Origin of the sequence: Citrobacter sp. CK189, assembly GCF_030333505.1 — a bacterium.
Lineage (GTDB): Bacteria > Pseudomonadota > Gammaproteobacteria > Enterobacterales > Enterobacteriaceae > Citrobacter_B > Citrobacter_B koseri.
Map to the genome: position 1 here is coordinate 519,045 of NZ_JAOWFV010000039.1, position 49,420 is coordinate 568,464.

Consider the following 49,420-nt stretch of genomic DNA (forward strand, 5'->3'; position numbering starts at 1 on the left):
GATCACTGACAAACTGATCATCGACGCCACAACGCCGGTTGCGCCGGATAATCGCGGCCACTACAGCCAGCCGGTATGTGATTTACCGGAAACCAAAGCCTGGGCTGAAAAGCTGACTGCCATGCTGGCCAACCGTAAATAAGGAGTAGCAGATGATTTGTCCACGTTGCGCTGATGAACATATTGAATTGATGGCGACCTCTCCGGTCAAAGGGATCTGGACGGTGTATCAGTGCCAGCATTGTCTGTACACCTGGCGTGATACCGAGCCGCTACGCCGTACCAGCCGTGAACATTACCCGCAAGCGTTTCGCATGACGCAGAAAGATATTGATCAAGCGCCGATGGTGCCGGGCATTCCACCGCTGCTGGCGGAAGATAAGCGTTAATAAAAAAGCCGGATGGCGGCTGACGCCTTATCCGGCCTACGTATTATGGTGTGTCTTGCTGGCCTGTGCATCGGGCGTTGTGCCGGATGGCGGCTGGCACCTTATCCGGCCTACGTATTGTGGTTGTGTTTTGCTGGTTCGTGCATCGGGCGTTGTGCCGGATGGCGGCTGACGCCTTATCCGGCCTACGGATTGTGGTGTGTCTTGCTGGCCTGTGCACCGGGCGTTGTGCCGGATGGCGGCTGACGCCTTATCCGGCCTACGGATTGTGGTGTGTCTTGCTGGCCTGTGCACCGGGCGTTGTGCCGGATGGCGGCTACGCCTTATCCGGCCTACGGATTGGGGGGTGTTTTGCTGGCCTGTGCATCGGGCGTTGTGCCGGATGGCGGCTGACGCCTTATCCGGCCTACGTATTGTGATGCTTCTTGTAGGCCCGGTAAGCGTAGCGCCACCGGGCGTTTCTGATTTACACCAGACTCTTCAACCGGTAGATCCACTCCAGCGCCTGGCGTGGCGTCAGAGAGTCAGGGTCGAGGTTTTCCAGCGCTTCAACGGCAGGAGAGGTCTCTTCCGCAACCGACAGCAGCGACATCTGCGTACCGTCCACCTGGGTCGCGGCGGCATTCGGCGAGAGGCTTTCCAGCTCGCGCAGCTTTTGCCGCGCGCGTTTGATCACCTCTTTCGGCACGCCCGCCAGCGCAGCTACCGCCAGACCGTAACTCTTGCTTGCCGCCCCGTCCTGCACGCTGTGCATAAAGGCGATGGTATCGCCGTGCTCCAGCGCGTCCAGATGCACGTTCGCGACGCCTTCCATTTTCTCCGGCAACTGCGTCAGTTCGAAATAGTGGGTGGCGAACAGCGTCAGCGCTTTGATCTTATTCGCCAGATTTTCCGCACACGCCCACGCCAGCGACAGGCCGTCATAGGTCGATGTGCCGCGCCCGATTTCGTCCATCAAAACCAGACTGTTTTCGGTCGCGTTGTGCAAAATATTGGCGGTTTCGGTCATCTCGACCATGAAGGTTGAACGACCGGAAGCCAGATCGTCCGCCGCGCCTACGCGGGTAAAGATGCGGTCGATCGGGCCAATCTCAACGCTTTGCGCAGGCACGTAGCTGCCAATATACGCCAGCAGCGCAATCAGCGCGGTCTGACGCATATAGGTGCTTTTACCCCCCATGTTCGGCCCGGTGATAATCAGCATCCGGCGCTGCGGGGAAAGGTTCAGCGGGTTGGCGATAAACGGCTCGTTCAGCACCTGCTCGACAACCGGATGGCGACCTTCGGTAATCCGAATGCCGGGCTTATCGCTAAAGGTCGGACAGGTATAATTCAGCGTATACGCGCGTTCAGCCAGGTTGACCAGCACGTCCAGCTCAGCCAGCGCATTGGCGCTCTGTTGCAGCTCTGCCAGGTGAGGGAGCAGCAGATCAAACAGTTCGTCATAAAGCTGTTTTTCCAGCGCCAGCGCTTTGCCTTTAGAGGTCAGAACTTTGTCTTCGTACTCTTTCAGCTCGGGAATAATGTAGCGCTCGGCGTTTTTCAGCGTCTGACGGCGGACGTAGTTAATGGGCGCCAGGTGGCTTTGCCCACGGCTGATCTGGATGTAATAACCGTGTACGGCGTTAAAGCCGACTTTCAGCGTATCCAGCCCGGTACGTTCACGCTCGCGGATTTCCAGACGATCGAGATAGTCGGTCGCCCCGTCAGCCAGCGCGCGCCATTCGTCCAGTTCTTCGTTGTAGCCCGGCGCAATAACGCCGCCGTCGCGCACCAGAACCGGCGGCGCATCGATAATGGCGCGTTCCAGCAGATCGCGCAGTTCGGTAAACTCGCCCATTTTCTCGCGCAGGTTCTGCACGGGGGCGCTGGTTACGGTTTCAAGCTGTGCGCGCAGTTCCGGTAACTGTTGGAAGGCGTGACGCATACGGGCGAGATCGCGTGGTCGGGCGGTACGCAAGGCCAGACGGGCGAGGATACGCTCCAGGTCGCCCACCTGACGCAGCACCGGTTGCAATTCACTGGTCACATCCTGCAACGCGCCAATGGTCTGCTGACGTTCGATCAGGGTTTTCGTGTCGCGCACCGGCATATGCAGCCAGCGTTTGAGCATACGGCTGCCCATTGGCGTGACGGTGCAGTCGAGCACCGAAGCCAGCGTATTGTCCACGCCGCCCGCCAGGTTCTGGGTGATCTCCAGGTTGCGGCGCGTGGCGGCATCCATAATGATGCTGTCCTGCTGGCGTTCCATCGTAATGGAGCGAATGTGTGGCAGTGAAGTGCGCTGGGTGTCTTTGACGTACTGCAACAGACAGCCTGCGGCGCACAGTCCGCGTGGTGCGTTCTCTACGCCAAAGCCGATCAGGTCCCGTGTACCAAATTGCAGGTTTAGCTGCTGGCGAGCGGTATCGATTTCAAATTCCCACAGCGGGCGACGGCGTAAACCACGGCGGCCGTCGATCAGCGCCATTTCGGCAAAATCTTCGGCGTACAGCAGTTCTGCCGGGTTAGTGCGCTGTAATTCTGCGGCCATCGTTTCACGGTCAACCGGTTCGCTTAAGCGAAAACGCCCGGAGCTGATGTCCAGCGTGGCGTAACCGTAGCCTTTGCTGTCCTGCCAGATGGCGGCCAGCAGGTTGTCCTGGCGCTCCTGCAACAGCGCTTCATCGCTGATAGTGCCAGGCGTAACGATGCGCACGACCTTACGTTCAACCGGGCCTTTGCTGGTGGCCGGATCGCCAATCTGTTCACAGATTGCGACGGACTCCCCTTGATTGACCAGCTTCGCAAGGTAGTTTTCGACGGCGTGATGCGGGATGCCCGCCATCGGAATCGGTTCGCCCGCCGATGCGCCGCGTTTGGTCAGCGAAATATCGAGTAATTGCGAGGCGCGGCGTGCATCGTCGTAAAACAGTTCGTAAAAATCGCCCATGCGGTAAAACAGCAGGATCTCCGGGTGCTGGGCTTTCAGCTTGAGATACTGCTGCATCATGGGGGTATGGGCGTCGAGATTATCGATTGTACTCATGGAGTCGTGTCCAGTTCCCTGATTTTAAATGGATTGCGATGCTTTTTCTTTTCGTTGTTATCACATAAGGGGCACATGATAACGGAGATACGCATTTCAGGGAAAGCAGCGATGGACGACTTATCGATCCTTATTCCGTTTCTGATTTTTATAACTGCTGTTTGAGCTGCATTTCGGAACGCCGCTCCCGCAACGTAGCGTAAATAAATGCCACGATGAAGATCGCAGTGAACAATACTACGATGGTTGGCGCAGGGGCGCTGTCGAGGAAAAACGACAGATAAACGCCGAGAAAAGAGGTGACGACCGACAGCGTGACCGCCAGCATCAGCGCGCGGGCAAAACGCCGCGTCAGCAAAATCGCAATCGCGCCAGGGGCGATTAACAGCGAGATGGAAAGAATAATCCCCACCGATTTCAGCGTTGCGACGATGGTCAACGCGATCATGCACAACAGACCATAATGCAGCAGGGCGGTATTGAGGCCGCTGGCTTTTGCCTGGTGCGGATCGAAGGCATGCAGTAAAAAATCTTTCCATTTCAGCCCGATAATCAGCGCAATACCCAGCGCAATCAGCGCCGTTTGCAGAATATCGCTGATGGACACGCCCAGCATATCGCCGAACAGAATATGATCCAGATGGACTTCAGACTGGATAGAAACGTACAGCACCAGCCCTGCGCCAAACATTCCTGAGAAGACGATTCCCATGATGGTATCGCGCTTAATGCGGCTGTTATCGTCGAGATAGCCGGTGGCAACCGCGCAGAATAGCCCGGCAATAAACGCGCCGATGGCCAGCGGAATACCGGCGATATAGGCCAGCACAATGCCGGGGAACACGGCGTGACTCATGGCGTCGCCCATTAACGCCCAGCCTTTCAGCACCAGAAACACCGACAATAACGCACAGGGGATCGCCACAATTGCCGAGACCATGAGCGCGTTGATCATAAAATCAAACTGGAAGGGTTCCAGTAAGGCGGTTAAGCGCATGGGGTCTCCTTATTCAGGCGCGCACGACGGCGGTTGGCAAGCAGGCCGTGTTTCGGGGCGAAGATAAACGCCAGCAGAAACAATAGCGTTTGCAGGACGACGATGATCCCGCCGGTCGCACCATCCAGCCAGTAGCTGAGCCAGGCGCCGAAAAAGCTGGTCAGGCTGCCGATGGCGACGGCGATGGTTAACAGGCGCGGAAAACGATCGGTCAGCAGCCAGGCGGTGGCGCCAGGCGTGACCACCAGACAGATCACCAGAAAAGCGCCGACGGTTTGCAGAGCGGCGACGGTGGAGACCGACAGCAACGTGAAAAACAGCAGCTTCAGCCGGGCGGGGTTAAGCCCAATCGATCGCGCATGGTTTTCGTCGAAAAAAGTCACCATCAGATCTTTCCACTTCAGCAGCAAAATCACCAGAGAGACCGTACCGATGATCGCCAGTTGCAGAATATCTTCCGGCGCAATAGCCAGCACGTTGCCGAGGATAATGGTCTGGATGTTGACCGACATCGGATTGAGCGAAACCATAAACAGCCCGATGCCAAAGAAAGAGGAGAAGATAAGACCGATAATCGCGTCTTCTTTCAGGCGTGAACGCTGGTTGAGAAAAAGCATGCTGCCCGCCGCCAGGCCGCCGGAGAGAAACGCGCCGAGAGAGAAGGGCAGCCCCAGCATATACGCGCCCGCCACGCCGGGGACGATGGAGTGGGAAAGCGCGTCGCCAATCAGCGACCAGCCTTTAAGCATCAGATAGCAGGAGAGAAAGGCGCACAGGCCGCCGACCATTGCCGAGACCCACATGGCGTTGAGCATGTACTGGTAGCCGAACGGTTCCACAAGCCAGTTCATGATGATTCACCTCCGCCTGCCGCGCGCCGTGAGATAAAGGGGCGCTCGTCGTCGGTGATGATATGCTCCTCGCCGCCGCTCAGCGCCACATGACGCAATACGCCGCTGAACGCCAGTTCGAGGTTTTCAGCGGTGAAGGTGGTTTCCGTCGGGCCGCTCGCCAGCACGGTGCCTTTGATCATCACCGTGTAATCGCAAAACTCCGTTACCGAGCCGAGGTTATGCGTTGAAACCAACATGGTGCGGCCTTCATCGCGCAGCTCGCGCAACAGGGCAATAATGCGGGCTTCGGTTTTCACGTCAACGCCGGTAAAAGGCTCATCCAGAAGAATAACCTGCCCGTCCTGGGCGATGGCTCTGGCCAGAAAGACGCGTTTTTTCTGCCCGCCGGAAAGCTCGCCAATCTGCCGATAGCGATATTCCAGCATGTCCACCCGCGTCAGCGCAGCGTCCACGCTTTCACGATCGCGCGCGCTGGGGCGGCGCAGCCACCCCATATGGCCGTAGCGCCCCATCATCACCACATCTTCCACCAGTACCGGAAACGACCAGTCCACCTCTTCAGATTGCGGGACATAGGCGATCAGATTCTGTTTCAACGCTTTGTTGACGGGCTGTTGCAGGATGGCGATTTCTCCCTTCGCCAGTCGGACAAACCCCATCAATGCTTTAAACAGCGTCGATTTCCCTGAACCGTTGACGCCAACCAGCGCGGCAATTGAGCCGCCAGGCACCTGAAACGTCGTGTCCCGCAGGGCAGTGTGACCATTGCGATACGTCACCGTGACGCGATCAACGGTAATCGCAGATTGACTCATTTCTGGCTCCTCAGCCCGTCAGTGATGCCGCTGACGATGGTTTCAGTTGTGACGCGCAGCAGATCCAGATACGTCGGCACCGGACCGTCGGCAGCGCTCAGAGAATCAACATATAGCACACCGCCGTAGTGTGCGCCGGATTCACGCGCGACCTGGCGGGCCGGTTTATCGGAAACGGTACTTTCGCTGAACACCGCCGGGATGTGATGTTCCCTGATCGCGTCGATCACTTTGCGTACCTGTTTAGGCGTGCCTTGCTGATCGGCGTTGATCGGCCAGAGGTACAGCTCTTTCAGGTCGTTATCGCGCGCCAGATAGGAAAATGCCCCTTCACTGGTCACCAGCCAGCGCTTGTCGGCAGGAATCTTCGCCAGCGCGTCGCGTAGTGGATCGAGCGTCTGGCGGATTTGGGCTTTATAGTTTTCGGCGTTTTTCTGGTACGTCGCGGCGTTATCTGGATCGTATTTCACCAGCGCATCGCGAATGTTATCCACGTAAATCAGCGCATTTTCCGCCGACATCCAGGCGTGCGGGTTGGGTTTGCCGTTATACGGCCCTTCGGTAATGCCCATCGGCTTCACGCCGTTGGATACCGTAACTTCCGGCACGCCAGATAAGTGCTGGTAGAACCGGGCGAACCACAGCTCCAGGTTCAGGCCGTTAGAGAGGATCAGCTGCGCGCCCTGCGCCCGCTTAATGTCGCCGGGTGTCGGCTGATACTCGTGGATCTCCGCGCCAGGCTTCGTGATTGAACTGACGTCCGCCGCATCGCCCGCTACGTTTTTCGCCATGTCGGCGATGACGGTAAACGTTGTGATGACCTTAAATTTATCTTTTGCATAAGCAGGCGACAGCGCAAGCATCGCCAGCGCGCTGGCAAGGAGAATGGATTTCAGACGGAGCAAGTGCGGCATAGTATCCCTCATCATAATGCGGTTAATTATTCATCGAATATAGCCTTTGCTATGTTATATAGCACAAGGCATAGATAAATGAAAATAATTCTTATTTACGTAGGGCGCTAAGGATGTGTCACCTTAGGGTGATAGTCCTGAGAGAAGATAAGGTGTATTATTTATGCAACTTATTTGTGGAGGCATCATGTCCGGTAAGCGTATTGCTCGTGAAAAACTGACGATTAAAAAAATGATCGCGCTGTACGAGAGCCAGTGCCCGCAGGCCTCAAACGAGCAAGGTCATTACGATGCGCTGTTTGCCTATGCGCAAAAGCGGCTGGATAAGTGCGTGTTTGGCGAGGAAAAACCGGCCTGTAAGCAGTGTCCGGTGCACTGTTATCAGCCCGCGAAGCGTGAGGAGATGAAGCAGATCATGCGTTGGGCAGGCCCAAGAATGCTCTGGCGCCATCCGATTTTGACCATCCGTCACCTTATTGATGACAAACGCCCCGTCCCGGAATTGCCGGAAAAGTATCAGCGCAAGAAATAAATGTGTCTTGCCGGATGGCGGGAGTTAATCGCAGTTGCGTAGGCCCGATAAGCGTTAGCGCCATCGGGCAACACCATTACGCTTTGGTCGCAATCAGAATCGCTGACGCCTTAATCAGCGCAATAACGCGACTGCCCTGCGCCAGTTTCATCTCTTCCTGACTTTCATTGGTGACAACGGCCACAATCTCAAAACCGGCGTCGGTTTTGATGTGTACAGTCGCGTTGACCGCGCCTTCCGTCACCTGAGATACGCTACCGGCAAACTGGTTGCGGGCGGAGAACTTCAGGCCGCAATCTTCGCTTGCCAGAGTAACCCAGGGGGCTTTAATCAAAGCAATGGCGTCTTTGCCGTTTGTCAGACCCAGCGCCTGCTGGCTGCTGTGAGTGACAATCGCCACCAGTTTTGCGCCGCCCGCCAGCGTCAGTTCAACTTCATCATTCACCGCACCCGTTGCGACTGCGCTAACCGTACCGGTCAGTTGATTACGTGCTGATACCGCCATACTGCCTCCTTTCGTTGAGATATCTGCCAGTATAGCCAGAGATGCTATACCAATGCATCTTTATCAATGCCTAATCGTTTCATGCGAGAGAGCAGGGTGGTGCGCTTCAGCCCCAGACGCTGCGCGGCGCCTTTTGGCCCCGCCACCACGCCATTTGTCTCTTTCAACACGCGCATAATGAGCTGAAATTCATCCTCGCCCTCCTGGGCGACTTCGGTGGCGACCGGCGGCGCGCCCGGCGTGAGCATTCCCATGTCCGGCAGCGAGAGTTGCAGCACGTTACCCCGCGTCAGCAGAACGGCGCGCTCGACGACGTTTTCCAGCTCGCGGACGTTCCCCGGCCACTCCATATTGCTCAGCGTGCGTAGCGTTTCGGCAGGAATACTGTTGATGTTGCGCCCCATCCGGCGGGCGATTTTAAAGGTGAAGGCTTTGACCAGCAGCGGAATGTCCTCCGGGCGCTCGCGCAGCGGCGGGAGCTGGATCGGAAAGACGTTCAGACGGTAATAGAGATCGTTGCGGAACTCTCGATCGGCCACCATTTTTTTCAGATCGCGGTTGGTGGCGGCGATCAGCCTGACGTCCGTCTGGATCAGTTTATTGCTGCCCAGACGTTCAAATTCCTGCTCCTGAAGCACGCGCAGCAGTTTCGGCTGTAGCTCCAGCGGCATGTCGCCCACTTCATCAAGAAACAGCGAGCTTTTATCCGCCAGCTCAAAACGACCAATACGCTGCGCGCTGGCGCCGGTAAAGGCGCCGCGCTCGTGACCAAACAGATCGCTTTCCAGCAGCCCGGCGGGCATCGCCGCGCAATTCATCTTCACCATTCGCCGTGCGTTACGCCCGCTCAGATTATGAATCGCCCTGGCAATTAGCTCTTTACCGGTTCCTGTTTCACCGAGGATCAGGACGGTGCTGTCGCTTTGCGCCACCATCTCCACCTGCTTGAGCACGTTGTACATGGCTTCGCTGCGACCGATTATCTCGCCAAATTCGCTATCCACGTTATTGAGCTGCTCGGTAAGCGCCAGGTTCTCGTCGACCAGACGCTCTTTCAGCCGGTGAATCTCCTGATAGGCGAGGGCGTTGTCCACGGCAATCGCCACGCGTTCGGCAATCTGGCGCAGCAGTTTGAGGTTGGCGGTGGTAAACACTTTCTCTTCGCATTGCGCCAGCTTCAGCACGCCGAGCATTGTATTGCCGGACATCAGCGGCAGCAGACACAGGGTCTGTATCTGGTTGCCCCAGGTGTCGAACAGCATGCGTTCGTACGGCGCAAGCGTATCCCGCTCGTTCAGGTTAATCAGCAGCATCTCTTTGCTTTTGAAAACCCGTTCAGAGAGCGTTCCCGCTTCGTCCACTTCGCTTTGTTCATGCGCGGGATTATGTTCATCCAGATAATGTGTGGAATAGATACTCAGCTTGTTTTTGCGGGAGCTGTGCAGGACGATGCTAATGGCATCGATATTAAAGTAGTGGTGGATCTCTTTCGCGACTTCGCTCACCAGTTCGTCGATGTCCAGCCGTGAAAGCACGGCATTGGTGATCGCCACCAGAATGCGGAAGTTGTCGCGCTCACGGCACAGGAGATCGTAGTCAACGTTATTGCTGACCCGACACTGAATTTGCTCAGCGACCACTGCGACAATCTGGGTGAAGGTTTGCAGACGTTCGTACTCTTTCTCGCTCCACGGCTGGTCGTTTTGGCGGATGAATTCGCAGCCGCCAAAAATGCGCCCTTCAGCGGCCAGCGGCAGCAAACAGTAGTGGCCAAATTCACCGTACAGCCCGTTTGTCGCCAGTTGCGGCCAGGTTTCGCTGAATTCGTGATGATTGCAGTGCAGCGCATCGGGGCGCGAGAGAATGCGCCGAACCGGGCCGTGTGCCAGCACGGTTTCGTCTTCATACGCGACAGGTTTACCATTTTCGCGAGTTGCATAATAACGCGCGCGTTGTGTCTGTGGCTGCCATAACACAATAGCCGCGCTGTCGGCCAGCGCTGAGCGCTTGACCAGTTGCGAAAGCGCTTCACTGAGCGACGCCAGGTCGGGCTGCTGCAATAATGTACGAGTGATGTCGAACAAACCTTGTTGTCCGAGATCGCTCATCGGTGTATACGACATGTTGCTTTTCCAGAAAAGCACCGCGATGCAGTGCGAAAACGGTAAATAAATTATAGATATAGGTAATATATTTTGGGTATCACCGCAGGCCTGTCCATCCGTAGGCCTGATAAGCGCAGCGCCATCAGGCACCTTTGCCGGATGGCGGCGTAAACGCCTTATCCGGCCTACAAACTGCGTCGAACCGTAGGCCTGATAAGCGCAGCGCCATCAGGCGCCTTTGCCGGATGGCGGCGTAAACGCCTTATCCGGCCTACAAACTGCATTGAACCGCAGGCCTGATAAGCGCAGCGCCATCAGGCGCCTTTGCCGGATGGCGGCGTAAACGCCTTATCCGGCCAACAAACTGCGTCGAACCGTAGGCCTGATAAGCACAGCGCCATCAGGCGCTAGCATATACGCGGCAACGGTTCGGCGTGGGGTAAATCAAGGGTACGTTTCACGCCATACAGACCGGCCAGGCGAACGCCTCTGCGTTCAACTACCTCGCCGATCGGCGCCGCATCGCGGCCCAGCGGGTGCGCGCGCAGCGCGTCAAGCACCGCGTCTGCGGCCTGGCGTTCAACGGCGATCACCAGTTTGCCTTCATTGGCAAAGTTAAGCGCATCCAGCCCCAGCAGTTCGCAGACGCCGCGCACTGCCGGTTTGACCGGCAGCGCGGATTCGGACAACTCAATACCGAAGCCGCAGGCGGCGGCAAACTCATGGGCGACAGCATTCACGCCGCCGCGCGTCGCATCGCGTAAGGCTTTCACGCCTGGAATATCGCGCAGCGTCTGAATCAGCGGGGTTAATACCGCGCAGTCGCTGACCAGCTCGCCATCCAGCCCCAGTTGTTCACGCAAATTGAGGATCGTTGCGCCATGATCGCCGAGCGTGCCGCTGACCAGCAGCACATCTCCTACGCTTAATGTCTGCGCCCCCCAGTGAATATTGGCGGGAATCGCCCCCATCCCGGCGGTGTTGATGAACAGCTTATCCGCCGCGCCGCGCTGAACGACTTTGGTATCACCGGTCACAATGGCGATACCGGCTTCGCGCGCGGTTGCCGCCATGCTGTTCACCACGCTTTTCAGCGTCTCCATCGGCAGACCTTCTTCGAGGATAAAGCCGCAGGAGAGATAACGCGGGATTGCGCCGCTGACCGCCACGTCGTTGGCCGTGCCGCAAATCGCCAGTTTGCCGATATTGCCGCCGGGGAAAAACAGCGGGTCAATAACGTAGCTGTCGGTGGAGAAGGCCAGGCGGTCGCCTTCCGCCGCCAGTTGCGCCAGTTCAAGACGCGCCTGATCTTCCTGCTCAGCCAGCCACGGGTTGACAAAGGCCTCCATAAACAGGCTGTTAATCAGCTGCTGCATGGCCAGACCGCCGCTGCCGTGGGCAAGTTGTACGCTGTTCATGCTTCACACTCCTGCTGACGATATTGATACCAGGCGGCGCATGCCCCCTCGGAGGAGACCATTAACGCGCCGAACGCCGTCTGCGGGTTACAGGTCGTGCCAAACAACGGGCACTGGTGCGGTTTGCACTTGCCGGTGAGCACTTCTCCGCAGCGCGCACGCGGATCGTCGCACACCTGTTGCGGCGCCGGGCGGAAGTGCGCTTCGGCGTCAAACCGCTGGTAGTCTGGCGTCAGGTGGACACCGGATGATTCAATCACGCCCAGCCCGCGCCATTCGCTGTCGCCGTTGACGCAAAACACCTCGGCGATAGCCTGTTGCGCCAGTAGATTACCGGCATCCGGCACCACGCGACGGTACTGGTTCTCAACCTGGCTATGGGAGGCTATTTTCTGCTCAACCAGCATGACGACGCCTTGCAGTAGATCAAGCGGTTCGAATCCCGCCACCACCAGAGGACGATGGAAATCCGTCGCGATGAAGCTATAGGCGTCGGTGCCGATCACCATGCTGACGTGACCCGGCGCGAGAAACGCGTCAATTCCGTTATCCGGCTGCTCCAGCAGGCTGCGCAGCGTTGGAATAAGCGTGATGTGCTGACAGAAAAAGTAAAAGTTCTGCACGTTGCGAAGCTTCGCCTGTTGCAGCGTGATGGCGGTGGTCGGCATGGTGGTTTCAAATCCCAGACCGAAGAAAACGACTTTGCGCGTTGGGTTTTCCTGCGCCAGTTTCAGGGCATCCATTGGCGAATAAACAATGCGGATATCTGCGCCACGGGATTTGGCCTGCAATAGCGAACCCTGTTTCCCCGGTACGCGTATGGCATCGCCAAAGGTGCAGAAAATCACCTCAGGATGGCTGGCGATCTCCACGCAGCTGTCAATTCTGCCCATCGGCAGCACGCACACCGGGCAGCCGGGGCCGTGGATAAACTCCACGTTGTCGGGCAGCAGCTGGTCGAGGCCGAACTTGAAGATGGCGTGCGTATGACCGCCGCACACTTCCATAATGCGCAGCGGACGTTCGGCGGTATAAGGGAGATGCGCGGCACGTTCACGCAGGTGATCAATTAACTGCATCACCTGTTCCGGTGCGCGATATTCGTCAACAAAACGCATTATTTTTCCTCGCCATACAACAAAGCGCCGACGTCCGGTTCGACATCAAACATGTTTTGCAGCGCGTCGAGGGTGTCGCGCGCTTCCGCTTCGTTAATCACACTCATGGCAAAACCAACGTGAACCAGCACCCACTGGCCCAGACGCGGCTCACCGCTCTCATCGCAACTGCCAACCAGCGTCAGGTCGACATCGCGCTGGATGCCGCAGACATCGACTTTCGCCTGATTGCCGTCAATGGAGCGAATTTGCCCCGGAACGCCTATGCACATCGCTGTGCCTCCAGCCAGTTCAGCCACCGATCCATCCCGTCGCCGCTGGTGGCGGAGATGAGGATGATCTCAATGTCAGGATTGACTTCCCGGGCGCTGGCGATGCACTTCTCAACGTCAAAATTGAGGTACGGCAGCAGATCGACTTTGTTCAGGAGCATGAGCGAAGCGGCGGCGAACATATGCGGGTATTTCAGCGGCTTGTCTTCGCCTTCCGTAACGGAAAGCACCGCCACTTTATGGCGCTCGCCGAGGTCAAAGCTGGCCGGGCAGACAAGGTTGCCGACGTTTTCGATAAACAGAATACCGTTGTCGGCCAGCGGCAGACGCGGAGCGGCATCGGCAATCATTTGCGCATCAAGATGGCAGCCTTTGCCGGTGTTGACCTGAATAGCAGGCGTACCGGTCGCGCGGATGCGGGCGGCGTCGTTGACCGTCTGCTGGTCGCCTTCAATCACCGCGCACGGCACACTGTCTTTTAACTTCATCAGCGTTTCGGTCAGCAGGGTGGTTTTACCGGAACCGGGGCTGGAGACAAGGTTGAGCACCAGATGCTGGCGGGCGGCGAAGCGGGCGCGGTTGCGCTCGGCCAGACGGTTGTTTTTGTCCAGCACGTCAATTTCGACTTCCAGCATCCGGCGCTGGCTCATACCCGGCGCATGGGTTCCCGCTTCACCGTGACCGTAGTGCAGATCGCCTTCTGCGGTCTGGCTCGGGGTAAAGGCGGATGTCTTCACGCCGGTGATGTTCAGTGCCGGGCGAGCCGCCGGGGCAAAAGGCGCGCTACGAAACGCCGAATGAGGATTATGCTCATCTCCCTCTATATAAAGGTTGCCTTCACCGCAACCGCATGTCGTACACATCGCTCACTCCTGATCTCTATCTTGCGGTAAATCTATTGCCGGATGGCGGCTTTGCCTTATCCAGCCTACAACTCAGGCCATTCCTGTCGGCCGGATAAGACGCTCAGGCGTCGCTATCCGGCGTTGGATTACTGTCTATTTCAATTCGGCGAATCTGCAACCCGTCATCGGCCACAATGCGTAACGTGTCGCTCTGGCATTGCGGACAACGGCGCACGCGCTGCGTCAGTAACGTGACGTACTGCTGACAAGACTCGCACCAGCATTCGGCTTCTTGTTCTTCGAGGTGGAGTTTACAACCTTCCGCCAGGGTGCCACGGCATACCAGATCAAAACAAAAGGCGAGAGCGCTGGTTTCTACGCAAGAAAATGCGCCAATTTTGAGCCAGACCCCAGTTACCCGTTTTGCACCGTGCGCTGCGGCCTGTTGTTCAATTAATTCCAGTGCCCGTTGGCAGAGAGTTATTTCGTGCATATCGCCTCCCGAATTCATTGCCCTGAATAAGCAATAAATATGCCAGTTATTTTTCCCTTGCTTGTGACAATGACGACGATGACGAAATGACATGTCGTCACGGCGTCGAACGTGATGGCTGTTTTTGTATCATCATGAAAAATAAAGGTTTAAAAACTGGCATGGAAAATGCTTAAGGCTGGCTATCTCTGCTAACCGGGTAACCTGACATGACTATTTGGGAAATAAGCGAAAAGGCTGATTACATCGCGCAGCGGCATCATCGCCTGCTGGACCAGTGGCGAATCTACTGCAACTCACTGGTTCAGGGGATCACCTTATCAAAAGCGCGTCTGCATCACGCCATGAGCTGTGCGCCGGACAAAGATCTGTGCTTTGTGCTTTTCGAGCACTTCACGATTTACGTCACCCTGGCGGACGGCTTTAACAGCCACACCATCGAGTATTACGTCGAAACCAAAGACGGTGAAGATAAGCAGTTGATTGCACAAGCGCAATTGACCATTGACGGCCTCGTTGATGAGAAGGTCAGTAACCGCGATCGCGAGCAGGTGCTGGAGCACTATCTCGAAAAAATCGCCAGCGTTTACGACAGCCTGTACACCGCCGTGGAAAACAATCGCCCGGTGAATTTACGTCAACTGGTAAAGGGAAATAGCCCGGCGGCATAAGCACGAGGCGCTGCCCGTTGTTACTCGCGGCGTGCGCTTCACGCTGCATATGAATGTTTGAGGGGATGGGAATGTCGATAAGTGTCGAAAATGACATTTTTCAGACATGTTTTCGTCAAAAATGACTATCACCTGAGGAATGCCTGGTGAATCGTTTTGTAATTGCTGACTCCACGCTCTGTATTGGCTGCCACACCTGTGAAGCAGCCTGTTCAGAGACGCATCGCCAGCACGGCCTGCAATCAATGCCGCGGCTGAAAGTGATGCTCAATGAAAAAGAATCCGCGCCGCAGTTGTGTCACCACTGTGAAGATGCGCCCTGTGCCGTGGTGTGCCCGGTGAACGCCATCAATCGGGTAGACGGCGCCGTACAGCTGAATGAAAGCCTGTGCGTAAGCTGCAAGCTGTGTGGCATTGCCTGCCCGTTCGGCGCGATTGAATTTTCCGGCAGCCGTCCGCTGCATATTCCGGCGAATGCCAATTCACCGAAAGCCCCGCCGGCGCCTCCCGCGCCGGCACGCGTCAGCACGCTGCTGGACTGGGTGCCGGGCGTGCGCGCCATCGCGGTCAAATGCGATCTGTGCAGCTTCGACGAACAAGGCCCGGCCTGCGTGCGGATGTGTCCGACCAACGCGTTACACCTGGTGAATAACATGGATATCGCCCGCGCCAGCAAGCGCAAACGTGAGCTGACCTTCAACACCGATTTTGGCGATCTCACCTTGTTTCAGCAGGCGCAAAGTGGGGAGGCAAAATGAACGCAATTTCATTGATCAATAGCGGTGTGGCCTGGTTCGCGGCGGCGGCCGTACTGGCATTTCTGTTCTCCTTTCATAAAGCGCTGAGCGGCTGGGTCGCCGGTGTCGGCGGCGCGGTCGGCAGTCTGTATACCGCGGCGGCGGGTGTTTCCGTCCTGGTGAATGCGACAGCGGTCAGCGGCGTGATGCCGTTGATCGGTCATGGTTTACAAATCACCCCGCTGAACGCCATCTGGCTGATTACGCTGGGGCTGTGCGGGCTGTTCGTCAGCCTGTACAACATCGACTGGCATCGTCACCCGCTGGTGTTAGCCAACGGGCTGCTGGTAAACCTGCTGATGGCGGCGGCAGTTTGCGCGGTCGTCGCCAGCAATCTTGGTACGCTGGTGGTGATGGCGGAAATCATGGCGCTGTGCGCGGTGTTTCTTACCGGTTGCAGCAAAGAGGGCAAACTGTGGTTTGCGCTGGGGCGTATCGGTACGCTGCTGCTGGCTGTCGCCTGCTGGCTGGTGTGGCAGCGTTACGGCACGCTGGAACTGCGTCTGCTCGATCTGCGCGCCCAGGCGTTGCCGCTTGGTTCTGACATCTGGCTGCTCGGCGTAGTCGGTTTTGGTCTGCTGGCCGGGATTATCCCGCTGCACGGTTGGGTGCCGCAGGCGCACGCCAACGCCAGCGCGCCGGCGGCGGCCCTGTTCTCTACCGTGGTGATGAAAATGGGTCTGCTGGGCATTCTCTCTTTATCGCTGATTGGCGGCAATGCGCCGCTGTGGTGGGGCGTTCTGCTGCTGGTGCTCGGCATGATCACCGCGTTTGTCGGCGGTTTATATGCGCTGATGGAACATAACATTCAGCGCCTGCTGGCGTACCACACCCTGGAAAACATCGGCATTATCCTGCTCGGTCTGGGCGCGGGCGTCACCGGTATTGCCCTTAATCAACCGGCGCTGATTGCGCTCGGCCTGACCGGCGGTCTCTATCATCTGGTCAACCATAGCCTGTTCAAAAGCGTGCTGTTTTTGGGCGCGGGCAGCATTTGGTTCCGTACCGGGCACCGCGACATCGAAAAACTGGGCGGTATTGGTAAACGTATGCCGGTGATTTCTGTCGCGATGTTGATTGGCCTGATGGCGATGGCCGCGCTGCCGCCGCTGAACGGGTTTGCCGGTGAGTGGGTTATCTATCAGTCCTTCTTCAAGCTGGGCAACAGCGGCGCGTTCATTGGCCGTCTGTTAGGGCCGTTGCTGGCCGTCGGGCTGGCGATTACCGGTGCGCTGGCGGTGATGTGTATGGCGAAAGTCTATGGCGTTACGTTCCTTGGCGCGCCGCGTACCAAAGAGGCGGAAAACGCCTGCTGTGCGCCAATCCTGATGGGGGTGAGCGTCGTCGCGCTGGCCATTTGCTGCGTGCTGGGCGGCGTTGCCGCGCCGTGGCTGCTGCCGCTGATCTCCGCTGCCGTGCCTCTGCCGCTGGAGACGGCGAATACCACCGTTTCTCAGCCGATGATTGCGCTGCTGCTGATCGCCTGTCCGCTGCTGCCGTTCATCATCATGGCGATTTTCAAAGGCAACCGTCTGCCGTCGCGTTCACGCGGCGCGGCCTGGGTCTGTGGCTACGACCACGAGCAGTCGATGGTGATTACCGCCCACGGTTTCGCCATGCCGGTGAAAGAGGCCTTTGCCCCGGTACTCAAGCTGCGTAAATGGCTTAACCCGGTATCGCTGGTTCCGGGCTGGCAGAATGCGGCGGCACCGGTTCTGTTCCGCCGCCTGGCGCTGATTGAGCTGGCGGTGCTGGTGGTGATTGTGGTTTCACGAGGAGCCTGAGAATGAGTGTGTTATATCCGTTAATTCAGGCGCTGGTGTTATTCGCCGCAGCGCCGCTGCTGTCCGGTATTACCCGCGTGGCGCGTGCCCGGTTGCACAATCGTCGCGGGCCGGGCGTTTTGCAGGAGTATCGTGACCTGATCAAGCTGTTGGGGCGCCAGAGCGTTGCGCCTGCCGATTCCGGCTGGGTCTTTCGCCTGACGCCGTTTGTGATGGTCGGCGTCATGCTGACTATCGCCACCGCGCTGCCGGTGGTGACGGTTGGTTCGCCGTTGCCGCAGTTGGGCGATCTGATCACCCTGATCTACCTTTTTGCGATCGCCCGCTTCTTCTTCTCTATTGCCGGTCTGGATACCGGGAGTCCGTTTACCGCGATCGGCGCAAGCCGCGAAGCGATGCTCGGCGTACTGGTGGAGCCAATCCTGCTGCTCGGCCTGTGGGTGGCGGCGCAGGTGGCTGGTTCCACGCACATCAGCAATATCACCGACACGATTTACCACTGGCCGGCAACGCGCAGCATTCCGCTGATGCTGGCGCTGTGCGCCTGCGCGTTCGCCACCTTTATCGAGATGGGCAAACTGCCGTTCGATCTGGCGGAAGCGGAGCAGGAGTTGCAGGAAGGCCCGTTGACCGAATACAGCGGCAGCGGCTTCGCGGTGCTGAAGTGGGGCATCAGCCTGAAACAACTGGTGGTGCTGCAAATGTTTGTCGGCGTATTCCTGCCGTGGGGACAGATGGAGACCTTCAGCGCGGGTGGGCTGCTGCTGGCGCTGGTGATTGCCATCGTCAAGCTGATCGCTGGCGTACTGGTGATTGCCCTGTTCGAAAACAGCATGGCGCGCCTGCGTTTTTGCGCCACTTCACGCGTGACCTGGGCCGGTTTTGGGTTTGCGTTTTTAGCATTCGTCTCCTTGCTGGTGGCGTGATTTAAGAGAGTTTGAGCATGTCTGAAGAAAAATTAGGTCAACAATACCTTGCGGCGCTGCACCAGGCTTTTCCGGGCGTGGTGCTGGACGAAGCCTGGCAGACCAAAGATCAGCTGACCCTCACCGTGAAGGTGAACTACCTGCCGGAAGTGGTGGAGTTTCTCTACTACAAACAAGGCGGATGGCTCTCGGTACTGTTTGGCAACGACGAACGCCAGCTGTGCGGCCACTATGCCGTTTACTACGTGATGTCGATGGAGCAGGGGACGAAGTGCTGGATTACCGTGCGCGTTGAAGTCGATGCCAACAAACTGGAGTTTCCGTCCGTGACGCCGCGCGTGCCGGCTGCGGTGTGGGGCGAACGCGAAGTCCGCGACATGTATGGCCTGATCCCGGTCGGCCTGCCTGATGAACGCCGCCTGGTGCTGCCGGATGACTGGCCGGATGAACTCTATCCGCTGCGTAAAGACAGCATGGATTACCGTCAACGCCCGGCACCGACCACCGATGCCGAAACCTACGAATTTATCAACGAGCTGGGTGACAAGAAAAACAACGTGGTGCCGATCGGCCCGCTGCACGTCACCTCTGATGAACCGGGTCACTTCCGTCTGTTTGTTGACGGCGAAAACATTATCGACGCCGATTACCGCCTGTTCTACGTCCATCGCGGCATGGAGAAACTGGCGGAAACCCGCATGGGTTACAACGAAGTCACCTTCTTGTCGGACCGCGTGTGCGGCATTTGCGGCTTTGCTCACAGCACCGCCTATACCACCTCCGTCGAGAATGCGATGGGCATCGTGGTGCCGGAACGCGCGCAGATGATTCGCGCCATTCTGCTGGAGGTGGAGCGCCTGCATTCACACCTGCTGAACCTCGGTCTGGCCTGTCACTTCACTGGCTTTGACTCCGGCTTTATGCAGTTCTTCCGCGTGCGTGAAACGTCGATGAAAATGGCGGAGATCCTTACCGGGGCGCGTAAAACCTACGGTCTGAACCTGATCGGCGGGATTCGTCGCGATCTGCTGAAAGAGGATATGATCCAGACCCGTCAACTGGCGCAGCAGATGCGCCGCGAGGTGCAGGAACTGGTGGATATGCTGCTCAGCACGCCGAACATGGAGCAGCGCACCGTCGGTATTGGGCGCCTCGACCCGGAAATCGCCCGCGACTTCAGTAACGTGGGGCCGATGGTGCGCGCCAGCGGTCACGCGCGCGATACCCGCGCCGATCACCCGTTTGTCGGTTACGGCCTGCTGCCGATGGAAGTGCATAGCGAGCAGGGCTGTGACGTCATTTCCCGTCTGAAAGTGCGCATCAACGAAGTGTACACCGCGCTGAACATGATCGATTTCGGCCTGGACAACCTGCCGGGCGGCCCGCTGATGGTGGAAGGCTTTACCTATATCCCACACCGTTTTGCGCTGGGCTTTGCCGAAGCGCCGCGCGGGGATGACATCCACTGGAGCATGACCGGCGACAACCAGAAGCTGTACCGCTGGCGCTGCCGTGCGGCGACCTACGCCAACTGGCCGACCCTGCGCTATATGCTGCGCGGTAACACGGTCTCCGACGCGCCGCTGATCATCGGTAGCCTCGACCCTTGCTACTCCTGTACCGACCGCATGACCGTGGTGGATGTGCGTAAGAAGAAGAGCAAAGTCGTGCCGTACAAAGAACTTGAGCGCTACAGCATTGAGCGTAAAAACTCGCCGCTGAAATAAGGAATCGCCATGTTTACCTTTATCAAAAAAGTTATCAAAACCGGTGCGCCGACGTCGTCGTATCCGCTGGAGCCGATTGCGGTCGATAAAAACTTCCGTGGCAAACCGGAGCATAACCCGCAGCAGTGCATTGGCTGCGCAGCCTGCGTCAATGCCTGCCCGTCGAATGCGCTGATGGTTGAAACCTGCCTTGTTACCGGCGAACTGGCCTGGCAGTTCAACCTCGGGCGCTGCATCTTTTGCGCCCGCTGCGAAGAAGTGTGCCCGACGGCGGCGATTAAACTCTCGCAGGAGTATGAGCTGGCGGTGTGGAAGAAAGCGGACTTTCTGCAACAGTCCCGCTTTACGCTGTGCAATTGCCGCGTGTGCAACCGTCCTTTTGCGGTGCAGAAAGAGATTGATTACGCCATCGCGCTGCTGAAACACAATGGCGACAGCCGCGCGGAACATCACCGTGAAAGCTTTGAGACCTGCCCGGACTGCAAACGTCAGAAATGCCTGGTGCCGTCCGACCGTATTGAACTGACTCGCCATATGAAAGAGGCCAGCTGATGAGCAATTTATTAGGCCCACGCGATGCCAACGGCATTCCGCTGCCGATGACGGTGGATGAATCCATCGCCAGCATGAAGGCGTCTTTGCTGAAAAACATTAAGCGTTCGGCGTATGTCTACCGCGTGGACTGCGGTGGCTGCAACGGCTGCGAAATCGAAATTTTTGCCACCCTTTCTCCGCTGTTTGACGCTGAACGTTTTGGCATCAAGGTCGTCCCGTCGCCGCGTCATGCGGATATTCTGCTGTTCACCGGGGCGGTGACGCGCGCGATGCGTTCTCCGGCGCTGCGCGCCTGGCAGTCCGCGCCGGACCCAAAAATCTGTATCTCTTACGGCGCCTGCGGCAACAGCGGCGGTATCTTCCACGACCTGTACTGCGTCTGGGGCGGCACCGACAAAATCGTACCGGTGGATGTCTACATTCCGGGCTGCCCGCCGACGCCTGCGGCAACGTTGTACGGTTTCGCGATGGCGCTGGGTTTGCTGGAGCAGAAAATCCACGCCCGCGCGCCGGGTGAACTGGACGAGCAGGCGGCAGAGATTCTGCATCCCGACATGGTGCAGCCGCTGCGCGTGAAGGTGGATCGCACGGCGCGTCGTCTGGCGGGTTATCGCTATGGCCGTCAGATCGCCGATGATTACCTGACCCAACTAGGGCAGGGTGAACATCAGGTGGCGCGCTGGCTGGAAGCGGAAAACGATCCGCGTCTGACCGAGATCGTCACTCACCTGAATCATGTGGTTGAAGAGGCGCGTATCCGATGAGTGAAACGGTGGTGTTCAGTCAACTGAGCCGTAAGTTTATTGATGAGAACGATGCGACGCCCGCCGAGGCGCAGCAGGTTGTCTATTACAGCCTAGCGATTGGCCACCACCTTGGGGTCATCGACTGCCTGGAAGCGGCGTTAACCTGCCCGTGGGAGGATTATCTGGCGTGGATTGCGACTCTGGAAGAGGGGAGCGAGGCCAGACGTAAAATGGAAGGCGTGCCGAAGTACGGCGAGATCGTCATCGATTTTAACCATGTGCAAATGCTGGCGCGCGCTTTCGACAGCGCGCTCGCTGCGCAAAACCCGCAACAGCAGGCGTGGAGCAAGCTGATGCTGAGTATGCTCCACGATATTCATCAGGAAAGCGCCATCTATCTGATGGTGAGGAGACACCGTGACTGATGTTTTATTGTGCGTCGGCAACAGTATGATGGGCGATGACGGCGCCGGGCCACTGCTGGCCGAGATGTGCGCCGCGCAGCCTAAAGGCAACTGGGTTGTTATTGACGGCGGCAGCGCGCCGGAGAACGATATTGTCGCGATCCGCGAACTGCGCCCGGATCGTCTGCTGATTGTCGATGCGACCGACATGGGGCTGAATCCGGGCGAGATCCGCATCATCGACCCGGATGACATCGCCGAAATGTTTATGATGACCACCCACAATATGCCGTTGAATTACCTGGTGGATCAGCTGAAAGAGGACGTTGGCGACGTGATTTTCCTCGGCATCCAGCCGGATATCGTTGGCTTTTATTATCCGATGACGCAAGCGATTAAAGACGCGGTTGAGGTAGTTTATCAGCGTCTTGAAGGGTGGCAGGGGAATGGTGGATTTGAGCAGTTGGTTGCTGAGGGCGAGGAGTAGGCGTCGTTTGTGATGCCGGATGGCGCTAACGCTTATCCGGCCTACATACTTACCGGGCCTACGGTTTTGTAGGCCGGGTAAGGCGAAGCCGCCACCCGGCAAAACGGGCTACGCCAGATCTTCCCCGTTACTCGCAATCACTTTCTTGTACCACCAGAATGATTTTTTGCGGGTACGCGCCAGCGTGCCGTTGCCAGCGTCGTCACGGTCGACATACACAAACCCGTAGCGTTTGCTCATTTCGCCTGTCGAGGCGGACACCAGATCGATGCAGCCCCAGGTGGTGTAACCCATCAGCGGCACGCCGTCTTCAATGGCGTCGGCCATCGCCCGAATATGCTCACGCAGGTAGCGGATGCGGTAATCATCATGGATCTCACCTTTCGCGTCCGGCTCATCTTTTGCGCCGAGGCCGTTTTCCACCAGAAACAGCGGCTTCTGGTAGCGGTCATACATCATATTCATGGTGATGCGCAGACCAAGCGGGTCAATCCCCCAGCCCCATTCGCTGACGTCAAGGTGCGGATTGCGCAGCGATTTCACCACGTTGGCGGCGTTGGTGTTATTGGCGTTCATCTCCGCTGAAGCGCAGCGTGACGCGTAGTAGCTAAACGAGACGAAATCGACGGTGTTCTTCAGGATAGCGTCGTCTTCCGGGGCTTTTTCAATCACCACGCCTTTCTCGCGAAAGACGCGGGCGGAATAGGCCGGATAAGCGCCGCGCGCCTGCACATCAATAAAGAACAAGTTTTCGCGGTCTTTCTCCAGCGCGGTCCAGACGTCCTGCGGTTTACAGGAGTACGGATAAAAATTGCCCCCCGCCAGCATACAGCCGACCTGGTTTTGCGGGTTGACCTCATGGGCGATTTGGGTCGCCAGCGCGCTGGCAATCAGCTCGTGATGCGCGGCCTGATACTTCACCTGATCCTGATTTTCACCTTCCTCAAACACCAGGCCCGCGCCGGAGAATGGGCTGTGCAGCATGATGTTGATTTCGTTGAACGTCAGCCAGTATTTCACCAGACCGTCAAAGGCTTCAAAGCAGGTTCGCGCGTAGCGGGTAAAGAATTCCACCATTTTGCGATTGCGCCAGGAGCCGTACTCCGTCACCAGGTGCATCGGCACATCGAAGTGGCACAGCGTGACCAGCGGCTCAATACCGTATTTTTTACACTCTTCAAACATCGCGCGATAAAACGCGATGCCTTCTTCGTTCGGCGTCAGCTCATCGCCGTCAGGGTAGAGACGGCTCCAGGCGATCGAGGTGCGAAACACCGTGAAGCCCATCTCCGCCATCAGGGCGATATCGTCTTTATAGCGATGGTAAAAATCAATCGCGTCATGGCCTGGATAAAATTCGTCATCCCGCAGTTGAAAGCGTTTCTCCAGCCCCAGTTTGACCGGCATCCGGTGCTCGCCGTGTGGGATCATATCGACGGTGCTCAACCCTTTGCCGCCTTCCCGGTATGCCCCTTCAGACTGGTTGGCGGCCAGTGCGCCGCCCCATAAAAATCCTTGCGGAAATACAGACATAGTCATCCTCAATATGCGCCAGTCAGATGCTGGCTTCTTTTGCAGTAGTCGGTTGCGCGGCCTGGTTTTTTCTTGCCTGTGCGGCTGCGTCTTCCACGGGGATATCTTCAAAGCCGAGGAGCAGCGTCAGAACAAAAGAGAGCACCACGGCCAGCGCCATCACGCCAAACACCCAGGCGATGGTCATCGGGTTCGCCGGGTCGAAGAACTGGACGCTGGTGAACAGGCCCGGCGCCGCCATCGAGTGGCTGGCAAGCCCCGCCATACCTGCCACCGCGCCGCAGATAAAACCGCTGATCAGGCTCGCAATCAGCGGACGCTTCAGACGTACCGCCACGCCGTACAGCGCTGGTTCGGAGATCCCCGCCATAATTGCGGAAGCGGCGGCGGCAAGCGCCGTCTGGCGCAGTTCCGGGTTTTTGGTTTTCCATGCGACGGCCAGAGAGGAGCCGCCCAGCGACAGGTTAGCGCCAATTTCAGACGGCATGACCATGCCTTCTTTGCCGGTTTCAGCAATGGTCTGGATGATGGTTGGGGTAAAGACGCGGTGCATCCCGGTCATGACCAGCAGCGGCCACAGCGCGCCCATGATGGCGACGGAAAGCCAGCCCAGATAGCCGTGAATGGTGTAAACCAGCGCGGAGATGGCGCTACCGATCCAGATCCCGATTGGGCCGATTAAAACAATGGCGAGCGGGGCGGCGATCAGGACGATCAGCATTGGTTTCAGGAAGTTTTTCGTGACGGCCGGGGTAATGCGATCCACCCAGCGTTCGATATATGAAAGACACCATGTCATCACCAGCGCCGGGATCACCGTGTAGGTGTATTTCACCGCCGTCACCGGGATCAGGGCAAATTCAACGTGTTCACCTTCGGCGGCTTTCGCCATCAGGTCGATAAAACTCGGGTGAACCAGCACGCCTGCGATGGCAATCGCCAGCGACATGTTTGTTTTGAACTTGATTGCTGCTGACGCCGCCACCATCAGCGGCAGGAAGAAGAACGCGCCGTCGCCAATCACCGTCAGGATGGTCAGCGTGGAGGCGCCTTTTTCCAGCAGTCCCGTCATTTCGAGGATCATGGCCAGCAGTTTCAGCATCGATCCGCCGATAATCGCCGGGATCAGCGGGGACATGGTGCCGATCAGCGCGTCAAGGATCCCCGCGCCGATGCGTTTAAAGGTGAGTTTAGGTTTGCCGACGGGCGCTGCGGGCTGCATATCGGTCGGCAGCAGACTGACGACTTCGCGATACGCCTGTGAAACGGTGTTGCCGATAATTACCTGACACTGGTTGTCGCTGCGAACCACGCCGAGAACGCCGCTGAGGGTTTTCAACGTCGCGCTGTCGACCTGCTCGTCATCTTTGAGAACGAAACGCAGACGCGTCATGCAGTGTGTCACGGCGGTGATGTTATCCACACCGCCCAGCGCCGTCACCACGGAGCGCGCCAGTGCCGCATAATTCTTAGACATCGGATTTTATCCTGTTTTATCAATAGGGTAGTTTTATCGTCTTACGCCTTTTCGCTAAAAAAACGTGGGCAATGAAACGCAAAATAGGAAACCGGTTCCACAAAATCATGAATAGTTTCACTGAATGACACAAGATCACAATTTGATCATTTTTTATAATTGTGAGAATGATCACTTGTTGTTTTGGGCGGTGATTTACCATCAAGGACAACAACGGTACGGTGAAGTACACTGCGTGTCATTGAGTGCTAATGGATGAGTAATATGACGACGATGCTGGAGGTGGCTAAGCGGGCCGGGGTGTCGAAAGCGACGGTTTCCCGGGTGCTTTCAGGTAACGGCTACGTCAGCCAGGAGACCAAAGACCGCGTGTTTCAGGCCATTGAAGAGAGCGGCTATCGACCCAATTTGTTAGCGCGCAGTCTGGCGGCGAAGAAAACGCAGACCCTCGGTCTGGTGGTGACGAACACCCTTTACCACGGCGTTTATTTTAGCGAGCTGCTGTTTCATACGGCGCGAATGGCAGAGGATAAGGGGCGTCAGCTTCTGCTCGCGGACGGCAAACACAGCGCGGAAGAAGAGCGTCAGGCGATTCAGTATCTGCTCGATCTGCGCTGCGACGCCATTATGATTTATCCCCGTTTTCTCAGCGTGGATGAGATTGACGACATTATCGACTCACACGCCCAGCCCATTATGGTGCTTAACCGTCGGCTGCGAAGAAACAGCAGCCACTGCGTTTATTGCGACCAGAAGCAGACCAGCTTTAACGCGGTGGAACAGTTGATCGCCGGGGGGCATCGCGAGATTGCGTTTATCACCGGTTCGATGGATTCCCCTACCGGCGTGGAGCGTCTCTCAGGGTATAAAGACGCATTGACGCGACACGGCATCGCTATCAATAACGAATTGATTGTCAACGGAAAGTGGACGCCCGCCAGCGGTGCTGAAGGGGTGGATACGCTCCTGGCGCGCAAGGTGAGTTTTACCGCGCTGGTAGCCAGTAATGACGATATGGCGATTGGCGCCATCAAACAGTTACACGAGCGTGGCATGAGCGTGCCTGCGCAGACCTCGGTCATCGGATTCGACGACATCGCGATGGCGCCCTATACCATCCCGGCGCTTTCCAGCGTTAAAATTCCGGTTACGGAGATGATTCAGGAGACGATTGGACGTCTTATCTTCATGCTGGACGGCGGTGAATTTACGCCGCCAAAAACCTTTACCGGTGCGCTGATCCTGCGCGATTCGGCAGCGCCGCTGCCTGCCCGCTGATCCCGCTTTACATTGTCATTTGTCATCGTCATTCGTGACGATGACAGTGCCTGGTCACAACGTCATCATCAAATATCAAGCAATAACAATCAGTTAAAAACTGGCACGATTTATGAATGTTTCGGCACATAATCTGTCATTGCTGGAGAATTTGATGAACCGTTTCATCATTGCCGACGCCAATAAATGCATTGGTTGCCGTACCTGTGAAGTGGCCTGTGTGGTGTCTCATCAGGAAAACCAGGACTGCGCGTCGCTGACCCCTGAAACTTTCTTACCCCGCATCCATGTGATCAAAGGTGTGAATGTCTCCACGGCGACGCTGTGCCGCCAGTGTGAAGACGCGCCGTGCGCCAACGTCTGCCCGAACGGCGCCATCAGCCGTGATAAAGGTTTCGTACATGTGATGCAGGAGCGTTGCATTGGCTGTAAAACCTGCGTGGTCGCTTGCCCATACGGCGCGATGGAAGTGGTTGTGCGTCCGGTGATTCGCAACAGCGGCGCGGGTCTGAACGTCCGGGCGGAAAAAGCGGAGGCCAACAAATGCGACCTTTGCCACCACCGCGAGGCCGGCCCTGCCTGTATGGAGGCCTGTCCGACCCACGCGCTGATTTGCGTCGATCGCAACAAACTTGAACAACTGAGTGCGGAAAAACGTCGCCGTGCGGCGCTGGACTCCTCCGCGTCTTTGCTTTTCTGATTCCTGAAAAACCGCGTAAAATACGGTGGTATTCATGCCGGATGGCGGTCTTGCCTTATCCGGCCTACTGTTCGTATCCCCGTAGGCCTGATAAGCGTAGCGCCATCAGGCAAACCGGGATAGATGACTGCGGGAACGATTTCATGACAATAAACAACCACTCCGGCGTACAGTTGCGTATTCGTGGCAAGGTGCAGGGCGTTGGTTTTCGGCCTTTTGTCTGGCAACTGGCGCAGCGGTTACAGCTGCATGGCGACGTGTGTAACGACGGTGACGGTGTGGTTGTGCGCTTACAGGAAGATCCGGCGGAGTTTATTGTGCAGTTACATCAACATTGCCCGCCGCTGGCCCGTATTGACAGCGTCGAGAGCGAGCCGTTTGCCTGGTCTCAACTGCCTGCCGATTTCTCCATCCGCCAGAGTGCGGGCGGAACGATGAATACGCAAATTGTGCCCGATGCGGCCACATGCCCGGCCTGTCTCGCCGAAATGAATACGCCCGGCGAGCGGCGCTACCGTTACCCTTTTATCAACTGCACCCACTGCGGCCCGCGTTTTACGATCATTCGTGCGATGCCTTACGACCGTCCGTTTACCGTGATGGCATCGTTTCCGTTGTGCAGGAAGTGTGCGACGGAATATCGCGATCCATACGACCGCCGTTTCCACGCCCAACCAGTTGCCTGCCCGGCCTGCGGCCCGCATCTGGCGTGGCGCTCTGGCAGCGCTCGGGCGGAAAAAGACGCCGCGCTACAGGCTGCCGTCGCGATGTTAAAAGCGGGGGGCATTGTCGCCATCAAAGGTATTGGCGGCTTTCATCTGGCCTGCGATGCGCAAAACGATGAGGCGGTGGCGATGCTGCGGGTGCGTAAACGCCGCCCTGCGAAACCGCTGGCGGTAATGTTGCCGGATGCGGAAGGCTTGCCGGATGCGGCGCGCCGACTGCTGACTACGCCGGCCGCCCCCATCGTGCTGGTGGATAAACAGCATGTCGCGTCGCTGTGCGAGGGGATCGCGCCGGGGCTGGCGGAAGTGGGGGTAATGCTGCCCGCGAATCCGCTCCAGCATCTGCTTTTACAGGCGCTGAATTGTCCGCTGGTGATGACCTCCGGCAACCTTAGCGGTAAACCGCCAGCTATCACTAACCAACAGGCGCTGGACGACCTGAAGGCGATCGCCGACGGTTTTCTGTTGCACAACCGCGATATCGTGCAGCGAATGGATGACTCGGTCGTGCGTGACAGCGGTGAAATGCTACGCCGTTCGCGGGGCTATGTGCCGGATGCGATCGCGCTGCCGCCGGGATTTCACGATGTGCCGCCGATGCTTTGTCTGGGCGCCGATCTGAAAAATACCTTCTGTCTGGTGCGCGGCGAGCAGGCGGTGGTAAGCCAGCATCTGGGGGATCTCAGCGATGACGGCATTCAAACGCAGTGGCGTGACGCGCTGCGTTTGATTCAGAACATTTACGATTTTACGCCGCAACGCGTTGTCTGCGACGCGCATCCGGGCTACGTCTCCAGCCAGTGGGCCAGCGAGATGACGCTTCCGACCGAAACGGTATTGCACCACCATGCGCATGCGGCGGCATGCATGGTCGAACACGGCTGGCCGTTGAACGGAGGCGATGTGATTGCCCTGACGCTCGACGGCATCGGTATGGGAGAGGGCGGCGCGCTGTGGGGCGGAGAGTGTTTACGCGTTAATTACCGTGAATGCGAGCATCTTGGCGGCCTGCCCGCCGTCGCGCTGGTGGGCGGCGATCTCGCCGCGAAGCAGCCCTGGCGCAACCTGCTGGCGCAGTGTCTGCGCTTTGTTCCTGACTGGCGGGACTATCCAGAAACGGCTGCGTTGCAACAACAGCAGTGGAACGTGCTGGCGCGGGCCATTGAGCGCGGAATCAACGCCCCGCTGGCGTCGTCGTGCGGACGCCTGTTCGATGCCGTCGCCGCCGCATCAGGCTGCGCGCCTGACACACTCAGTTATGAAGGGGAAGCGGCCTGTGCGCTGGAGGCGCTGGCTTCGCGATGCAATCGCGTTGAACATCCGGTGACGATGCCGATTAAAAACAACCAGCTGGATTTAGCCACGTTCTGGCGGCAGTGGCTGAACTGGCAGGCTGCTCCCGAGGAGCGGGCGTGGGCCTTTCACGACGCGCTGGCGCATGGGTTCGCCGCGCTGCTACGTCAGGAAGCGACCGCTCGCGGGATCACCACGCTGGTATTCGGCGGTGGCGTGCTGCATAACCGCTTGCTGTGCAGGCGTCTGGCGTTCTGTCTTGCTGATTTTACCTTACTGTTCCCGCAGCGTTTACCAGCCGGGGATGGGGGAGTGTCGTTAGGGCAGGGAGCGATTGCCGCAGCGCGCGAGCTGGCGCAGAAATAAAAAAAAGCCCCGGGACTGGCGGGGCGAAACGTGTCGGGGCATACCGACAAGCAGCAGCGCACTTCCGTGTGCGTGAGGTTAATAAATCAGTGGCAGTATCGCCGGATGGCGACGTACAAACAGGCGCTTCCCGTAGGCCGGATCAGGCGTTTACGCCGCCATCCGGCAAAGATGTTCGAACATTGCCTGATGGCGCTGCGCTTATCAGACCTACGGCGTCATGATTTGCAGGCCAGCCGCCGTCCGGCACAATGAACTTACGCGGGCAGCGTTTTCAGCAGCGCAAAGGCCTCCTTCATGCGGTCTTCGCTCACCACAAAGGCGCAAAGCTGACCTTCGGTATTTATGCCTCGGGCGACCATCCCTTCGGACTCCGCCGCAATGTGCCAGTTCAGGTCGCAACGCTGGGTTTCGCCTGCAAGATGTAACGGCAATTCCGGCGTTTTGATTTTCACCAGCATGGCGGGCAGCTTCAGCGGCGCGTTCCCGCCGAGCAGATTTTTCGCCAGATACATGGCGCTTAACTGAATCGGTTGCAGGAAAGGCAGAACTTGGCCGTTAATTTCCGCGCAGTCTCCCAGCGCATAAATATCCGGGTGGCTGGTTTGCAGATAGCTGTCAACGCAGACGCCACGGTTGATGGTCAACCCGGCACGGCGCGCCAGCGCGGTTTCCGGGCGCAGGCCGGTCGCGGCGATGACCGCATCCACCTCTACCTGACGATCGCGATCCAGCGTGGCGCGAATACCGGTAGCGGTTTTCTCCAGACCCTGCAACTGCGATTTCAGCAGCAGATGTACGCCCATATCGGTCAGACGATGCTGCAAGCGGCTGCTCACTTCCGGCGGCATCAGCGAGGCCAGAATGCTGGCGGCATTGTCAATCAGCGTGACGGCTTTACCCGCACGGCAGAAATCCATTGCCAGCTCGCTACCAATCAGACCGCCGCCGACGATCAGTACGCGCTGCGCGTCACGCAGTTGCGTTTCGCAGGCGCGATACTCCTGCTGGCTGTTCAGTGTGAGCATTAACTCACGTCCGGCAACCGGCGGAACAAAGGCTGATGCCCCTGTCGCCAGTACCAGTTTGTCGAACTGCCATTGCTTGTCCTGGCTTTTTACCACATGGGCATCGGCATCAATGTCCGTAATCCAGGTGTGTGGGAACAGACGCAGATTAAACTGTTCGGCAAACTCCCCCGCCGACTGGCGGGTGAGGTCGTCGGCGCGCTGCGCCTGGCTGATGACGTGACTGAGGTCGGGTTTGTTGTACTCGTCCATACTGTCAGCGGCAATCAGGGTCAGCGCTACGGTCGCGTCCTGTTTACGGATGTTTTTGACTAACTGGCGGGCGGCGAAGCCCGAACCAATAATGACAATTCCCCGGCTCATTTTGCCTCCGTTGCCAACACATCAAAGACGTCTTTACCTAATGAACATTCCGGGCACAGGAAGTTATCCGGTACGTCGCTCCACGGCGTACCCGGCGCGACATCCTGCAACGGTTCACCTTTTGCAGGGTCGTAAATCCACTGGCACACGCTGCACTGCATGCTTGGGCCGAGGTCAGCCGCAGCGGCGGCGGCACAGGCGCACTCTTCTTCCTGGGTTGTCGCTTTCACATTTGTTTCCGGCAGCGGAGCGAGCGCCCACTGACGGGCAATATCGCGGCCGTGCTGGCGGCAAAGTTCCAGGGCATCAATATCAGGACGCCATTTCGCTTTCAGACTCAGTGACATCTCGAAACCGGCATCTTGCAGACGGGTGGACAGACGGTCTACCGCGCCACCGCTCCAGCCGTGGGAACCGAAGGCGCTGGCGCGTTTGTTACGAAAGCGCAGGCCAGTCATCTCTTCAACGAGACCGGCGATTTTCGGCATCATCACGTTGTTCATCGTAGAAGTACCGACCAGCACGCCTTTGGAACGGAACACGTTGGTCAGAATTTCGTTTTTATCGCTGCGTGCGACGTTAAAGATTTTCACCGCCACGTTCGGGTCAACTTCGTTGATGCCTTGCGCAATCGCGTCGGCCATCATGCGGGTGTTGTTGGACATGGTGTCGTAGAAAATGGTGATGCGATCTTCCTGATAATCCGCCGCCCATTTCAGATACAGTTCAACGATCTGGGTTGGGTTGTCGCGCCATACCACGCCGTGAGAGGTGGCAATCATATCTACCGGCAGGTTGAAGCCGAGGATTTCGGTGATTTTTGGCGTGACCAGACGGCTGAACGGCGTCAGGATGTTGGCGTAGTAACGCTGGCACTGCTCGAACAGCTCGGTCTGATCGACTTCATCGTTGAACAGACGTTCGTCACAATAGTGCTGACCAAAGGCGTCGTTACTGAACAGTACCGCGTCGCCCGTCATGTAGGTCATCATGCTGTCCGGCCAGTGCAGCATCGGGGTTTCAACAAAAATCAGCTGCTTGCCGTTGCCGATATCCAGCGTGTCGCCTGTTTTTACGACGTTAAAGTTCCATTCCGGGTGATGGTGGTGACCGGTAATGGAGTCAATGGCGTTTGCGGTGCAGTAGATCGGCGTATCCGGGATTTGCGCCATCAGTTCGGTCAGCGCGCCCGCGTGGTCTTCTTCCGCATGGTTAATAATGATGTAATCAATGTCGGCCAGGTCTATTTCGCTACGCAGGTTTTGCACGAATTCGCGGCTGAATTTATGATCTACGGTATCGATCAGAACATTTTTTTCTTCACGGATGAGATAGCTGTTGTAGCTGCTGCCGCGCAGCGTTTTATATTCGGTCCCGTGAAAATCACGAACTTCCCAGTCACGTTGGCCAACCCAATGAATGTTATTTTTAACCAGAATAGACATAGCAACCTCAGTAAATACAGTTTTTTTAAGAAAGATGTATTGCTAATAGCAGGATGCGTGCCAACTTTTTAACTGATTGATTTTAAATAATTAAAAAATTTATACTCATAAAATGGTAGTCAAAAAGACTATTCAATTAATTGTCAATATGACACTATTGATTGTCAAAATGACAATGAGGTAGCCATGAGCTTTTCAGTTGATGTCCTGGCGGGCATCGCCATTGAATTACAAAGTGGTATCGGGCATCAGGACCGCTTTCAGCGCCTGATCACCACGCTGCGTCAGGTGCTGGAGTGCGATGCGTCGGCGCTGCTGCGCTATGAGGGGCGGCAGTTTATTCCGCTGGCGATCGACGGTCTGGCGCAGGATGTACTGGGCAGGCGCTTCACTCTGGAAGGGCATCCGCGACTGGAAGCCATTGCCCGTGCCGGGGATGTGGTGCGTTTTCCGGCCGACAGCGACCTGCCGGACCCGTATGACGGGCTGATCCCGGATCAGGAGAGCCTGAAGGTACACGCCTGTATCGGGCTGCCGCTGTTCGCCGGGCAAACCCTGATTGGCGCACTCACGCTTGACGGCATGGAACCCGATCAGTTTGATGTTTTCAGCGATGAAGAGCTGCGGCTCATCGCAGCGCTGGCGGCGGGGGCGCTGAGCAATGCGCTGCTTATTGAGCAATTAGAAAGCCAGAATATGTTGCCGGGGTCTTCCGCCTCTTTCGAACAGGTGAAAGAAACGCAGATGATCGGCCTGTCGCCAAATATGATGCAGTTGAAAAAAGAGATTGAGATTGTAGCGGGGTCGGATCTCAACGTGCTGATCAGCGGCGAAACGGGAACCGGGAAAGAGCTGGTGGCGAAAGCGATTCATGAAGGCTCGCCACGGGCGGTGAACCCGCTGGTGTATCTGAACTGCGCCGCGCTGCCGGAAAGCGTGGCGGAGAGCGAGCTTTTCGGCCACGTCAAAGGGGCGTTTACCGGGGCAATCAGCAACCGTAGCGGTAAGTTCGAAATGGCCGATAACGGCACGCTGTTTCTTGATGAGATCGGCGAGCTGTCGCTGGCGTTGCAGGCGAAACTGCTGCGCGTTTTGCAGTATGGCGATATTCAACGCGTCGGGGACGATCGCAGCCTGCGCGTCGACGTACGCGTGCTGGCGGCGACTAACCGCGACTTACGCGAAGAGGTGCTGGCCGGGCGTTTTCGCGCCGACCTGTTCCACCGTTTGAGCGTGTTCCCGCTCTCCGTGCCGCCGCTGCGTGAGCGTGGTGAGGATGTGGTCTTGCTGGCCGGGTATTTTTGCGAACAGTGCCGCCTGCGGCTGGGGCTTTCCCGCGTGGTGCTGAGCCCGGGGGCGCGTAGCCACCTGCTGAGCTATGGCTGGCCGGGGAACGTTCGCGAGCTGGAACATGCGATCCACCGTGCGGTGGTTCTGGCAAGAGCGACCCGGGCGGGGGATGAGGTGGTGCTGGAAGCGCAGCATTTTGCCTTACAGGAGGAGGTTTCTCCCGCTCTGCCTGACGACAGTACGCCGACGCTACCGGCAAATCACAATTTGCGCGACGCGACCGAGGCTTTCCAGCGGGAGATGATTCGCCGTGCGTTAGCGCAAAATAACCACAACTGGGCCGCCTGCGCGCGGGCGCTGGAGACAGACGTCGCCAACCTGCATCGGCTGGCGAAGCGTCTGGGGCTGAAAAGTTAGATGATGCCTGCCTGGTAGAAATCTTGCAGGTTGATTGCGCCGGTGAGTTTACCGTTTTCATCCACCACCGGCGCGGCGGTGATCTTGCGCTTCATCAGAAGTTCTTTGGCATCGATGGCGCGGCTCTGCTCCTGCAACGTAATGCCGTTGTGGGTCATCGCTTCGCTGACCGGCGTAGCCAGCGTGCCGCCGCCAACCAGCCAGCGGCGCAGGTCGCCGTCGGTAAAGACGCCTTTCACAACGCGCTGCGCGTCGCATACCGCAACCAGACCTAATCCGGTACGGCTCAGCTCCAGCATGGCGTCCATCACGCTGGTGGTGAGCTGAACCTGCGGCACCGCATCGTCACGGCGCATCAGGTGATGGACTTTGTTGAGCAGACGCGCGCCCAGCGCCCCGGCAGGGTGTGAACGGGCGAAATCCTCTTCATTGAAACCGCGCGCCTGCATCACCGCCATAGCCAGCGCGTCGCCCATCATCAGGGTGTTGACGGTGCTGGAGGTCGGCGCCAGGTGCATCGGGCAGGCTTCGCGCTCAACGGAGATATCCAGCACAGCCTTTGCCGCCAGACCCAGCGGGGAGGTTGGCTTTCCGGTCATTGCCAGCAGGGTTATCGATTTATCTTCCAGGCGCGGAATAATGAGATCCAGCTCTTTCGCACCGCCGGAATAGGAGATGAACAGCATCACATCCCGGCTTTCGATCATGCCGAGATCGCCATGTAACGCTTCTGCCGGGTGGACAAAGAACGCGGGCGTTCCTGTACTGGCGAGAGTCGCGGCGATTTTTTTGCCGATATGGCCTGACTTGCCAATACCGGAGACAATCACTTTGCCTTCGCAGTGGAGGATCGTATTGGCGGCACGGACAAAATCATCGCCCAGGCGTTCCGGCAGACGGCTTGCTTCCTGTAACTCCAGCAGTAATGTCTGGCGACCCGCGTTCAGTAATGCATCACTCATTGGTTTCTCCGGTTATGATCACTTCAATCCCTTTTGCTTCCAGCGCCTGACGAAACGCGGGGTCGATACCCGCGTCGGTAACCAGTTTGTCGACGCTTTCCAGACTGCACACAACGTTGGGGCTTTTACGCCCAAATTTTGAGGAGTCCGCCATCAGAATCACTTCGCGCGCGGCATTGCACATCGCTTTGCTGACGGTATAGACCTCATTAAAGGTGGTCACTCCGGCATTGAGATCGATGCCGTCGGTGCCCATGAACAGTTTATCAAAACTGAACTGCTCAAAGGCGTTTTCTGCCAGCTGACCGTGAAATGACGCAGATTTTTTGCGGAATGTGCCGCCGGGCATCAGGATGGTCTGCTCGTTGTCCAGCTCCGAAAGGGCGTTAACAATGTGCAGGCTGTTGGTCATGACGGTGATATTGCTAAAGCGGGTAAGCATCGGCACCATCTGCAACACGGTGCTTCCGGCATCAAGGATGATGGAGTCGCCATCGTGGATAAACTGAACGGCCGCTTGTGCGATCAACGCCTTTTTATGGGTGTTGATCAGCGTTTTGTGATCGATAGGCGGGTCGGATTCATCTTTATTCAACACCACGCCGCCATACGTGCGAATAACGGTTCCGGCATTTTCCAGAATGACCAGGTCTTTGCGAATGGTGGTGCCCGTGGTGTCAAAGTACTGGGCCAACTCCTCAACCGAGCATTTTCCCTGCTTTTGCAGATGCTCCAGAATAGCAGCCTGACGCTGACGTGGTTTCATAGGCGTAATTACCCTGACTGATGTATAAGTTGTGAAATGATAATTTCGCAAGCAATTAGCATTCACAACGAAATTACCCATGTTTCAGTTTAAGCGCTAATGATAGTGCATTCTGTGAGAGCGAATCATGGGGAAAGATCACATCAGGCTGTAATTCATCAAGATGTTTGCCCTGTATTGCGGGAATTTTAACCGGTCGGGCAAAGACGGTGAGACCTTTCATGAATAAGGTATCCGTAACGCGCTGCTGGTCATCCAGAGCGATGGCGACCACCACTCGCGGTTTACAGCGTCCGCCGGAGCGCCCGACGCCCACTCGCCCTCGTTGGCAAAGTTTGTCGAACGCCCGGTTAAAGCGGGAGATTTGCCAGCCGCCCAGCGCCAGTTGCGCACACCAGGCGATAACGGCGACGGTGATCAGTGCGGAAACCATAATGCGCTCCTTTGATTTTGCCGGATGGCGGCTGCGCCTTATCCGGCCTACATAATATTCGTAGGCCCGGTAAGCGCAGCGCCACCGGGCAATCATACCTCTTAAAACATCACCTGACCGCCGGTCACATTGATGGACTGTCCGGTGCAGTACGACGCCTTCGCGCTGGCGTAAAACAGCAGCATGTCCAGTACGTCCTGATAATCACAGCCGCGTTTTAACGGAACTTTGTCAATGTAATACTGCTCCACTTCGTCCGGTTTGATGCCAAGCTTGGCGGCGTACTGCGGCAGCAGCGACTGGAACATTGGTGATTTCAGCAGGTTGCCAAGCATCAGCGAATGCACGGTAATGCCGTATTCTGCCAGATCCAGCGCCAGCGACTGGGTTAAGCCCACGCCGCCGAACTTCGCCGCGCTATAGCCGGAGTTGTGTTTACTGCCCACTTTCCCGGACTTGGAGTTGATCTGGATAATGCGTCCCTGAATGCCGTCGCGGATCATCAGGCGGGAGAATTCGCGAGCGCAGAGGAAATACCCCACCAGATTCACCTGTAGCGAGCGGTCGAAATCGCCGAGTTGAAAATCGCTGATAAACGCCGCTTTGGCGATGCCCGCGCTGTAGACCAGCAGATCAACCCGACCAAAAATTTCATCGACTCCGCGAGAGAGCGCCAGAACGCTCTGCTCGCTGGTGGCATCGGCGCCAAAACCGTACGCCATGCCTTCGCCAAACGCGGCGTTAATCTCCTGCGCCACATTTGCGGCTTTATCACTCTGAATATCGACAACGGCGACGCGATAACCAGCCTCTGCAAGCCCACGGCAGAGGAAGGCCCCCAGGGTCTGGCCTCCACCAATGACAACGGCAACCTGATTCATTTTTCTCTCCTTAAACCTTTAAGCCACAAACTTCAAAATACAGCCCGGCGCGATGTCGTCCGGTACTGGCCCCGCAACGTGTACGGTGCCGGGAAATTCCGCCTCGTTCAGCCCGTCGAAGCGCAGGGTGATATGCCCCAGTTCACGCAGATTCTGCTCGGCCACGCTACCCACAGCAGTCACCGGATAGCGATGCTCACCCAGCTGAAACTGTGCGCCGGGTTGCAGCGTGCCGTTCAGCTCGCCGTGGCAGTGGATAAAGCAAAACGCTTCGATATCCGCAGGCGCGCCTTCACGAAAGGTAATCAGCATCCTGTCGCAGAGCGCGTCCGGTGCGCTCTCGCCGATACGGGTGATGGTGGTCTGGTAAATCACGGTCATCTCTGAACCTCTTATTGATAAATAAAGCCGGAAACAAACCAGGCGATGAGAACGGTAGGCGCGCCGGTCAGGAAGCGGCTCACCAGCACGGAAGGCACGCCGACGCGAACGGTGTCCTGACGGGCCTCCGCCAGCGATAAACCGACCGGAATAAAGTCGCACGCGGCCTGAGCGTTAATCGCGAACAGCGCGGGCAGCGCCAGATGGGGAGGGATATTACCCAGACCAATCTGCACGCCAATCAGCACCCCGATAACCTGGGCGATCACCGCGCCAGGGCCGAGGAAGGGCGACAGCAGCGGGAATGAACAGATGAGCGCCAGCGTGACCAGCCCCAGCGGATGGCTGGCAAGCGGCGCCAGGCCGTGAGCGATCCAGTCGCCGAGACCGGAGGCCATAATGATGCCGATCAGCGCCGAGACGAAGGCCATAAACGGCAGAATGGTTTTCAGCACCGTATCGATGGTGTCACGCCCGGACTGGAACAGCACCGCTACCGCTGAGCCCATCCCCATACCGACTTTCGCCAGCAGGCCATCGCTCTGTTCGGTGATTTTTTTGCTGGCGTCGTAATCGCGGCCCGCAGGCGAGGCGACAGGCTGCGCGTTTGCAGGCTCCTCGCCGCTCAGCGTGATGTTCTCTTCTTTCACCCCGGAGACGTAAATATCTTCCATGATGTATTGCGCCAGCGGCCCCGACTTCCCGGTAGAGTGGATGTTGATGGTTGGAATGCGCCGCTTCGGATAAATCCCGCAGCGCAGCGTGCCGCCGCAGTCGATGATCGCCGCGCCGATCTCTTCCTCAGGCGGTTCGCCCTCTTTAAAGCCATCCACCGCCTGCCAGCCTGTCAGTTTCGCCAGTTTGTCGACAATCCCCGGACGCGTCCCGGCGGTGATGTAGACGATTTTCTTTCCGGGTGTTGCATCCAGTTCAAGCGGGCCGCCCCAGCCGCCGGTGCCTTTCTCAATACGAATACGCGTCATGATGTTGCTCCAGCCAGGTGGACTTTCTGCTCAAGTTGAATGCCCATTTTTTTCTCAAAGATGGATGTGGTGAGGTCAGTCACCCAGCCACGGAAGAAGTTGGTGACCAGACCGACCAGCAGATAGCTGACGGCGAGCGGGCCAAGCGGGAGGCCGAGTGTCGTCAGGCCGCTGGCGATGCCCAGGTAAACAAACAGTTCGCCGGGGTTGATGTGCGGGAACAGTCCGTTCATCGAGTGGCAGCTGTAGGAAGCCGCCGCGTAGTAACTGGGCTTGTATTTTTCTGGCATAAAGCGGCCCAGACTCAGCGTCATCGGGTTACAAAACACAAACGTACCGATGCACGGCAACAGCAGGTAACGGGATAACGGGTTCCCGGCGCAGCGCTGGGCAAAACGTTCAATACGCTGCTGGCCAATGAAGTTTATTAAGGCATTCATGATGACCAGCAGGCTTATCAAGAGCGGAAGGATACCGGTCACCATACTGGTGAACACCTCTCCGCCTTTCTGGAACAGCCCGATAAACCACTCCGCACCATGTGTAATGGTTTCGATCATTGTTCTCTCCTGTAGGGTTTGTTGTTATCTTGCCAATTGGTGAGTTATTTTAATTAGATCGAAAGATTTAAAAGTGTTATTTTGATCTCAAAATGAAAGATAAATATTTTAAAATGAAAGTTTGCGTTTATTACGGAGAAAAAAAGCAGGGATGTTACGGGAGAATAGTGCGTATTCTGTGAAGAGCGCTTCCTTGTGCGAAGCGGGATGCTTTACCATACTTCCCCCTGGCTGAATCTGTTTAATGGATGTCTCATGTTCAAGCGTCGTTATGTAGCACTACTTCCTCTCTTTGCGTTGCTTGCTGCCTGTAGCAGCAAACCACAGTCTTCAGAAATTCAAACGACAACGGGAGCGCCGTCCGGCGGTTTCCTGCTTGAGCCACAGCACAATGTCATGGTGATGGGCGGTGATTTCGCCAATAATCCGAACGCGCAGCAGTTCATTGAGAAGATGGTGAACAAGCACGGTTTTAATCGCCAGCAGTTGCAGGAGATCCTGTCGCAGGCGAAGCGCCTGGACTACGTTCTGCGACTGATGGACAGACAGGCGCCGACCACGCAACCGCCAGCGGGGCCGAATGGCGCATGGTTGCGCTATCGCAAGCAGTTTATTACCCCGGACAATGTGCAAAACGGCGTGGCGTTCTGGAATCAATATGAGGATGCGTTGAACCGTGCATGGCAGGTTTATGGCGTCCCGCCGGAGATTATCGTTGGCATTATTGGCGTGGAAACCCGCTGGGGCCGCATCATGGGTAAAACGCGAATTCTGGATGCGCTGGCGACGCTGTCGTTTAACTATCCGCGTCGGGCGGAGTATTTCTCCGGCGAGCTGGAAACGTTCCTGCTGATGGCGCGTGATGAACAGGACGACCCGCTGGATCTGAAAGGGTCTTTTGCCGGTGCGATGGGGTACGGACAGTTTATGCCGTCGTCCTATAAGCAGTACGCGGTGGACTTTAACGGCGACGGGCACATCAACCTGTGGGACCCGGTTGATGCCATCGGCAGCGTGGCGAACTATTTCAAAGCCCACGGTTGGGTGAAAGGCGATGTGGTCGCCGTTCCGGCCAACGGTCAGGCGCCGGGGCTGGCGAACGGCTTTAAAACCCAGTACAGCATTTCTCAGCTTGCGGCCGCCGGGCTGACGCCGCAGCAGTCGCTGGGCAATCATCAGCAGGCCAGCCTGCTGCGCCTGGATGTGGGTACGGGCTATCAGTACTGGTACGGGTTGCCGAACTTCTATGCCATCACGCGCTATAACCACAGCACTCACTATGCGATGGCGGTCTGGCAGCTTGGTCAGGCCGTCGCGCTGGCGCGTGTACCTGCGGCGTCGCCGTTTAGTCAGTAGCCGCCGCGTGTTTTCCGGGGGGCTACGCTTACCCGGTCTGGATTACGCTCCCTTTTCCCTGAGAGAAAGGGGAGCGTGCAGCGCCGCTGCTGCGCTATTTCACGTCTGAAACATTTCGCCACACTCCCTTTTTTCCTGGCATTTACATCCGCATCGCATTTCATTATTGTTATGTTATAACATTTTTTGTGGTGCGAATATGTCTGCTTCACTCTTCTCTCTTTCGGCTCTGACTCGCCTGCTGATGGCTATCGCGCTTGTTTTGTTTATCGGACTGGCCGTGCGCTGGGCGGTGGCATTGCCATGATTATCCTGAATCAACTGGTGGCCGGTTACGAGCGACAGCCGGTCACGTCGCCGCTGACTGGCACGCTGGAACGCGGCAGCATGACGGCGATTATCGGCGCTAACGGCTGCGGCAAATCAACGCTGCTGAAAACGCTGGCTGGTTTTCTTCCTCCGGTGAGTGGCGCATTTCGCTGGCGCGGACGCCGCCCGGTAATTGGCTGGCTGGCGCAACGTCACGCGCTGGAGACGCAGTTTCCGCTTACCGTTCAGGACGTGGTGAGCATGGGGTGCTGGCCTGCTATTTCCCTGCTGGGGGGATTTCAACGCAAAACCCGTCTGCGTATTGCCCACGCTATTGAGCGCGTGGGGCTGGAGGCAATGGCGACGATGACCATTGATGAACTCTCCGGCGGTCAGTTTCAACGCATGCTGTTTGCCCGTGTGCTGGTGCAGGAAGCGCCGCTGGTCATGCTGGATGAACCCTTTACCGGCGTGGATGAGGAGACCTGCAACGTACTGATGGGGCTGATGCTGGAGATGTATCAGCGAGGGCAAACGGTGCTGGCGGTGCTGCACGACAGCGAACGGGTGGCGCGCTATTTTCCGCAGACGTTACGGCTGGATACGGACGTGTCTCACTGGATGACCGAGCGGGTGAGGGTGGCATGATCTGGCATATCTTCTTTCAGCCGTTTATTGAATACGGCTTTATGCGGCGGGCGCTGGTGGTCTGTCTGGCGCTTTCGGTCAGCACGACGGCGCTTGGCGTCTTTTTACTGCTGCGACGTATGAGCCTGATGGGGGACGCGCTGTCGCATGCGGTGCTGCCCGGCGTGGCGGTGGGCTATCTGCTCAGTGGAATGTCATTGCTGGCAATGAGCATCGGCGGGTTTATCGCCGGGATTACGGTAGCGCTGGTGGCGGGAATGGTGAGTCGCCGTACGCCGCTAAAAGAAGACGCCAGCTTCGCCGGGTTCTACCTGGGATCGCTGGCGCTGGGGGTTACGCTGGTGTCGCTGCGCGGGTCAAATGTCGATCTGCTGCATCTTCTGTTTGGTTCCATTCTGGCGGTCGATCGCGATTCCGCGCTGTTCGTGGCGGGGGTATGCGCATTCACATTGATCATGCTGGCGATTTTCTATCGTGGTCTGGTGAGTGAAGCGTTTGATACCGCATGGTTGCAGGTTAACGCGCGCTGGCTGCCTTCGCTGCTGCACGGGCTGTTTCTCTCGTTGCTGGTGTTGAATCTGGTGGCTGGCTTTCAGGTACTCGGCACGCTGATGGCGGTGGGGCTGATGATGCTTCCTGCCGTTGCGGCACGCTGCTGGGCGCGCACGTTACCGGGGCTGTTATTGCTTGCCGGCGGCAGCGGCGTCGTCTGTGCATGGCTGGGGCTAAGCCTTTCCTGGGCGGTGAGTTTACCCGCCGGGCCGTCGATTGTACTGACCGCCAGCGCGCTGTTCTTTATTTCCATTTTATTCGGCACGCGCAGCAGGCTGGCTGACAGTCTGCGCGCGCTTTTTTAATGCAAGGGGAAAAGATGAAACGTACAGGGGTAATGATTGCGCTCGCGTTGGGGTTGATGACGCAAGGCGCGCTGGCGAAAACGCTGAATGTGGTGACGAGTTTTTCTATTCTCGGCGACATCACCCAGGAGGTCGGCGGCAAGAATGTCAACGTCACTACGCTGGTTGGGCCGGATGGCGATCCGCATACCTTCGAGCCTTCGCCGAAAGACAGCGCGGCGTTGAGCAAAGCGGATGTGGTGGTAGTGAACGGGCTGGGGCTGGAGGGGTGGCTTGACCGGCTGGTAAAAGCCTCCGGTTTCAAAGGTACGCTGGTGGTGGCTTCCGACGGGGTGAAGACGCATACGCTGGATGAAGACGGCGAAACCGTCACCGATCCGCATGCCTGGAATAGCGCAGCGAACGGCGCGCTGTATGCGCAGAATATTCTTTCCGGGCTGGTCAACGCCGACCCGCAGGATAAAGCCGCGCTGGAGGCTTCCGGCAAACCTTATATTGCACAGCTGACTGAACTGGACGCGTGGGCGAAAGCGCGCTTTAGCCAGATCCCGCAGGAGAAACGCAAGGTGCTGACCAGCCACGACGCCTTCGGTTATTTCGGTCGCGCCTACGGCGTTGAGTTTTTGGCGCCGCAGGGGCTGTCGTCGGAAAGTGAAGCCTCTGCCGCGCAGGTCGCCGCGCTCATTAAGCAGATTAAAGCGGATGGGGTGAACACCTGGTTTATGGAGAATCAGCTCGATCCGCGTCTGGTAAAACAGATCGCCAGCGCGACGGGCGCGCAGCCGGGCGGCGAGCTGTATCCTGAAGCCTTGTCGGCAAAAGGCGGCGTGGCGGATAGCTACGTAAAAGCGTTTCGCCACAATGTTGAGACCATCGCCAACAGCATGAAGTAACCGTACGATTGGCCGATGCTTCGCATCGGCTTTTTTCTGAAGCCTCCTCGTAAAATCCTCACCTCGTCCCCATATCTGCTCAGAAAGTGCTATCTTGTGCTGCACGTTTTTCAGGAGCCTTAAGCGATGATGACTGACCATGAATTGATGCAGTTAAGCGAAGTGGTAGGGCTGGCGCTGAAACAGCGCGGCGCAACGCTAACGACAGCGGAGTCCTGCACGGGCGGTTGGGTAGCGAAAGTGATTACCGATATCGCCGGGAGTTCCGCCTGGTTTGAACGCGGTTTTGTTACCTACAGTAATGAAGCGAAAGCGCAAATGATTGGCGTGCGCGAACCGACGCTTGAGCAGCACGGCGCGGTCAGCGAACCGGTGGTGATTGAGATGGCGATTGGCGCGCTCAGAGCGGCCCGCGCGGATTATGCCGTTTCTATCAGCGGTATTGCCGGGCCGGACGGCGGCAGCGACGTGAAGCCCGTCGGCACTGTCTGGTTTGGTTTCGCAACCGCACAGGGCGAGGGGATCACCCGCCGGGAGTGCTTTAGCGGCGACCGTGACAGCGTACGTCGCCAGGCGACGGAATATGCGCTCAAAACGCTCTGGCAACAATTTCTACAAAACACTTGATACTGTATGACTGTACAGTATAATTGCACCTAACAGTACAGAATTCACTATCCGGTACAAGCGCAAGCGGACCCCGGCTCATGACAGGAGTAGTTAATGGCTATCGACGAAAACAAACAGAAAGCGTTGGCGGCAGCGCTGGGCCAGATCGAAAAACAATTCGGTAAAGGCTCCATCATGCGCCTGGGTGAAGACCGTTCCATGGATGTGGAAACCATCTCCACCGGTTCGCTTTCTCTGGATATCGCGCTGGGCGCGGGTGGCCTGCCGATGGGGCGTATCGTAGAAATCTACGGGCCGGAATCCTCCGGTAAAACCACCCTGACGCTTCAGGTGATTGCCGCTGCACAGCGTGAAGGCAAAACCTGTGCGTTTATCGACGCCGAACATGCGCTGGACCCTATCTATGCCCGCAAACTGGGCGTCGATATCGACAACCTGCTGTGCTCCCAGCCGGACACCGGCGAGCAGGCGCTGGAAATCTGTGATGCGCTGGCGCGTTCAGGCGCTGTAGACGTTATCGTTGTTGACTCCGTGGCGGCGTTGACGCCGAAAGCGGAAATCGAAGGTGAAATCGGCGACTCTCATATGGGCCTCGCGGCGCGTATGATGAGCCAGGCGATGCGTAAGCTGGCCGGTAACCTGAAACAGTCTAACACCCTGCTGATCTTCATCAACCAGATCCGTATGAAAATTGGCGTCATGTTCGGCAACCCGGAAACCACTACCGGGGGTAACGCGCTGAAATTCTACGCGTCCGTTCGTCTGGATATCCGCCGTATCGGCGCGGTGAAAGAGGGCGAAAACGTCGTGGGTAGCGAAACCCGCGTGAAGGTTGTGAAGAACAAAATCGCCGCGCCGTTTAAACAGGCTGAGTTCCAGATCCTCTACGGCGAAGGCATCAACTTCTATGGCGAACTGGTTGACCTGGGCGTGAAAGAGAAGCTGATCGAGAAAGCCGGTGCATGGTACAGCTATAACGGCGAGAAAATCGGTCAGGGTAAAGCGAATGCCACTGCCTGGCTGAAAGAGAACCCGGCGACCGCCAAAGAGATCGAGAAAAAAGTGCGTGAGCTGCTGCTGAGCAATCAGGACTCGACGCCAGACTTCTCCGTTGATGACAACGGTGAAGGTGTGAAAGAAACCAACGAAGATTTCTAATCGTTGCATTGCCCGGTGGCGGCGCTATAGCGTCTTATCGGGCTTATACTTTGAAGGGCTGCATATCTTGCGGCCCTTTTTGCATTTCTTTTTCCGAAGGTTTGTTATGAGTGAATCCACACCGCGACGCCCCGCATATAACCGTCTGCTGGATCGCGCGGTACGTATTCTGGCGGTACGCGATCACAGTGAACAGGAACTGCGGCGTAAACTCTCCGCACCGGTTATGGGAAAAAACGGGCCGGAAGAGATCGATGCGGCGCCGGAAGACTATGAACGGGTTATCGCCTGGTGCCATGAGCACAACTACCTTGATGATCATCGTTTTGTTTCGCGTTTTATCGCCAGCCGCAGCCGTAAAGGTTATGGCCCGGCACGTATTCGGCAGGAGCTAAATCAAAAAGGCATTGCGCGTGAGGCGATTGAACGCGCAATGCGTGAATGCGAGATTGAGTGGTTGCTTCTTGCTCGCGAACAGGCGATCCGCAAATATGGCGAACCCTTACCAGCCGCATTTTCGGAAAAGGTCAAAGTCCAGCGTTTCCTGCTTTATCGTGGCTATCTGATGGAGGATATTCAGGAGATATGGCGAAATTTTGACGATTGACTGCATACGGGATTTTACTTCCCCGTAAAGAAAACTTATCTTATTCCCACTTTTTTCAATTGCCAGCCGGGCAGGGCATATGAGCGCTGAGGCGGGTAATGATATTTCGTTAGCTTGATTTCAGGATAATTATGAGCAAGAGCACCGCTGAGATCCGTCAGGCGTTTCTCGATTTTTTCCACAGTAAGGGACATCAGGTAGTTGCCAGCAGCTCCCTGGTGCCAAACAATGACCCAACTTTGTTGTTTACCAACGCCGGGATGAACCAGTTCAAGGATGTTTTCCTTGGGCTCGACAAGCGTAATTATTCCCGCGCCACCACTTCGCAGCGTTGCGTACGTGCGGGCGGTAAACACAACGATCTGGAAAACGTCGGTTACACTGCACGTCACCACACCTTCTTCGAAATGCTGGGTAACTTCAGCTTCGGCGACTATTTCAAACACGACGCGATTCAGTTTGCGTGGGAACTGCTGACCGGTGAAAACTGGTTTGCCCTGCCAAAAGAGCGTCTGTGGGTGACCGTCTATGAAACTGACGATGAAGCCTACGAGATCTGGGAAAAAGAAGTCGGCATTCCGCGCGAACGTATCATCCGAATTGGTGATAACAAAGGCGCGGCATACGCGTCCGACAACTTCTGGCAGATGGGCGATACAGGGCCGTGCGGTCCATGTACCGAGATCTTCTACGACCACGGCGATCACATCTGGGGCGGCCCTCCGGGAAGCCCGGAAGAAGATGGCGATCGCTATATTGAGATCTGGAACATCGTCTTCATGCAGTTCAACCGTCAGGCTGACGGTACGATGGAACCGCTGCCGAAACCGTCCGTCGATACCGGTATGGGTCTGGAGCGTATTGCCGCTGTATTGCAACACGTTAACTCCAACTATGAAATTGACCTGTTCCGCACGTTGATTGAAGCCGTTGCGAAGGTGACTGGCGCGACCGACCTGAGCAACAAGTCGCTGCGCGTGATTGCCGACCACATCCGTTCCTGCGCTTTCCTGATCGCCGACGGCGTGGTTCCGTCGAATGAAAACCGTGGCTATGTGCTGCGCCGTATCATTCGTCGTGCGGTTCGTCATGGCAACATGCTGGGCGCGAAAGAGACCTTCTTCTACAAGCTGGTTGGGCCGCTGATTGACGTTATGGGCTCTGCCGGTGAAGAGCTGAAGCGCCAGCAGGCACAGGTTGAGCAGGTTCTGAAAACGGAAGAAGAGCAGTTTGCCCGTACGCTGGAACGTGGTCTGGCGCTGCTGGACGAAGAGCTGGCGAAGCTTTCCGGCGACACGCTGGATGGCGAAACCGCTTTCCGTCTGTATGACACCTACGGCTTCCCGGTTGACCTGACGGCGGACGTTTGCCGCGAGCGCAACATCAAAGTTGATGAAGCGGGATTTGAAGCCGCGATGGAAGAACAGCGTCGTCGTGCGCGTGAGGCCAGCGGTTTTGGCGCAGACTATAACGCGATGATCCGCGTTGACGGCGCGTCAGAATTTAAAGGTTATGAGCATCTGGAACTGAACGGTAAAGTGACCGCGCTGTTTGTGGATGGTAAAGCGGTAGATGCGATTAGCGCGGGTCAGGAAGCCGTTGTCGTGCTGGATCAGACGCCGTTCTATGCGGAATCCGGCGGTCAGGTTGGCGATAAAGGCGAACTGAAAGGCGCAGGCTTCGCGTTTGCGGTTAGCGATACGCAAAAATATGGCCAGGCGATTGGACATATCGGTACGCTTTCGACCGGTTCCCTGAAAGTGGGTGATGCGGTGCAGGCTGATGTGGATGACGCTCGCCGGGCGCGTATTCGCCTGAATCACTCTGCGACGCACCTGATGCACGCGGCGCTGCGCCAGATTCTGGGCACGCACGTAGCGCAGAAAGGCTCGCTGGTTAACGACAAAGTCCTGCGTTTCGACTTCTCGCATAATGAAGCGATGAAACCGTCTGAAATCCGTGCGGTGGAAGATCTGGTGAATGCGCAAATCCGTCGCAACCTGCCGGTCGAAACCAACATCATGGACCTTGAAGCGGCGAAAGCTAAAGGCGCAATGGCGCTGTTTGGCGAGAAGTATGACGATCGCGTTCGTGTGCTGAGCATGGGCGATTTCTCCACCGAACTGTGTGGCGGTACGCACGCCAGCCGTACGGGGGATATCGGTCTGTTCCGCATCGTTTCTGAATCCGGTACTGCGGCAGGCGTTCGCCGTATTGAAGCGGTTACGGGCGAAGGCGCGATTGCTACGCTACACGCTGAAAGCGATCGCTTAAGCGATATCGCACAACTGCTGAAGGGCGACAGCCAGAATCTGGGCGAAAAAGTCCGTTCTGTACTGGAACGTACGCGTCAGCTTGAAAAAGAGTTGCAGCAGTTGAAAGAACAGGCTGCCGTGCAGGAAAGTGCGAACCTTTCCAGCAAAGCGGTTGATATCAACGGCGTGAAGCTGCTGGTTAGCGAGCTTGCGGGCGTTGAGCCAAAAATGCTGCGTACGATGGTTGATGATCTGAAAAATCAACTGGGTTCTACCGTTATCGTTCTTGCAACGGTAGCGGAAGGTAAGGTTTCTCTGATTGCGGGCGTGTCGAAGGATGTGACCGACCGCGTGAAAGCAGGGGAGCTGGTCGGCATGGTCGCTCAGCAGGTGGGCGGCAAGGGCGGCGGACGTCCAGACATGGCGCAAGCCGGTGGTACGGATGCGGCTGCTCTGCCAGCAGCGTTAGCCAGTGTGAAAGGCTGGGTTAGCGCAAAACTGTAATAACTATAAGCGTTATCTAACGCCGCAGGCCCCGGTCTGCGGCGTTTGCATCAACGTTATTGACAACGATAAAGTCAGGTTGAAGTTGTGTATATCGGCTAAACTTAGGTTTAACAGAATGTGATGCCGTGACTGCTTACACTTTACGTGTTTGTCATCGCTTACTTTTTGGCGTTATATGATGGATAATGCCGGGATACAGAGAGACCCGACTCTTTTAATCTTTCAAGGAGCAAAGAATGCTGATTCTGACTCGTCGAGTTGGTGAGACCCTCATGATTGGAGATGAGGTCACCGTGACAGTTTTAGGGGTAAAGGGCAACCAGGTGCGCATTGGCGTAAACGCCCCGAAAGAAGTCTCTGTCCATCGTGAGGAGATCTACCAGCGTATCCAGGCTGAAAAATCCCAGCAGTCCAGTTACTAAGGTTTTCGCGTCTCATCTCTTCCGATGAGGCGCAACCTGCTCCTCGCTTCCTTTCTCTTTTTCATTTTTCTTCACTCTTTTTCCGTATCGCTTCCGGTGCCGGCAGGCTCTTTCCTGGTTATTCGGTTTTTCTGCCTGCGCTCAGGCGGTGTAACACGCCGATTTATCTGTTGATAAAACACCCTTTTTGCCGTTTTTGCAGACTAATTGAGCGTGAAGTGTGCAAACGATAAAAGCGTGGGAAAAATTGTTTGACTTATAAGTCCCAGAAAGTAATATGTGCGCCACGCAGCGACGATGAGCAGAAACAAGTTCTTCGAAGCACTCGTAAGAGGCGCGTGGTGAGGTGGCCGAGAGGCTGAAGGCGCTCCCCTGCTAAGGGAGTATGCGGTCAAAAGCTGCATCCGGGGTTCGAATCCCCGCCTCACCGCCATTTGCATCCGTAGCTCAGCTGGATAGAGTACTCGGCTACGAACCGAGCGGTCGGAGGTTCGAATCCTCCCGGATGCACCATC

50 protein-coding genes, 2 tRNA genes and 1 pseudogene (1 of these 53 running past the window's edge) are annotated in these 49,420 nt (G+C 57.1%); 29 read left to right on the plus strand and 24 right to left on the minus strand.

Going from position 1 to position 49,420, the window contains the following annotated elements; all coding sequences use genetic code 11:
• The 3 genes in view from OGV83_RS18130 to OGV83_RS18140 are tightly spaced (at most 50 nt apart) and all read left to right on the plus strand, a layout consistent with a single transcriptional unit that may run on beyond the window.
• Positions 1-142: the end of a non-oxidative hydroxyarylic acid decarboxylases subunit C gene (locus OGV83_RS18130; protein WP_286464263.1), read on the plus strand. Its footprint begins 1,286 nt before the window's first position; the window shows 142 of its 1,428 coding nt (coding positions 1,287-1,428); its start codon lies off the left edge, out of view; its stop codon occupies positions 140-142.
• A 10-nt stretch (positions 143-152) separates the two neighbouring features.
• Positions 153-389 (plus strand): non-oxidative hydroxyarylic acid decarboxylases subunit D, encoded by a 237-nt coding sequence (locus OGV83_RS18135; RefSeq protein WP_012134852.1) that lies wholly within the window; start codon positions 153-155, stop codon positions 387-389.
• A 50-nt stretch (positions 390-439) separates the two neighbouring features.
• Positions 440-808: a hypothetical protein gene (locus tag OGV83_RS18140; RefSeq protein ID WP_286464264.1), complete on the plus strand. Its 369-nt coding sequence runs from the start codon at positions 440-442 to the stop codon at positions 806-808.
• Positions 809-855: 47 nt separating this feature from the next.
• On the opposite strand, the gene mutS is transcribed toward OGV83_RS18140, so the two are convergent.
• The 5 genes from mutS to sitA all read right to left on the minus strand — a co-directional run bounded on the left by mutS (position 856) and on the right by sitA (position 6,997).
• Positions 856-3,417, minus strand: a complete 2,562-nt coding sequence (mutS, locus tag OGV83_RS18145; RefSeq protein ID WP_012134851.1) for a DNA mismatch repair protein MutS — start codon at positions 3,415-3,417, stop codon at positions 856-858.
• 148 nt (positions 3,418-3,565) lie between these two features.
• A complete protein-coding gene (gene sitD / locus OGV83_RS18150; RefSeq protein WP_134769118.1) occupies positions 3,566-4,414 on the minus strand; it encodes an iron/manganese ABC transporter permease subunit SitD in 849 nt (282 codons plus the stop codon).
• The gene (gene sitC, locus OGV83_RS18155) at positions 4,405-5,265 is read right to left on the minus strand and encodes an iron/manganese ABC transporter permease subunit SitC (protein ID WP_012134848.1); all 861 of its coding nucleotides are present in this window, start codon (positions 5,263-5,265) and stop codon (positions 4,405-4,407) included. The genes sitD and sitC overlap by 10 nt, the downstream gene beginning before the upstream one ends.
• Positions 5,262-6,083, minus strand: a complete 822-nt coding sequence (gene sitB, locus OGV83_RS18160; protein ID WP_200073920.1) for an iron/manganese ABC transporter ATP-binding protein SitB — start codon at positions 6,081-6,083, stop codon at positions 5,262-5,264. The genes sitC and sitB overlap by 4 nt, the downstream gene beginning before the upstream one ends.
• On the minus strand, positions 6,080-6,997 hold the full coding sequence (gene sitA, locus OGV83_RS18165; RefSeq protein ID WP_047461652.1) for an iron/manganese ABC transporter substrate-binding protein SitA: 918 nt from the start codon (positions 6,995-6,997) through the stop codon (positions 6,080-6,082). The genes sitB and sitA overlap by 4 nt, the downstream gene beginning before the upstream one ends.
• A 187-nt stretch (positions 6,998-7,184) precedes the next feature.
• Here sitA and OGV83_RS18170 point away from each other — a divergent pair, with 187 nt between their 5' ends.
• Complete coding sequence (locus OGV83_RS18170) at positions 7,185-7,529, plus strand: nitrous oxide-stimulated promoter family protein (RefSeq protein ID WP_024130896.1); 345 nt, start codon at positions 7,185-7,187, stop codon at positions 7,527-7,529.
• A 76-nt stretch (positions 7,530-7,605) separates the two neighbouring features.
• On the opposite strand, the gene OGV83_RS18175 is transcribed toward OGV83_RS18170, so the two are convergent.
• From OGV83_RS18175 to hypA, 8 genes and pseudogenes are all read right to left on the minus strand, one after another.
• Positions 7,606-8,034, minus strand: coding sequence for a TOBE domain-containing protein (locus OGV83_RS18175; protein ID WP_012134844.1), 429 nt, complete (start codon positions 8,032-8,034; stop codon positions 7,606-7,608).
• Between the two features lie 44 nt (positions 8,035-8,078).
• Positions 8,079-10,157, minus strand: a complete 2,079-nt coding sequence (gene flhA / locus OGV83_RS18180; protein WP_024130895.1) for a formate hydrogenlyase transcriptional activator FlhA — start codon at positions 10,155-10,157, stop codon at positions 8,079-8,081.
• Between the two features lie 210 nt (positions 10,158-10,367).
• Positions 10,368-10,484: pseudogene (locus OGV83_RS21670) on the minus strand (hypothetical protein); the annotation flags it as partial.
• Between the two features lie 62 nt (positions 10,485-10,546).
• Positions 10,547-11,557: a hydrogenase expression/formation protein HypE gene (gene hypE / locus OGV83_RS18185; protein ID WP_286464266.1), complete on the minus strand. Its 1,011-nt coding sequence runs from the start codon at positions 11,555-11,557 to the stop codon at positions 10,547-10,549.
• The gene (gene hypD, locus OGV83_RS18190) at positions 11,554-12,675 is read right to left on the minus strand and encodes a hydrogenase formation protein HypD (RefSeq protein ID WP_200092748.1); all 1,122 of its coding nucleotides are present in this window, start codon (positions 12,673-12,675) and stop codon (positions 11,554-11,556) included. Before hypD ends, hypE begins: the two co-directional genes overlap by 4 nt.
• Positions 12,675-12,947: a hydrogenase 3 maturation protein HypC gene (hypC, locus tag OGV83_RS18195; RefSeq protein WP_047461662.1), complete on the minus strand. Its 273-nt coding sequence runs from the start codon at positions 12,945-12,947 to the stop codon at positions 12,675-12,677. The genes hypD and hypC overlap by 1 nt, the downstream gene beginning before the upstream one ends.
• Entirely contained in the window at positions 12,938-13,810 is an 873-nt protein-coding gene (gene hypB / locus OGV83_RS18200; RefSeq protein ID WP_286464269.1) for a hydrogenase nickel incorporation protein HypB, read from the minus strand. The genes hypC and hypB overlap by 10 nt, the downstream gene beginning before the upstream one ends.
• Before the next feature lie 103 nt (positions 13,811-13,913).
• The gene (gene hypA, locus OGV83_RS18205) at positions 13,914-14,285 is read right to left on the minus strand and encodes a hydrogenase maturation nickel metallochaperone HypA (protein ID WP_024130894.1); all 372 of its coding nucleotides are present in this window, start codon (positions 14,283-14,285) and stop codon (positions 13,914-13,916) included.
• Positions 14,286-14,494: 209 nt separating this feature from the next.
• Between hypA and hycA the strand changes: the two genes are divergently transcribed.
• The 9 genes from hycA (at position 14,495) to hycI (ending at position 22,382) form a co-directional block, all read left to right on the plus strand.
• Positions 14,495-14,956 carry a formate hydrogenlyase regulator HycA gene (gene hycA / locus OGV83_RS18210; protein ID WP_012134837.1) on the plus strand — a complete coding sequence of 154 codons (462 nt, stop codon included), beginning with the start codon at positions 14,495-14,497 and terminating at the stop codon, positions 14,954-14,956.
• A 146-nt stretch (positions 14,957-15,102) separates the two neighbouring features.
• Complete coding sequence (gene hycB, locus OGV83_RS18215; protein WP_047461668.1) at positions 15,103-15,714, plus strand: formate hydrogenlyase subunit HycB; 612 nt, start codon at positions 15,103-15,105, stop codon at positions 15,712-15,714.
• Positions 15,711-17,537: a formate hydrogenlyase subunit 3 gene (gene hycC / locus OGV83_RS18220; protein ID WP_286464270.1), complete on the plus strand. Its 1,827-nt coding sequence runs from the start codon at positions 15,711-15,713 to the stop codon at positions 17,535-17,537. The genes hycB and hycC overlap by 4 nt, the downstream gene beginning before the upstream one ends.
• A gap of 2 nt (positions 17,538-17,539) precedes the next feature.
• Positions 17,540-18,463: a respiratory chain complex I subunit 1 family protein gene (locus tag OGV83_RS18225; protein ID WP_286464271.1), complete on the plus strand. Its 924-nt coding sequence runs from the start codon at positions 17,540-17,542 to the stop codon at positions 18,461-18,463.
• A gap of 17 nt (positions 18,464-18,480) precedes the next feature.
• On the plus strand, positions 18,481-20,190 hold the full coding sequence (gene hycE / locus OGV83_RS18230) for a formate hydrogenlyase subunit HycE (RefSeq protein WP_286464273.1): 1,710 nt from the start codon (positions 18,481-18,483) through the stop codon (positions 20,188-20,190).
• Positions 20,191-20,199: 9 nt separating this feature from the next.
• Positions 20,200-20,742, plus strand: coding sequence for a formate hydrogenlyase complex iron-sulfur subunit (locus OGV83_RS18235; RefSeq protein WP_286464275.1), 543 nt, complete (start codon positions 20,200-20,202; stop codon positions 20,740-20,742).
• Complete coding sequence (gene hycG, locus OGV83_RS18240) at positions 20,742-21,509, plus strand: formate hydrogenlyase subunit HycG (protein ID WP_286464278.1); 768 nt, start codon at positions 20,742-20,744, stop codon at positions 21,507-21,509. The genes OGV83_RS18235 and hycG overlap by 1 nt, the downstream gene beginning before the upstream one ends.
• Positions 21,506-21,916 carry a formate hydrogenlyase maturation HycH family protein gene (locus OGV83_RS18245; RefSeq protein ID WP_012134829.1) on the plus strand — a complete coding sequence of 137 codons (411 nt, stop codon included), beginning with the start codon at positions 21,506-21,508 and terminating at the stop codon, positions 21,914-21,916. Before hycG ends, OGV83_RS18245 begins: the two co-directional genes overlap by 4 nt.
• Positions 21,909-22,382, plus strand: coding sequence for a hydrogenase maturation peptidase HycI (gene hycI / locus OGV83_RS18250; RefSeq protein WP_049010020.1), 474 nt, complete (start codon positions 21,909-21,911; stop codon positions 22,380-22,382). The genes OGV83_RS18245 and hycI overlap by 8 nt, the downstream gene beginning before the upstream one ends.
• Positions 22,383-22,490: 108 nt before the next feature.
• Here hycI and OGV83_RS18255 read toward each other — a convergent pair whose 3' ends face one another.
• Both OGV83_RS18255 and ascF read right to left on the minus strand, forming a co-directional pair.
• Positions 22,491-23,915: a 6-phospho-beta-glucosidase gene (locus tag OGV83_RS18255; RefSeq protein WP_286464282.1), complete on the minus strand. Its 1,425-nt coding sequence runs from the start codon at positions 23,913-23,915 to the stop codon at positions 22,491-22,493.
• 22 nt (positions 23,916-23,937) lie between these two features.
• Positions 23,938-25,392, minus strand: a complete 1,455-nt coding sequence (ascF, locus tag OGV83_RS18260) for a PTS cellobiose/arbutin/salicin transporter subunit IIBC (protein WP_200028769.1) — start codon at positions 25,390-25,392, stop codon at positions 23,938-23,940.
• 264 nt (positions 25,393-25,656) lie between these two features.
• Here ascF and OGV83_RS18265 point away from each other — a divergent pair, with 264 nt between their 5' ends.
• From OGV83_RS18265 to OGV83_RS18280, 4 genes are all read left to right on the plus strand, one after another.
• Positions 25,657-26,670 (plus strand): LacI family DNA-binding transcriptional regulator, encoded by a 1,014-nt coding sequence (locus OGV83_RS18265; protein WP_024130890.1) that lies wholly within the window; start codon positions 25,657-25,659, stop codon positions 26,668-26,670.
• Between the two features lie 154 nt (positions 26,671-26,824).
• The gene (gene hydN, locus OGV83_RS18270; protein WP_024130889.1) at positions 26,825-27,370 is read left to right on the plus strand and encodes an electron transport protein HydN; all 546 of its coding nucleotides are present in this window, start codon (positions 26,825-26,827) and stop codon (positions 27,368-27,370) included.
• A gap of 143 nt (positions 27,371-27,513) precedes the next feature.
• Positions 27,514-29,754 (plus strand): carbamoyltransferase HypF, encoded by a 2,241-nt coding sequence (gene hypF, locus OGV83_RS18275; protein ID WP_286464284.1) that lies wholly within the window; start codon positions 27,514-27,516, stop codon positions 29,752-29,754.
• Between the two features lie 30 nt (positions 29,755-29,784).
• The gene (locus OGV83_RS18280) at positions 29,785-30,009 is read left to right on the plus strand and encodes a hypothetical protein (RefSeq protein WP_286464285.1); all 225 of its coding nucleotides are present in this window, start codon (positions 29,785-29,787) and stop codon (positions 30,007-30,009) included.
• A gap of 2 nt (positions 30,010-30,011) precedes the next feature.
• Here OGV83_RS18280 and norW read toward each other — a convergent pair whose 3' ends face one another.
• On the minus strand, positions 30,012-31,145 hold the full coding sequence (gene norW / locus OGV83_RS18285; RefSeq protein ID WP_012134821.1) for an NADH:flavorubredoxin reductase NorW: 1,134 nt from the start codon (positions 31,143-31,145) through the stop codon (positions 30,012-30,014).
• Positions 31,142-32,590 (minus strand): anaerobic nitric oxide reductase flavorubredoxin, encoded by a 1,449-nt coding sequence (gene norV, locus OGV83_RS18290; RefSeq protein WP_012134820.1) that lies wholly within the window; start codon positions 32,588-32,590, stop codon positions 31,142-31,144. The genes norW and norV overlap by 4 nt, the downstream gene beginning before the upstream one ends.
• A gap of 186 nt (positions 32,591-32,776) precedes the next feature.
• Between norV and norR the strand changes: the two genes are divergently transcribed.
• Positions 32,777-34,297: a nitric oxide reductase transcriptional regulator NorR gene (norR, locus tag OGV83_RS18295; protein WP_012134819.1), complete on the plus strand. Its 1,521-nt coding sequence runs from the start codon at positions 32,777-32,779 to the stop codon at positions 34,295-34,297.
• Here the strand turns inward: norR and gutQ are convergent.
• The 7 genes from gutQ to srlA form a co-directional block, all read right to left on the minus strand.
• Positions 34,294-35,259 (minus strand): arabinose-5-phosphate isomerase GutQ, encoded by a 966-nt coding sequence (gene gutQ / locus OGV83_RS18300; RefSeq protein WP_012134818.1) that lies wholly within the window; start codon positions 35,257-35,259, stop codon positions 34,294-34,296. The two genes, norR and gutQ, sit on opposite strands and share 4 nt — an antisense overlap.
• Complete coding sequence (gene srlR / locus OGV83_RS18305) at positions 35,252-36,025, minus strand: glucitol operon DNA-binding transcriptional repressor SrlR (protein ID WP_012134817.1); 774 nt, start codon at positions 36,023-36,025, stop codon at positions 35,252-35,254. Before srlR ends, gutQ begins: the two co-directional genes overlap by 8 nt.
• Positions 36,026-36,098: 73 nt before the next feature.
• Positions 36,099-36,458 (minus strand): transcriptional regulator GutM, encoded by a 360-nt coding sequence (gene gutM / locus OGV83_RS18310; protein ID WP_286464286.1) that lies wholly within the window; start codon positions 36,456-36,458, stop codon positions 36,099-36,101.
• 101 nt (positions 36,459-36,559) lie between these two features.
• Positions 36,560-37,339, minus strand: coding sequence for a sorbitol-6-phosphate dehydrogenase (gene srlD, locus OGV83_RS18315; protein ID WP_286464287.1), 780 nt, complete (start codon positions 37,337-37,339; stop codon positions 36,560-36,562).
• An 18-nt stretch (positions 37,340-37,357) separates the two neighbouring features.
• On the minus strand, positions 37,358-37,720 hold the full coding sequence (srlB, locus tag OGV83_RS18320) for a PTS glucitol/sorbitol transporter subunit IIA (protein ID WP_012134814.1): 363 nt from the start codon (positions 37,718-37,720) through the stop codon (positions 37,358-37,360).
• 11 nt (positions 37,721-37,731) lie between these two features.
• Entirely contained in the window at positions 37,732-38,703 is a 972-nt protein-coding gene (gene srlE, locus OGV83_RS18325) for a PTS glucitol/sorbitol transporter subunit IIB (RefSeq protein ID WP_286464289.1), read from the minus strand.
• On the minus strand, positions 38,700-39,263 hold the full coding sequence (gene srlA / locus OGV83_RS18330) for a PTS glucitol/sorbitol transporter subunit IIC (RefSeq protein WP_012134812.1): 564 nt from the start codon (positions 39,261-39,263) through the stop codon (positions 38,700-38,702). The genes srlE and srlA overlap by 4 nt, the downstream gene beginning before the upstream one ends.
• A 255-nt stretch (positions 39,264-39,518) precedes the next feature.
• Between srlA and mltB the strand changes: the two genes are divergently transcribed.
• The 11 genes from mltB to OGV83_RS18385 all read left to right on the plus strand — a co-directional run bounded on the left by mltB (position 39,519) and on the right by OGV83_RS18385 (position 49,418).
• Positions 39,519-40,619, plus strand: a complete 1,101-nt coding sequence (gene mltB, locus OGV83_RS18335; RefSeq protein ID WP_104868275.1) for a lytic murein transglycosylase B — start codon at positions 39,519-39,521, stop codon at positions 40,617-40,619.
• Positions 40,620-40,922: 303 nt separating this feature from the next.
• The gene (locus tag OGV83_RS18340) at positions 40,923-41,576 is read left to right on the plus strand and encodes a metal ABC transporter ATP-binding protein (RefSeq protein ID WP_153258541.1); all 654 of its coding nucleotides are present in this window, start codon (positions 40,923-40,925) and stop codon (positions 41,574-41,576) included.
• The gene (locus tag OGV83_RS18345) at positions 41,573-42,433 is read left to right on the plus strand and encodes a metal ABC transporter permease (protein ID WP_012134809.1); all 861 of its coding nucleotides are present in this window, start codon (positions 41,573-41,575) and stop codon (positions 42,431-42,433) included. The genes OGV83_RS18340 and OGV83_RS18345 overlap by 4 nt, the downstream gene beginning before the upstream one ends.
• A 14-nt stretch (positions 42,434-42,447) precedes the next feature.
• Positions 42,448-43,326, plus strand: a complete 879-nt coding sequence (locus tag OGV83_RS18350) for a metal ABC transporter substrate-binding protein (protein WP_024130887.1) — start codon at positions 42,448-42,450, stop codon at positions 43,324-43,326.
• A gap of 129 nt (positions 43,327-43,455) precedes the next feature.
• Positions 43,456-43,953: a nicotinamide-nucleotide amidase gene (gene pncC, locus OGV83_RS18355; RefSeq protein WP_024130886.1), complete on the plus strand. Its 498-nt coding sequence runs from the start codon at positions 43,456-43,458 to the stop codon at positions 43,951-43,953.
• Between the two features lie 96 nt (positions 43,954-44,049).
• A complete protein-coding gene (recA, locus tag OGV83_RS18360) occupies positions 44,050-45,114 on the plus strand; it encodes a recombinase RecA (protein ID WP_012134806.1) in 1,065 nt (354 codons plus the stop codon).
• Positions 45,115-45,220: 106 nt separating this feature from the next.
• Complete coding sequence (recX, locus tag OGV83_RS18365) at positions 45,221-45,721, plus strand: recombination regulator RecX (protein ID WP_047461718.1); 501 nt, start codon at positions 45,221-45,223, stop codon at positions 45,719-45,721.
• A 131-nt stretch (positions 45,722-45,852) separates the two neighbouring features.
• Positions 45,853-48,480 carry an alanine--tRNA ligase gene (gene alaS / locus OGV83_RS18370; protein WP_286464293.1) on the plus strand — a complete coding sequence of 876 codons (2,628 nt, stop codon included), beginning with the start codon at positions 45,853-45,855 and terminating at the stop codon, positions 48,478-48,480.
• A gap of 239 nt (positions 48,481-48,719) precedes the next feature.
• Positions 48,720-48,905, plus strand: coding sequence for a carbon storage regulator CsrA (gene csrA / locus OGV83_RS18375; protein WP_000906486.1), 186 nt, complete (start codon positions 48,720-48,722; stop codon positions 48,903-48,905).
• Between the two features lie 340 nt (positions 48,906-49,245).
• Positions 49,246-49,338 (plus strand) — tRNA-Ser (locus tag OGV83_RS18380).
• 3 nt (positions 49,339-49,341) lie between these two features.
• A tRNA-Arg gene (locus OGV83_RS18385) sits at positions 49,342-49,418 on the plus strand.
• Positions 49,419-49,420: the final 2 nt, after the last annotated feature.

Bases quoted from the DNA above. Each gene is read 5' to 3' on its own strand.
- OGV83_RS18135 (WP_012134852.1), top strand. From the start codon at position 153: ATGATTTGTCCACGTTGCGCTGATGAACATATTGAATTGATGGCGACC.
- mutS (WP_012134851.1), bottom strand. From the start codon at position 3,417: ATGAGTACAATCGATAATCTCGACGCCCATACCCCCATGATGCAGCAG.
- sitD (WP_134769118.1), bottom strand. From the start codon at position 4,414: ATGCGCTTAACCGCCTTACTGGAACCCTTCCAGTTTGATTTTATGATC.
- sitC (WP_012134848.1), bottom strand. From the start codon at position 5,265: ATGAACTGGCTTGTGGAACCGTTCGGCTACCAGTACATGCTCAACGCC.
- sitB (WP_200073920.1), bottom strand. From the start codon at position 6,083: ATGAGTCAATCTGCGATTACCGTTGATCGCGTCACGGTGACGTATCGC.
- sitA (WP_047461652.1), bottom strand. From the start codon at position 6,997: ATGCCGCACTTGCTCCGTCTGAAATCCATTCTCCTTGCCAGCGCGCTG.
- OGV83_RS18170 (WP_024130896.1), top strand. From the start codon at position 7,185: ATGTCCGGTAAGCGTATTGCTCGTGAAAAACTGACGATTAAAAAAATG.
- OGV83_RS18175 (WP_012134844.1), bottom strand. From the start codon at position 8,034: ATGGCGGTATCAGCACGTAATCAACTGACCGGTACGGTTAGCGCAGTC.
- flhA (WP_024130895.1), bottom strand. From the start codon at position 10,157: ATGTCGTATACACCGATGAGCGATCTCGGACAACAAGGTTTGTTCGAC.
- hypE (WP_286464266.1), bottom strand. From the start codon at position 11,557: ATGAACAGCGTACAACTTGCCCACGGCAGCGGCGGTCTGGCCATGCAG.
- hypD (WP_200092748.1), bottom strand. From the start codon at position 12,675: ATGCGTTTTGTTGACGAATATCGCGCACCGGAACAGGTGATGCAGTTA.
- hypC (WP_047461662.1), bottom strand. From the start codon at position 12,947: ATGTGCATAGGCGTTCCGGGGCAAATTCGCTCCATTGACGGCAATCAG.
- hypB (WP_286464269.1), bottom strand. From the start codon at position 13,810: ATGTGTACGACATGCGGTTGCGGTGAAGGCAACCTTTATATAGAGGGA.
- hypA (WP_024130894.1), bottom strand. From the start codon at position 14,285: ATGCACGAAATAACTCTCTGCCAACGGGCACTGGAATTAATTGAACAA.
- hycA (WP_012134837.1), top strand. From the start codon at position 14,495: ATGACTATTTGGGAAATAAGCGAAAAGGCTGATTACATCGCGCAGCGG.
- hycC (WP_286464270.1), top strand. From the start codon at position 15,711: ATGAACGCAATTTCATTGATCAATAGCGGTGTGGCCTGGTTCGCGGCG.
- OGV83_RS18225 (WP_286464271.1), top strand. From the start codon at position 17,540: ATGAGTGTGTTATATCCGTTAATTCAGGCGCTGGTGTTATTCGCCGCA.
- hycE (WP_286464273.1), top strand. From the start codon at position 18,481: ATGTCTGAAGAAAAATTAGGTCAACAATACCTTGCGGCGCTGCACCAG.
- OGV83_RS18235 (WP_286464275.1), top strand. From the start codon at position 20,200: ATGTTTACCTTTATCAAAAAAGTTATCAAAACCGGTGCGCCGACGTCG.
- hycG (WP_286464278.1), top strand. From the start codon at position 20,742: ATGAGCAATTTATTAGGCCCACGCGATGCCAACGGCATTCCGCTGCCG.
- OGV83_RS18245 (WP_012134829.1), top strand. From the start codon at position 21,506: ATGAGTGAAACGGTGGTGTTCAGTCAACTGAGCCGTAAGTTTATTGAT.
- OGV83_RS18255 (WP_286464282.1), bottom strand. From the start codon at position 23,915: ATGTCTGTATTTCCGCAAGGATTTTTATGGGGCGGCGCACTGGCCGCC.
- ascF (WP_200028769.1), bottom strand. From the start codon at position 25,392: ATGTCTAAGAATTATGCGGCACTGGCGCGCTCCGTGGTGACGGCGCTG.
- OGV83_RS18265 (WP_024130890.1), top strand. From the start codon at position 25,657: ATGACGACGATGCTGGAGGTGGCTAAGCGGGCCGGGGTGTCGAAAGCG.
- hydN (WP_024130889.1), top strand. From the start codon at position 26,825: ATGAACCGTTTCATCATTGCCGACGCCAATAAATGCATTGGTTGCCGT.
- hypF (WP_286464284.1), top strand. From the start codon at position 27,514: ATGACAATAAACAACCACTCCGGCGTACAGTTGCGTATTCGTGGCAAG.
- norW (WP_012134821.1), bottom strand. From the start codon at position 31,145: ATGAGCCGGGGAATTGTCATTATTGGTTCGGGCTTCGCCGCCCGCCAG.
- norV (WP_012134820.1), bottom strand. From the start codon at position 32,590: ATGTCTATTCTGGTTAAAAATAACATTCATTGGGTTGGCCAACGTGAC.
- norR (WP_012134819.1), top strand. From the start codon at position 32,777: ATGAGCTTTTCAGTTGATGTCCTGGCGGGCATCGCCATTGAATTACAA.
- gutQ (WP_012134818.1), bottom strand. From the start codon at position 35,259: ATGAGTGATGCATTACTGAACGCGGGTCGCCAGACATTACTGCTGGAG.
- srlR (WP_012134817.1), bottom strand. From the start codon at position 36,025: ATGAAACCACGTCAGCGTCAGGCTGCTATTCTGGAGCATCTGCAAAAG.
- gutM (WP_286464286.1), bottom strand. From the start codon at position 36,458: ATGGTTTCCGCACTGATCACCGTCGCCGTTATCGCCTGGTGTGCGCAA.
- srlD (WP_286464287.1), bottom strand. From the start codon at position 37,339: ATGAATCAGGTTGCCGTTGTCATTGGTGGAGGCCAGACCCTGGGGGCC.
- srlB (WP_012134814.1), bottom strand. From the start codon at position 37,720: ATGACCGTGATTTACCAGACCACCATCACCCGTATCGGCGAGAGCGCA.
- srlE (WP_286464289.1), bottom strand. From the start codon at position 38,703: ATGACGCGTATTCGTATTGAGAAAGGCACCGGCGGCTGGGGCGGCCCG.
- srlA (WP_012134812.1), bottom strand. From the start codon at position 39,263: ATGATCGAAACCATTACACATGGTGCGGAGTGGTTTATCGGGCTGTTC.
- mltB (WP_104868275.1), top strand. From the start codon at position 39,519: ATGTTCAAGCGTCGTTATGTAGCACTACTTCCTCTCTTTGCGTTGCTT.
- OGV83_RS18340 (WP_153258541.1), top strand. From the start codon at position 40,923: ATGATTATCCTGAATCAACTGGTGGCCGGTTACGAGCGACAGCCGGTC.
- OGV83_RS18345 (WP_012134809.1), top strand. From the start codon at position 41,573: ATGATCTGGCATATCTTCTTTCAGCCGTTTATTGAATACGGCTTTATG.
- OGV83_RS18350 (WP_024130887.1), top strand. From the start codon at position 42,448: ATGAAACGTACAGGGGTAATGATTGCGCTCGCGTTGGGGTTGATGACG.
- pncC (WP_024130886.1), top strand. From the start codon at position 43,456: ATGACTGACCATGAATTGATGCAGTTAAGCGAAGTGGTAGGGCTGGCG.
- recA (WP_012134806.1), top strand. From the start codon at position 44,050: ATGGCTATCGACGAAAACAAACAGAAAGCGTTGGCGGCAGCGCTGGGC.
- recX (WP_047461718.1), top strand. From the start codon at position 45,221: ATGAGTGAATCCACACCGCGACGCCCCGCATATAACCGTCTGCTGGAT.
- alaS (WP_286464293.1), top strand. From the start codon at position 45,853: ATGAGCAAGAGCACCGCTGAGATCCGTCAGGCGTTTCTCGATTTTTTC.
- csrA (WP_000906486.1), top strand. From the start codon at position 48,720: ATGCTGATTCTGACTCGTCGAGTTGGTGAGACCCTCATGATTGGAGAT.